This is a genomic window from Microbispora sp. H10885 (genome assembly GCF_014161415.1).
Lineage (GTDB): Bacteria > Actinomycetota > Actinomycetes > Streptosporangiales > Streptosporangiaceae > Microbispora > Microbispora triticiradicis.
This window is the reverse complement of the sequence record NZ_JABBWY010000002.1, coordinates 115,343-172,440: the sequence shown is the minus strand read 5'-3', so window position 1 is coordinate 172,440 and position 57,098 is coordinate 115,343. Positions and strand designations below refer to the sequence as shown.

49 protein-coding genes, 1 pseudogene and 1 riboswitch (2 of these 51 running past the window's edge) are annotated in these 57,098 nt (G+C 73.1%); of the genes and pseudogenes, 35 read left to right on the top strand and 15 right to left on the bottom strand.

Annotated elements, in window-relative coordinates:
* The 3 genes from HHX37_RS05850 to HHX37_RS05840 all read left to right on the top strand — a co-directional run.
* Positions 1 to 846: the 3' portion of a lanthionine synthetase LanC family protein gene (locus HHX37_RS05850; protein ID WP_182880265.1), read on the top strand. Its footprint begins 471 nt before the window's first position; only the last 846 of its 1,317 coding nucleotides appear in the window; the start codon falls outside the window, past its left edge; the stop codon is at positions 844 to 846.
* 37 nt (positions 847 to 883) lie between these two features.
* Positions 884 to 2,101, top strand: a complete 1,218-nt coding sequence (locus HHX37_RS05845; protein ID WP_310740275.1) for a sulfite oxidase — start codon at positions 884 to 886, stop codon at positions 2,099 to 2,101.
* Between the two features lie 90 nt (positions 2,102 to 2,191).
* On the top strand, positions 2,192 to 3,427 hold the full coding sequence (locus HHX37_RS05840; protein WP_182884763.1) for a sensor histidine kinase: 1,236 nt from the start codon (positions 2,192 to 2,194) through the stop codon (positions 3,425 to 3,427).
* Between the two features lie 130 nt (positions 3,428 to 3,557).
* On the opposite strand, the gene HHX37_RS05835 is transcribed toward HHX37_RS05840, so the two are convergent.
* The gene (locus HHX37_RS05835; RefSeq protein ID WP_182884762.1) at positions 3,558 to 4,181 is read right to left on the bottom strand and encodes a DedA family protein; all 624 of its coding nucleotides are present in this window, start codon (positions 4,179 to 4,181) and stop codon (positions 3,558 to 3,560) included.
* Between the two features lie 104 nt (positions 4,182 to 4,285).
* Positions 4,286 to 4,978 (bottom strand): GNAT family N-acetyltransferase, encoded by a 693-nt coding sequence (locus tag HHX37_RS05830; RefSeq protein WP_182876329.1) that lies wholly within the window; start codon positions 4,976 to 4,978, stop codon positions 4,286 to 4,288.
* Positions 4,979 to 5,237: 259 nt separating this feature from the next.
* Between HHX37_RS05830 and HHX37_RS05825 the strand changes: the two genes are divergently transcribed.
* The 3 genes from HHX37_RS05825 (at position 5,238) to HHX37_RS05815 (ending at position 8,015) form a co-directional block, all read left to right on the top strand.
* Complete coding sequence (locus HHX37_RS05825; RefSeq protein ID WP_182880268.1) at positions 5,238 to 6,200, top strand: amino acid ABC transporter permease; 963 nt, start codon at positions 5,238 to 5,240, stop codon at positions 6,198 to 6,200.
* Entirely contained in the window at positions 6,197 to 6,964 is a 768-nt protein-coding gene (locus HHX37_RS05820; protein ID WP_310738014.1) for an amino acid ABC transporter ATP-binding protein, read from the top strand. The genes HHX37_RS05825 and HHX37_RS05820 overlap by 4 nt, the downstream gene beginning before the upstream one ends.
* A 70-nt stretch (positions 6,965 to 7,034) precedes the next feature.
* Positions 7,035 to 8,015: an ABC transporter substrate-binding protein gene (locus HHX37_RS05815; protein ID WP_182884761.1), complete on the top strand. Its 981-nt coding sequence runs from the start codon at positions 7,035 to 7,037 to the stop codon at positions 8,013 to 8,015.
* A 28-nt stretch (positions 8,016 to 8,043) separates the two neighbouring features.
* Here the strand turns inward: HHX37_RS05815 and HHX37_RS05810 are convergent, their stop codons facing one another.
* Entirely contained in the window at positions 8,044 to 9,156 is a 1,113-nt protein-coding gene (locus tag HHX37_RS05810) for an LLM class flavin-dependent oxidoreductase (RefSeq protein WP_182884760.1), read from the bottom strand.
* A 249-nt stretch (positions 9,157 to 9,405) separates the two neighbouring features.
* On the opposite strand from HHX37_RS05810, the gene HHX37_RS05805 reads away from it, so the two are divergent.
* The 12 genes from HHX37_RS05805 to HHX37_RS05750 all read left to right on the top strand — a co-directional run bounded on the left by HHX37_RS05805 (position 9,406) and on the right by HHX37_RS05750 (position 23,556).
* Complete coding sequence (locus HHX37_RS05805) at positions 9,406 to 10,674, top strand: serine hydrolase domain-containing protein (protein ID WP_182884759.1); 1,269 nt, start codon at positions 9,406 to 9,408, stop codon at positions 10,672 to 10,674.
* Positions 10,675 to 10,763: 89 nt separating this feature from the next.
* Complete coding sequence (locus HHX37_RS05800) at positions 10,764 to 11,480, top strand: VanZ family protein (RefSeq protein WP_182884758.1); 717 nt, start codon at positions 10,764 to 10,766, stop codon at positions 11,478 to 11,480.
* 5 nt (positions 11,481 to 11,485) lie between these two features.
* Entirely contained in the window at positions 11,486 to 12,184 is a 699-nt protein-coding gene (locus HHX37_RS05795; protein WP_182884757.1) for a response regulator transcription factor, read from the top strand.
* Entirely contained in the window at positions 12,177 to 13,292 is a 1,116-nt protein-coding gene (locus HHX37_RS05790) for a sensor histidine kinase (protein ID WP_182884756.1), read from the top strand. Before HHX37_RS05795 ends, HHX37_RS05790 begins: the two co-directional genes overlap by 8 nt.
* Before the next feature lie 142 nt (positions 13,293 to 13,434).
* Positions 13,435 to 13,545, top strand: a riboswitch (SAM riboswitch).
* Positions 13,546 to 13,694: 149 nt separating this feature from the next.
* Positions 13,695 to 15,344: an ABC transporter substrate-binding protein gene (locus HHX37_RS05785; RefSeq protein ID WP_182884755.1), complete on the top strand. Its 1,650-nt coding sequence runs from the start codon at positions 13,695 to 13,697 to the stop codon at positions 15,342 to 15,344.
* Positions 15,341 to 16,300, top strand: a complete 960-nt coding sequence (locus HHX37_RS05780; protein WP_182876338.1) for an ABC transporter permease — start codon at positions 15,341 to 15,343, stop codon at positions 16,298 to 16,300. The genes HHX37_RS05785 and HHX37_RS05780 overlap by 4 nt, the downstream gene beginning before the upstream one ends.
* Entirely contained in the window at positions 16,301 to 17,164 is an 864-nt protein-coding gene (locus HHX37_RS05775) for an ABC transporter permease (RefSeq protein ID WP_182880277.1), read from the top strand.
* The gene (locus HHX37_RS05770) at positions 17,161 to 18,867 is read left to right on the top strand and encodes a dipeptide ABC transporter ATP-binding protein (RefSeq protein ID WP_182884754.1); all 1,707 of its coding nucleotides are present in this window, start codon (positions 17,161 to 17,163) and stop codon (positions 18,865 to 18,867) included. The genes HHX37_RS05775 and HHX37_RS05770 overlap by 4 nt, the downstream gene beginning before the upstream one ends.
* A complete protein-coding gene (locus tag HHX37_RS05765) occupies positions 18,864 to 20,021 on the top strand; it encodes an NAD(P)/FAD-dependent oxidoreductase (RefSeq protein WP_182880279.1) in 1,158 nt (385 codons plus the stop codon). Before HHX37_RS05770 ends, HHX37_RS05765 begins: the two co-directional genes overlap by 4 nt.
* Before the next feature lie 25 nt (positions 20,022 to 20,046).
* The gene (locus HHX37_RS05760) at positions 20,047 to 21,027 is read left to right on the top strand and encodes a glutathione S-transferase C-terminal domain-containing protein (RefSeq protein WP_182884753.1); all 981 of its coding nucleotides are present in this window, start codon (positions 20,047 to 20,049) and stop codon (positions 21,025 to 21,027) included.
* Entirely contained in the window at positions 21,024 to 22,100 is a 1,077-nt protein-coding gene (locus tag HHX37_RS05755) for an LLM class F420-dependent oxidoreductase (protein ID WP_220498891.1), read from the top strand. The genes HHX37_RS05760 and HHX37_RS05755 overlap by 4 nt, the downstream gene beginning before the upstream one ends.
* A 25-nt stretch (positions 22,101 to 22,125) precedes the next feature.
* Positions 22,126 to 23,556: a serine hydrolase domain-containing protein gene (locus HHX37_RS05750; protein ID WP_182884752.1), complete on the top strand. Its 1,431-nt coding sequence runs from the start codon at positions 22,126 to 22,128 to the stop codon at positions 23,554 to 23,556.
* Between the two features lie 53 nt (positions 23,557 to 23,609).
* On the opposite strand, the gene HHX37_RS05745 is transcribed toward HHX37_RS05750, so the two are convergent.
* Genes HHX37_RS05745 through HHX37_RS05730 form a run of 4 tightly spaced genes read right to left on the bottom strand, consistent with a single transcriptional unit; the run spans position 23,610 to position 28,504 of the window.
* Positions 23,610 to 24,764, bottom strand: coding sequence for an LLM class flavin-dependent oxidoreductase (locus HHX37_RS05745; RefSeq protein WP_182884751.1), 1,155 nt, complete (start codon positions 24,762 to 24,764; stop codon positions 23,610 to 23,612).
* Positions 24,761 to 25,816: an LLM class flavin-dependent oxidoreductase gene (locus HHX37_RS05740; protein WP_182880283.1), complete on the bottom strand. Its 1,056-nt coding sequence runs from the start codon at positions 25,814 to 25,816 to the stop codon at positions 24,761 to 24,763. Before HHX37_RS05740 ends, HHX37_RS05745 begins: the two co-directional genes overlap by 4 nt.
* A gap of 58 nt (positions 25,817 to 25,874) precedes the next feature.
* On the bottom strand, positions 25,875 to 27,062 hold the full coding sequence (locus HHX37_RS05735) for an LLM class flavin-dependent oxidoreductase (RefSeq protein WP_182884750.1): 1,188 nt from the start codon (positions 27,060 to 27,062) through the stop codon (positions 25,875 to 25,877).
* The gene (locus tag HHX37_RS05730; RefSeq protein WP_111699779.1) at positions 27,059 to 28,504 is read right to left on the bottom strand and encodes an NtaA/DmoA family FMN-dependent monooxygenase; all 1,446 of its coding nucleotides are present in this window, start codon (positions 28,502 to 28,504) and stop codon (positions 27,059 to 27,061) included. The genes HHX37_RS05735 and HHX37_RS05730 overlap by 4 nt, the downstream gene beginning before the upstream one ends.
* 286 nt (positions 28,505 to 28,790) lie before the next feature.
* Here HHX37_RS05730 and HHX37_RS05725 point away from each other — a divergent pair, with 286 nt between their 5' ends.
* From HHX37_RS05725 to HHX37_RS05715, 3 genes are all read left to right on the top strand, one after another.
* The gene (locus HHX37_RS05725; protein ID WP_182884749.1) at positions 28,791 to 32,960 is read left to right on the top strand and encodes a SpoIIE family protein phosphatase; all 4,170 of its coding nucleotides are present in this window, start codon (positions 28,791 to 28,793) and stop codon (positions 32,958 to 32,960) included.
* A complete protein-coding gene (locus HHX37_RS05720; RefSeq protein WP_182884748.1) occupies positions 32,960 to 33,271 on the top strand; it encodes an STAS domain-containing protein in 312 nt (103 codons plus the stop codon). Before HHX37_RS05725 ends, HHX37_RS05720 begins: the two co-directional genes overlap by 1 nt.
* Before the next feature lie 284 nt (positions 33,272 to 33,555).
* On the top strand, positions 33,556 to 34,752 hold the full coding sequence (locus tag HHX37_RS05715) for a hypothetical protein (protein ID WP_220498892.1): 1,197 nt from the start codon (positions 33,556 to 33,558) through the stop codon (positions 34,750 to 34,752).
* 45 nt (positions 34,753 to 34,797) lie between these two features.
* Here the strand turns inward: HHX37_RS05715 and HHX37_RS05710 are convergent, their stop codons facing one another.
* A complete protein-coding gene (locus HHX37_RS05710; protein WP_182884747.1) occupies positions 34,798 to 35,364 on the bottom strand; it encodes a TetR family transcriptional regulator in 567 nt (188 codons plus the stop codon).
* A 121-nt stretch (positions 35,365 to 35,485) separates the two neighbouring features.
* On the opposite strand from HHX37_RS05710, the gene HHX37_RS05705 reads away from it, so the two are divergent.
* From HHX37_RS05705 to HHX37_RS05695, 3 genes are all read left to right on the top strand, one after another.
* Positions 35,486 to 36,421, top strand: a complete 936-nt coding sequence (locus tag HHX37_RS05705; protein WP_182880288.1) for an SDR family oxidoreductase — start codon at positions 35,486 to 35,488, stop codon at positions 36,419 to 36,421.
* Between the two features lie 88 nt (positions 36,422 to 36,509).
* A complete protein-coding gene (locus HHX37_RS05700) occupies positions 36,510 to 37,508 on the top strand; it encodes an NAD-dependent epimerase/dehydratase family protein (RefSeq protein WP_182884746.1) in 999 nt (332 codons plus the stop codon).
* 89 nt (positions 37,509 to 37,597) lie between these two features.
* Positions 37,598 to 38,053: a GNAT family N-acetyltransferase gene (locus tag HHX37_RS05695; protein ID WP_182880290.1), complete on the top strand. Its 456-nt coding sequence runs from the start codon at positions 37,598 to 37,600 to the stop codon at positions 38,051 to 38,053.
* Positions 38,054 to 38,060: 7 nt separating this feature from the next.
* Here HHX37_RS05695 and HHX37_RS05690 read toward each other — a convergent pair whose 3' ends face one another.
* Positions 38,061 to 38,492: a hypothetical protein gene (locus HHX37_RS05690; protein ID WP_182884745.1), complete on the bottom strand. Its 432-nt coding sequence runs from the start codon at positions 38,490 to 38,492 to the stop codon at positions 38,061 to 38,063.
* Between HHX37_RS05690 and HHX37_RS38115 the strand changes: the two are divergent.
* From HHX37_RS38115 to HHX37_RS05675, 3 genes and pseudogenes are all read left to right on the top strand, one after another.
* Positions 38,479 to 38,893: pseudogene (locus HHX37_RS38115) on the top strand (chemotaxis protein CheB); the annotation flags it as partial. The gene HHX37_RS05690 and the pseudogene HHX37_RS38115 sit on opposite strands and share 14 nt — an antisense overlap.
* Before the next feature lie 259 nt (positions 38,894 to 39,152).
* On the top strand, positions 39,153 to 39,428 hold the full coding sequence (locus HHX37_RS05680) for a hypothetical protein (RefSeq protein ID WP_182884743.1): 276 nt from the start codon (positions 39,153 to 39,155) through the stop codon (positions 39,426 to 39,428).
* 10 nt (positions 39,429 to 39,438) lie between these two features.
* A complete protein-coding gene (locus HHX37_RS05675) occupies positions 39,439 to 41,244 on the top strand; it encodes a CheR family methyltransferase (protein ID WP_182884742.1) in 1,806 nt (601 codons plus the stop codon).
* Positions 41,245 to 41,287: 43 nt separating this feature from the next.
* On the opposite strand, the gene HHX37_RS05670 is transcribed toward HHX37_RS05675, so the two are convergent.
* From HHX37_RS05670 to HHX37_RS05655, 4 genes are all read right to left on the bottom strand, one after another.
* On the bottom strand, positions 41,288 to 42,097 hold the full coding sequence (locus HHX37_RS05670; RefSeq protein ID WP_310740274.1) for an SAM-dependent methyltransferase: 810 nt from the start codon (positions 42,095 to 42,097) through the stop codon (positions 41,288 to 41,290).
* 100 nt (positions 42,098 to 42,197) lie between these two features.
* Positions 42,198 to 43,301: a methyltransferase domain-containing protein gene (locus HHX37_RS05665; protein ID WP_182884740.1), complete on the bottom strand. Its 1,104-nt coding sequence runs from the start codon at positions 43,299 to 43,301 to the stop codon at positions 42,198 to 42,200.
* Between the two features lie 256 nt (positions 43,302 to 43,557).
* Complete coding sequence (locus tag HHX37_RS05660; RefSeq protein ID WP_310740273.1) at positions 43,558 to 44,403, bottom strand: 1-aminocyclopropane-1-carboxylate deaminase/D-cysteine desulfhydrase; 846 nt, start codon at positions 44,401 to 44,403, stop codon at positions 43,558 to 43,560.
* A 58-nt stretch (positions 44,404 to 44,461) separates the two neighbouring features.
* Positions 44,462 to 45,976: a glycoside hydrolase family 43 protein gene (locus HHX37_RS05655; RefSeq protein ID WP_310740272.1), complete on the bottom strand. Its 1,515-nt coding sequence runs from the start codon at positions 45,974 to 45,976 to the stop codon at positions 44,462 to 44,464.
* A gap of 107 nt (positions 45,977 to 46,083) precedes the next feature.
* Here HHX37_RS05655 and HHX37_RS05650 point away from each other — a divergent pair, with 107 nt between their 5' ends.
* Together HHX37_RS05650 and HHX37_RS05645 are read left to right on the top strand one after the other, a co-directional pair.
* Positions 46,084 to 47,358: an SGNH/GDSL hydrolase family protein gene (locus tag HHX37_RS05650; protein WP_182884737.1), complete on the top strand. Its 1,275-nt coding sequence runs from the start codon at positions 46,084 to 46,086 to the stop codon at positions 47,356 to 47,358.
* 114 nt (positions 47,359 to 47,472) lie between these two features.
* The gene (locus HHX37_RS05645; RefSeq protein ID WP_182884736.1) at positions 47,473 to 48,759 is read left to right on the top strand and encodes an MFS transporter; all 1,287 of its coding nucleotides are present in this window, start codon (positions 47,473 to 47,475) and stop codon (positions 48,757 to 48,759) included.
* Positions 48,760 to 48,860: 101 nt separating this feature from the next.
* On the opposite strand, the gene HHX37_RS05640 is transcribed toward HHX37_RS05645, so the two are convergent.
* Complete coding sequence (locus tag HHX37_RS05640) at positions 48,861 to 49,508, bottom strand: class I SAM-dependent methyltransferase (RefSeq protein ID WP_259406249.1); 648 nt, start codon at positions 49,506 to 49,508, stop codon at positions 48,861 to 48,863.
* A 140-nt stretch (positions 49,509 to 49,648) separates the two neighbouring features.
* On the opposite strand from HHX37_RS05640, the gene HHX37_RS05635 reads away from it, so the two are divergent.
* From HHX37_RS05635 to HHX37_RS05620, 4 genes are all read left to right on the top strand, one after another.
* The gene (locus HHX37_RS05635; protein ID WP_182884735.1) at positions 49,649 to 50,311 is read left to right on the top strand and encodes a peroxiredoxin; all 663 of its coding nucleotides are present in this window, start codon (positions 49,649 to 49,651) and stop codon (positions 50,309 to 50,311) included.
* A gap of 110 nt (positions 50,312 to 50,421) precedes the next feature.
* The gene (locus HHX37_RS05630) at positions 50,422 to 51,702 is read left to right on the top strand and encodes a D-arabinono-1,4-lactone oxidase (protein WP_182884734.1); all 1,281 of its coding nucleotides are present in this window, start codon (positions 50,422 to 50,424) and stop codon (positions 51,700 to 51,702) included.
* 99 nt (positions 51,703 to 51,801) lie between these two features.
* Positions 51,802 to 53,577, top strand: a complete 1,776-nt coding sequence (locus HHX37_RS05625) for a glycoside hydrolase family 15 protein (protein ID WP_182884733.1) — start codon at positions 51,802 to 51,804, stop codon at positions 53,575 to 53,577.
* 120 nt (positions 53,578 to 53,697) lie between these two features.
* Positions 53,698 to 54,165: an SPW repeat protein gene (locus HHX37_RS05620; RefSeq protein WP_111699795.1), complete on the top strand. Its 468-nt coding sequence runs from the start codon at positions 53,698 to 53,700 to the stop codon at positions 54,163 to 54,165.
* 153 nt (positions 54,166 to 54,318) lie between these two features.
* On the opposite strand, the gene HHX37_RS05615 is transcribed toward HHX37_RS05620, so the two are convergent.
* Positions 54,319 to 54,762, bottom strand: a complete 444-nt coding sequence (locus tag HHX37_RS05615; RefSeq protein WP_182884732.1) for a hypothetical protein — start codon at positions 54,760 to 54,762, stop codon at positions 54,319 to 54,321.
* 525 nt (positions 54,763 to 55,287) lie between these two features.
* Between HHX37_RS05615 and HHX37_RS05610 the strand changes: the two genes are divergently transcribed.
* Both HHX37_RS05610 and HHX37_RS37585 read left to right on the top strand, forming a co-directional pair.
* Complete coding sequence (locus HHX37_RS05610) at positions 55,288 to 56,883, top strand: RICIN domain-containing protein (protein WP_182884731.1); 1,596 nt, start codon at positions 55,288 to 55,290, stop codon at positions 56,881 to 56,883.
* A 94-nt stretch (positions 56,884 to 56,977) separates the two neighbouring features.
* On the top strand, positions 56,978 to 57,098 hold the 5' end (the start) of the coding sequence (locus HHX37_RS37585) for an ArsR/SmtB family transcription factor (RefSeq protein WP_182884730.1). 875 nt of this gene lie beyond the right edge of the window; the window shows 121 of its 996 coding nt (coding positions 1-121); its start codon is at positions 56,978 to 56,980; its stop codon lies off the right edge, out of view.

Here is a 57,098-nt window from a genome sequence, read left to right as displayed (position 1 = left end):
ACCCTGCGGGGTGACGGCGGCGTCGTCCTCGGGCTGCTGCGCGCCGCCACCGCGCTCGGCGTGCCCGCCTACGAGGAGATGGCGGTCGAGGCGGGCCGGCGGATCGCGCGGCTGGCGGGACCCCGCGAGGAGACCGCGACGTGCCCGGTCCTTCCCGGCGAGGCGGCGGCGCCCGGCTTCCTGACCGGTGCGGCCGGAACGGCCTTCCTGCTCGCCCGCCTGTACGCCGCGACGGGCGACCGGTCGTTCCTCGACGCGGCGTACCGCGGCGCGGGCGTCGTCAGGGCCGCGGGCGTGGCGACGGGACAGGGCGCCGTGGTCGGCGACTACCTAGGCTACTGCTCGGGGTCCGCCGGAGTCGCGCGCATGTTCTACGAGCTCTACCGGGTGACCGGAGACAGCGGCGAGCTCGAATGGGTGAGGCGGCTCGCCGCGGGGGTCAGGGAGTCGGGCGCGCCCTTCCGCCAGACGGCGGGCCTGTGGAACGTCGCCTGCCAGTGCTGCGGCACCGCCGGGCTGATCGAGCTGTACGTGGGCCTGTGGGCGGCGACGGGGGAGCAGGAGCACCTGGAGTTCGCCCGCAGGCTCGCCGACCACCTGATCGGCAGGGCTACGGGCTACGACGAGCGGGGATACCGCTGGTACCAGGCGTACCGGCGGCAGCGCCCCGGCGAGGTGTCGGCCGACACCGGCTACCTGACGGGGGCGGCGGGGATAGGGGCGGCGCTGCTGCACCTCGACGCGGCGGGGCAGGCGGACCGGCCGCGCCGGGTCATCCTGCTGCCCGACAACCCGTTCCCGCCCATCCCCCTGCCGGCCGTCGCCCTGCGGAGGCCGGCGAGCTAGTGGAGTGTCCGAGGCGCCGACAGCGCGGAGGTGACGTGTGAATCCACGCTTCCCGACCACGACCACGACCACGACGGGCGACCGGGAGACGGGCCGCCGCGCGCCCGGAGCGGGGGAGCCGCCCGCACCACCAGCGCCGGCGCCACCGCCCACGTCGCTGACACCGTCCGCACCGCCGCCCGGCATCCGGAAGGCGCTGCCGGCCCGCCTGTTCGCCGTGCACGGCACCAACGCCGAGATGCGGTGGGAGGCCCTGCGGGGCGAGGGCGACCTGACGCCCGAACGGCTGTTCTTCGTCCGCAACCACACGTCGACGCCGCTGGTCGACGCCGCCTCGTGGCGGCTCACCCTGTGGGGGAGCGGGCTGCGCCGTGGCCCGGTCTCGTTCACCTACCGCGACCTGCTCGCCATGCCGGCGGAGGAGGTGACGGCGTTCGTCGAGTGCGCGGGCAACGGCCGGAGCCTGTACGGGGAGCAGCAGAGCCAGGACGTGACCGGCACCCCCTGGAGGCTGGGAGCGGTGGGGGTGGCGCGCTGGCGGGGCGTGCCGCTCGCGGCGCTCCTCGGCAGAGCGGGGATGACCGGTGACGCGGTGGCGCTGATGCCGCGCGGGCTCGACCCCGACTACGTCGACGGCGGGGAGAACCTCGGCCGGGTCCGCCGCCCGCTTCCCGTGACCAAGGCGCTGGACGACGTCCTCGTGGCGTACGAGATGAACGGGCGGCCGCTGCCGCCCGACCACGGTTTCCCGGCGCGGCTGGTCGTGCCGGGGTGGGCGGGGATCGCCTGGATCAAGTGGCTGGGAGACGTCGAGGTGTCGGCCGAGCCGCTGGAGTCGCCGTGGAGCAGCCGCCTCTATCGCATGCACGGCCCTGGTCACCCGCCGGGGGGAGGCCCCCCGCTGACCCGGACGGGGGTGAAGAGCGCCTTCGAACTCCCCTGGCCGGCCCGCCTCCGGGCGGGACGCGGCCATCTGCTGCACGGCCGGTCGTGGTCGGGCAACGGCCGCGTGGTCCGGGTGGACGTCAGCGACGATGAGGGCGTGTCGTGGCGGCCCGCGCGCCTGCACGGAGACAGGAGCCCGCACGGGTGGGTCAGGTGGACCTTCCGCTGGGTGCCGCCCGGCGTGGGCGAGGCGGGGCTGCTGGCCCGGGCCGTGGACGAGACGGGCGCCGTGCAGCCGGAGCGGGCGGCGTACAACCACCTGGGGTACGCGTTCGACGCGGTGGTGCGCCACCCGGTCGTCGTGACCTGACCGGCGGCGGGGGAGGCCGCGGCCGGACGGGCCGCGAAGATCTACTGACAGGGGGCGTGGGTGCCCGCGTAAACGGGCAAAGAATCGTATATGTGGCGAAATCTGGCGCAGATTCGCACGTCACATGGCGCGGTGCTGGTCGACCTGTTGCTCGCCGCCGCCGTCATCGCGTTCACGATCCCGCCGACGGTGATGGGTCACTCCTTCTCGCTGTGGGACGGAGTGCCGCAACCGGTGGAGCTCGCCGTCGGATCGGCCACCGCCGCGACGATGCTGCTGCGGCGTTACACCCCCTGGCCGGCGATCGTCGCCGGCGTGCTCTGCGCCTGCCTCGTGGGCGAGACGGTGCCGATGGTCCTCGCCGTCTTCTCGCTGACGGCGGAGCACCGCGCGCGCTCGTGGACATGCGTGGCGCTGGCGCTCATGGCGGTGTATCTCGTGGTCGACTACGAGAACCCCTACACGGACCGGATCTTCTACCTGAGCGTGGTACGCGCGGTGACGCTCGTCTACCTGCCCGCGCTGGTCGGCACCTGGGTGTACGACCACCGGCGGGGGATCCGCGAGCTGAGGGCCGGGGTGCGTGAGCGCGAGGAGTCGGCCGTCCTGGAGGAGCGGCGCAGGATCGCCCGGGAGCTGCACGACACGGTGACGCACGCGGTCACCGGCATGGTCCTCAACGCCGGTCTCATCCGGGATCCGGTGGATCCCGCCGACATCCCCGATCTCGCCGAGGGGATCGAGGACAAGGGCGTCGAGGCGCTCGGCGAGCTGCGGCAGCTGCTCACCATGCTCCGCCGGGAGGACGTGCCGGTGGTGGAGGGGGCCGAGGCGATCGCACGCCTGGCCGAGGACGCGAGGGCCGCCGGGCTGCGGGTCGACGTCCGGCTCGACGTCCCCCCGGGGGCGCTGCCGCCGGAGGTGACGCACGTGTGCTACCGGCTCGTCCAGGAAGGGCTGAACAACGTGCGCAGGCACGCCCCCGGCTCCGAGGTCCGGATCGCCGGCGCGATCGAGCAGGGCCATGTGGACATCTCCGTGGTCAACACCGCGGGATGCCCGATGGGTGGCGCAGGGGCTGGCGCAGCGGGCGGCAAGGGCGGCCCGGCGGGCGGTGCTGGGCCCGGCAGGCGGGCGGCGACCAAGACGCCGCTGCTCGGCGGAGGCTACGGCCTCCCCGGCATCAGGGAGCGCGTCAGCCTGCTGGGCGGCAGCCTCACCGCGGGACCTACCCCCGACGGCGGCTTCGTCCTCGCGGCCCGGCTGCCGCTCGAACCCCCCGAAAAACAGGCCGACCTCCGTCAGAGACGGAGCGTCCGCGGCTGACCGCGCGTGCCGACCGCGGCCGACGGTCGCGCGGGCCGGTCGCGCGGGCCGGTCGCGCGGGCCGAGCCGCGACGCGGGTACGCGCGGCCGGTGACGCGGTGGGCCCGCCCGCGGAGCACGTGCCTTCCCTTCACCGGAGAGGCGATCTCCCCGTGCCCTTCCTGTGCGCCCGGACGCGCCACACGACCAGGGCGATCACGACGGCCCCGGCGACCACGGCCGCGGCCACGCCGCCGACGGCCGACTCCACCCGCCGGTACGCCGCGCCGGCGAAGTAGCCCAGGAGGGTGTAACCGACCCCCCACAGCACCCCGCCCACCACGTTGAACAGCAGGAATCGCCGGTACTCCATCCGCGAGACCCCGGCCAGCGTGGGAATCAGGGCCCGCAGGAACGCGACGAACCGGCCGAGGAGCACCGCCTGGGGCCCCCACCGGCGGACCAGCTCCCGGGCCCGCTCCACCCGCTCCCGGCGGCGGCGCAGCGGACGCGCGCCGAGGACGCCGGGGCCGATGCGACGGCCGATGGCGTACCCCACGCTGTCGCCCGCGACGGCGGCCAGCACCGCCACGAGCGCCAGCCAGTACACCGAGAGCCTGCCCTGGCCGGCCAGCACGCCCCCCAGCACGACGGCCGTCTCACCCGGGATCACGAACCCCACGAACAGCGCGTCCTCGGCGAAGACCAGAGCGGCCACGACCCCGTAGACCGCGATGCCCGACAGGCCCGAAAGCCAGTTGATGATCGCATCCACGTGTCCTCCAGACGGCCCCCGACCGACATGGTCACACGGTCGTGCTCAGGGGGCCGCCCTCCGCCCGCGCGTCGGCGAGGCGCCGCCGCCCGGCGCGGGCCTTCTCAGGCGACCGGCACGTCGGCGGGCACGCGGACGGCGGTGAAGGTCGTCCGGCGGCGGAGGCGGAAGCCGAGCGCCTCGTACAGGCGGATGGCGTCGGTGTTGCTCTCGGCGGCGTGCAGGAACGGGATCTCGCCGCGGGCCCGGATGCCGGCGGCGACGGCCAGCACCAGCCGGGCCGCCAGGCCCTGCCGGCGGAAGGCCGGGTCGGTGCAGACGGCGCTGATCTCCGTCCAGCCGGGCGGGTGCAGCCGTTCCCCGGCCATCGCGACCAGCGCGCCGCGGCGGCGGATGCCCAGGTAGGTGCCGAGTTCGATGGTGCGCGGCCGGAACGGGCCGGGCTGGGTGCGCTCCACGAGGTCCAGCACGTCGGGCACGTCGGCCGCCCCCAGGCGGACGGCTTCGTCGTCCCGGACGGGGACCACGCCGTCGCCGACCAGTTGCACGCCGGCGCCCTGCATCACCACCTCCCACCCCGGAGGAGGGGTCACGCCGGTGACCGGGATCGTCGCGCCGGGCCCGGCGAGCACGGCGAGGTCGTTCCAGTCGCCGGGGCCGGGATCGTCGGGCAGGGTGTGGAAGGGGGAGACGTCGCCGGGGTAGCGCAGCGCGTTGCCGTGCCGTTCGGCGAGGTGGGCGTGGGGTCCGGTGAGCGACGCCCAGACGGGGTTGTCGAGGGGGTGCCGGTCGCTCATCGCGCCTCTCCCCGTGTCATGCCGGTTCCTGCCGTGCCGTGCTGATGGGGGGACAGGTATGCCTTCGCCATCGGACCTCCCGCCGTTCGTGCGTCTGACGATGCGTCCATAAACCTACTAAACAAGTAGGTCTTGACGGTATATCGGGCTTGCCCCCAAGATGAGGACGAGATCAGGCGCGGCCGCCGCGAGGGCCGATCCCGGCCCCGGGCCCCGCGCCGCCGGCAGACATCCATCCACTCGCCACCCCGGAGGCACGATGACCGCTCCTGTCGTGCTGGAGGAGACGACGGCGGAGTCCGCCGCCCTGACCGTGGTCAGGGCGCGTCACCCCGGACGCTGGATCGCCGGCGCCGCGGTGGCGGTGCTGCTCGCGATGGCGGGCAACGCGCTGGTGACCAACCCGGCCTGGGACTGGCCGGTCGTCGGCGAATACCTGTTCCATCCCTCGGTGCTGCACGCGGTGCTGTTCACCGTGGAGCTGACCGCGCTCGGCATCGCGCTCGGCTTCCTGCTGGGGACCGTGCTCGCGCTGATGCGGCTGTCGCGCGTCCCGCTGCTCGCGTCGGTGGCGTGGGGCTACGTGTGGCTGTTCCGCTCGGTGCCGCTGATCCTGCAGCTGCTGTTCTGGTACAACCTCGCCGCCCTGTACAAGCAGATCTCCTTCGGGGTGCCGTTCGGGCCGGCCTTCCTCTCCGTCGGCACGATGGACCTGATCGGGCCGGTGACGGCCGCCGCGCTCGGCCTCGCGCTGCACCAGGCGGCGTACGCCGCCGAGATCGTGCGCGGAGGCTTCCTGTCGGTGGACCCGGGCCAGCTGGAGGCGGCCGCGGCGCTCGGCATCCCGAGGGCCCGGCAGATCCTCCGGATCCAGCTTCCGCAGGCCATGCGGTCGATCGTGCCGGCGGCCGGCAACGAGATCATCGGCCTGGTCAAGGGCACCTCGGTCGTCTACATCATGGCGCTGCCCGAGCTCTTCTACCAGGTGCAGGTCATCTACAACCGGACCGGCCGGGTGATCGCGATGCTGCTGGTAGCCGCGATCTGGTACCTCGTCCTCACCACGGTGCTCTCGGTCGGGCAGTACTACGTGGAACGCAGGTTCGGCAGAGGCCTCGCGCGGCCGGGGCCCTCGGCGCGGATGCGGCGCCTGCGCCAGGCCCTCGCCGTACGGCGGGCCGCCCCCCGGCGAGCCGGCGGCGGCGAAGGGGGACCGCGATGAGCGGCGAGTTCATGGTCGACGTGCGCGGCGTCCACAAGAGCTACGGCTCGCTGGAGGTCCTGCGCGGCGTGGACCTGCGGGTCCGGCCCGGCGAGGTGACGGTGATCATCGGCCCTTCGGGGTCGGGCAAGTCGACGCTGCTGCGCGGCATCAACCACCTGGAGAAGATCGACCGCGGGTACATCGCCATCGACGGCGAGTTCGTCGGCTACCGGCGCTCGGGGAACCGCCTGCACGAGCTGAAGGAGCGCGAGATCCTCCGCCGGCGCACCCACATCGGCTTCGTCTTCCAGAACTTCAACCTGTTCCCCCATCTCACGGTCCGGCAGAACGTGACCGAGGCCCCGCTCTCCGCCCAGCGCCGCCCCCGTGACGAGGTCGAGGCGCTGGCGGCCGAGCTGCTGGAGCAGGTGGGGCTGTCCGGCAAGGCCGACGCCTACCCGCGGCAGCTGTCCGGGGGACAGCAGCAGCGCGTCGCGATCGCCCGGGCGCTCGCCCTGCGGCCCAAGGTGGTGCTGTTCGACGAGCCCACCTCGGCGCTCGACCCGGAGCTGGTGGGCGAGGTGCTGGAAGTCATGAAGACGCTCGCCCGCGGCGGCACCACCATGATCGTCGTCACGCACGAGATCGGCTTCGCCCGCGAGGTCGCCGACACCGTGGCCTTCATGGACGCCGGCCGGATCGTCGAGCAGGGCCCGCCCCCGCGGGTGCTCGACCGGCCGGAGCACGACCGCACCCGTGCCTTCCTCGGCAGGGTGCTCTGACTGGCGAGCCCCGCGAAGAGGCGACGCGTAAAGACCCCAAGAAGCCCCGAGAAGCCCCGAAGGAAAGCGCATGTCATCCGCACCCCGGTCAGCCGTACTCGCCGTGTCCGCACTGCTGCTGCTCGCGGCCTGCGGCACGGCCTCCGACAGACCCGCGACCGGCACCGCCGCCGCGGCCGCCGAGGCGGCGCCGGTCGGCTTGAAGATCGACACAAGCCCGCGGCAGGACCGGATCCGGGCCGCGAAAGTGGACGCGATCGCCGCGGAGGTTCCCTCCGCCGTCCGGGCCAGGGGAGAGTTCCTGGTCGGCACCTCGACGTTCGAGCCGCCGCTGTCCTTCGTCGCCGACGACAACGTCACGCCGATCGGGGTGGAGGAGGACATCGCCTCCCTCGTCGCCGACGTGCTCGGCCTCAAGCCGCGCATCGAGCCCACCTCGTGGGAGAACCTGTTCCTCGCGGTCAGGTCCGGCAAGTACGCGGCCGGGTTCTCCAACGTCACCGTTACCGAGGAGCGCAAGGACGTCTACGACTTCGCCACGTACCGGCTGGACCAGCTCGCCTGGGAGGTGCCGAAGGACAGCCCCGTCACCTCGATCACCAAGCCGGCCGACGTCGCCGGGCTCACCGTGGCCGTGGGATCCGGCACCAACCAGGAGAAGATCCTGCTGAGCTGGGACAGGCAGAACCGCGCCGCCGGGCTGAAGCCCGTCCAGATCCAGTACTACAAGCAGGCGGCCGACACCTACCTGGCCCTCAGGTCCGGCCGGATCCAGGCGTACTTCGCGCCCAACCCCACCTCCGCGTACCACGCCGCGGTGAGCGGCGAAACCAAGATCGTCGGCACCTACTCCGGTGCGGGCCCCACGCTCCAGGGGCTCATCGCCGCCATGACCCAGAAGGGCAACGGCCTGGCCAAGCCGATCAGCGACGCTCTCAACGCCCTGATCAAGGACGGCTCCTACGGCAAGGTCCTCGCCCGCTGGGGCCTGTCCACCGAGGCCGTCGCCGAATCCCAGGTCAACCCGCCCGGCCTGCCCCGCGAGCAGTAGGCAACCCGTCCCGTCCCGCCGGTGTCCGTCAGGAGGGTCCCGCGGCGGGGGCGACCGCCGCGGCGGCCGGTTCGGCGGCCCGGAGGCGGGGGAGGACGTACTCGCCGACCCGGTACGCCTCCTCGAGGTGGGGCCAGCCGGACAGGACGAACTCGCCGACGCCCAGCGCCGCGTACTCGCGGAGCAGCGCGGCGACCTCGTCGTAGGAGCCGACGAGGGCGGTTCCGGCGCCCTCGCGCACCAGGCCGACGCCGGCCCACAGACCCGGGTGGATCTCCAGGTCGCGCGTGTCCCCGCGGTGCAGGTCGACCATGCGGCGCTGTCCCACCGAGTCGTAGCGGGCGAAACGCCGCTGCGCCTCGGCGACGCGCGCCGGGTCCATCCCGGCCAGCAGCCGCTCCGCCTCGGCCCAGGCCTCGGCGCCGGTGTCGCGGGCGATGACGTGCACGCGCAGGCCGTACCGCAACTCGCGGCCCGCCGACGCCGCGAGGTCGCGCAGCCGGGCGATCCTCTCTGCGATCGCCGATGGCGGTTCCCCCCACATGAGGGCCACGTCGGCGTGGCGGGCGGCGACCCGTTCGGCGGCGGGGGAGGCACCGCCGAAATAGACGTCCGGCGCCGGGTCGAGCGGCTCGGCGAGCCCGCCTCCCTCGACGCGGTAGTGCTCGCCGTGGTGGTCGAAGGGGGTGCCCGCCCAGGCGCGGCGCAGCACGTCGAGGAACTCGCCGGTCCTCGCGTAGCGGGCGTCGTGGCCGAGGAAGTCGCCGTACGCGCGCTGCTCGACCGGATCTCCGCCCGTGACGACGTTCAGCAGCAGCCGCCCGCCGGAGACGTCCTGGAACGACTGCGCCTGCTGGGCCAGCAGGGTGGGCAGGGCGTACCCGGTGCGGAAGGCGACCAGCGTCTTGAGGCGCTCGGTGTGCTGGGTCAGCGCGGCGCACACGATCCAGGGGTCTGGGCAGCCCGCGCCGACGGGGGTGAGCGCGGCCTCGAACCCGGCGTGCTCGGCGGCTCTGGCCACCTGCGTCAGGTACGCGACGGTGGCGGGACGCGCGGCGGGGCGGAAGCCGTCGGTGGTCATGATGGCGGAACGGACGTCGTGGCCGTCGCCGGTCGTCGGCAGGAACCAGTGGAAGCGCATCAGGTCACCTCGTCAGCGGATGAGGACCGGCGTACGGTATCGATCAAAACCACGTCAAACAGACCGATTTAGTCGGGAATGCTACCGGATCCGCCTGGTGACGGTGACCGTCCTCCGATCTTCCCCGAACGTGTGTCGCGAACGTATCGGGAAGCGCATACGCCGCCGCAACGGCCCGGCCTCTTCAGTGGGAGCGATACGCGGCGCGTCGCTGAGAGCGCCGGTTCCCCACCGGAAAGGACCGTGTGCATGAACTCGGATTCGGTACGTGATGTCGGCCGGCGGCAGCTGGTCAAGTGGAGCGGTCTGGCGGCCGCCGGTGTGGTCGCGGCCGGCGGAGCGCCGGGAACGGCCACGCCGCCTCGGCACCGGCCGGGTCGTCCCACGGCGGCCCAGGACGGGCGCGACCGGATCCCGCCGGACACCCTGCCCGGCGGAGCCTACGACCGGTACGTGGCCCGGCTCGCCGCCGAGGGCAGGTTCTCCGGCGTGGTGCTGCTGTCACACCGGGGCCGGACGGTGCTGTCTCGCGGCTACGGCATGGCCGACGAGAAGAGGAGGATCCGCAACCGCGAGGACACGGCGTTCGCCCTCAGTTCGGCGGGCAAGCCGTTCCACGCGGTGGCCATCCTGCAGCTGGCCCAGCAGGGCAGGCTGAAGCTGACGGACACGGTGGGAACCCATCTGACGGGCTTCGCCGAGGACATCGCCGATCGGGTGACCATCCACCACCTGCTGTCCGGCACCTCCGGGCTGGACATGCCAGCAGAGGACGTGCAACGCGTCTTCCGGAGCCGGGACGAGGTGCACGAGTATCACGAGCGGCGGGTCCGGCAGGCGAGACTGACAGGCGTCCCGGGCCTTCCCGGCACCGGCCACCAGGAGGCGGAGACCACCATCCCCGCGCTGATCGTGGAGGCCGTGTCCGGCACGACGTACTGGGACTACGTCCAGGAGCACATCTTCAGGCGCTGCGGCATGACCGGCTCGGCGTTCCACACCAGGCCGCAGTGGCTCACCGGCGGGCACATCGCCCACCCGTACATGGAGGTGGCCGGCGGCGGCGTCGTGGACGCCCTCGGCAACCTGGACAAGGGCAGCCCGTACCCGTACATCCTGGGCAAGAACCCGGGCCGCGCCTTCATCGACGCCCCCGGGGACGGCGGCTTCGCCACGGCGCCGGATCTGGTCCGGTTCGCGCGGGCGCTGAGCGACGGCACGGTGCTGGACCGGCCCTGGGCCGACGTGCTCACCGCGGCCAAGACCCCCCTCGGGCCGGCGTCGTTCGCCGCGTACGGGATCGCGATCGACATCGTTGAAGGCCAGTGGGCGTACCAGCGTTCCGGCGGCAACCCCGGTGTCGGGGCCAACTGGAGCATCTACCCCGACACCGGCTGGGTGGGCGTCATCCTCACCAACCACGACGGCGCGCCGCTGGTCGACATCATCGGGCAGGAGCTGCGGGCCGTCACCGGGGCCTCGCCCGGCGGTGGGACGGGCGGCGGGGCGGGCGGCTGAGGCGCCGGACGACGCCGGCGTTCCGTGTATCGCGGACGTATGCGGAATCGCATACGCCACCGCAACGGCTCTCCGTCTCCAATGGAGGCATGAACCACCACGCATCCCCGTCAGCGTCGCCCCGCCGCACGAGCCGGATCGTGCTCGCCGGCCTGGCGATCCTCGGCCTGGCGAGCGCCGTGTTCGCCGTGCGGCGGCCGCTCGTGATGACCGCTCCGGCATGCCTGGCCGGACGGTGGCACGGGTGCCTCGACACCGAGAACGGCGTGCTGTTCATGATGCTGGCCGGGCTGCCGGCGGCCGCTCTGGTGACGTGGGGTCTGGCGCTCCTCCGGCAGGCCGCCGGCGTCACCTCGGCGTGGCGGAGGTCGCTGGCCGAGGTGGGGATGGTCTACGGGACGGTGCCGTTCGTGTGGCTCACCCTGATGCCGGGCCCGGGGGCCGGCATCGTCCCCGGCCGGGTGAGCCTGATCCCGCTGCGGGACCTGGTCACGATGGGGCCGATCGGGATCGGCGGCAACCTGCTGATCTTCGCGGCGCTGGGGTTCTTCGCGCCGCTGCGCTTCGCGGCGCTGGCGTCCGTGCCGCGGATCCTGGCGCTCGGGGCGGGCTGCTCGGCCGTGGTCGAGACCCTGCAGTACGTCCTGCGGCTCGACCGGGTGTCGTCTGTGGACGACGTGCTGGTCAACGCCGCAGGCGCCGTGCTCTTCGGGCTCGTCTCGCGCCGCTGGTGGCGCGCCGCGGCGGAGACGCCGCCGGACCGGCCTCGCCCCGCGCCGGCACCGGCGCCCGCACCGGCAGACTGAGCCGTATGCGCGTGCTGATAGTGGAGGACGAGCCCTACCTGGCCGAAGCCGTCCGGGACGGTCTGCGGCTGGAGGCGATCGCCGCCGACATCGCCGGCGACGGCGACGCGGCCCTGGAACTGCTCAGCGTCAACTCCTACGACATCGCGGTCCTCGACCGCGACATTCCCGGCCCCTCCGGCGACGAGGTCGCCCGGCACATCGTCGCCTCCGGCAGCGGCATCCCGATCCTCATGCTCACCGCCGCCGACCGGATCGACGACAAGGCCTCCGGGTTCGGGCTCGGCGCCGACGACTACCTCACCAAACCGTTCGAGCTCCGGGAGCTCGTCCTGCGGCTGAGGGCGCTCGACCGCAGACGCGCGTACGCCCGGCCCCCGGTTCGCGAGATCGCGGGCCTGCGGCTCGACCCCTTCCGCCGGGAGGTCTTCCGCGGCGGACGCTACGTCGCGCTCACCCGCAAACAGTTCGCGGTGCTGGAAGTCCTCGTCGCCGCCGAGGGCGGGATCGTCAGCGCCGAGGAGCTGCTGGAACGGGCCTGGGACGAGAACGCCGACCCCCTCACCAACGCCGTGCGCATCACCGTCTCCGCACTGCGCAAACGGCTCGGCGAACCATGGGCCATCGCCACGGTGCCCGGTGTCGGCTATCGGATCGACACCGGCATCGCCACGGGAACGGGCCCCGGCAGCACGCATGGATAGGCGCCCAGGGCTCAGCACCAGGCTGAAACTCACCCTCAGCTACGCCGGATTCCTCATGCTCGCCGGCGCCCTCCTGCTGGCGGTGGTGTGGGTGTTCCTGCTGCGCTACGTGCCCGACGGCGCGCTCGGCACCGGGCCGGGGGCCGGCCCGCCCGGGGCGGCGCCCCTGCGGTTCATCCCCAACCGCACCGACCTCCAGCGCGCCTTCGTCCCCCGCGCGGGCCAGGCACTGGCCTTTCTGCTGACGTTCGGCCTGCTGGGCGGATGGCTCCTCGCCGGCCGGATGCTCGCGCCGCTCACCCAGATCACGGACGCGGCCCGGCGGACGACCGCGAACGGGTCGCTGTCCCACCGGATCCGCATGAAGGGCCGCCGGGACGAGTTCCGGGAGCTCTCCGACGCGTTCGACTCGATGCTCGACCGGCTCGAGTCCCACGTCGCCGAGCAGCGGAGGTTCGCCGCGAACGCCTCCCACGAACTGCGCACGCCGCTGGCGATCTCGCGGACGCTCCTCGACGTGGCCCGCCGGGACCCCACGCGGGACCGGGACGAACTCCTCGATCGCCTGCACACCGTCAACCAGCGGGCGATCGACCTCACCGCGGCCCTCCTGCTGCTCAGCCGCGGCGACCGCGGCGACTTCACCCGGGAGAGCGTCGACCTCTCCCTCGCCGCCGAGGAGGCCGCCGAAACGCTGCTCCCGCTCGCCGAACAACGCCGGATCACGCTGAACGTCACCGGCGGGGCGGCCCGGACCGAGGGCTCCGCCGAGCTCCTGGCGCGGATGGTGACGAACCTCGTCCAGAACGCGATCGTCCACAACCTCCCCGCCGGCGGCACCGTGACGGTCCACACCGAGGCGTACGGCGGCACCAGCCTGCTGCGGGTCGAGAACACGGGCCGCCCGCTCCCGCCGGAACTGATACCGACCCTCATCGAACCCTTCCAGCGCGGCACGGAACGCGTGCGCACCGACGAGCACGCCGGCGCCGGTCTCGGCCTGGCCATCGTGCACAGCGTCGTCCGCGCCCACAACGGGAGCCTCGATCTCGCCCCCGGCCCCCACGGCGGGCTCCTCGTCACCGTACGGCTTCCCGGCGCGCCGTAGGCACGGCCGCCCGGTTCGCCCCCGGCCGCCGCCGCGCGGACGTGCCACTCGTCGTCACCGGACCGCCGCTCCTCGCGGAAAGGCCGGAATCCCCGGCGAAAGCGTGTTGACAGGTTACCCTAGTTTTCCTACTTTATTTATAGGTATTGAGCGCCGACGCCAAGCCCCGGCTCGTCGGCCGGCAACCCTCGCACCGCGCGGGGTGCCCCGGGGAAAACCTGGCGGCGTGGCAGTCGCGCCGCAAGCGCGGGCCCCATCGGGGCTCCTGGTCATGGGGGCGTGCGCGGCACGCTCTCCGGGAGGCGGCATGGCCACTCACGGGGAGTTTCGGGCGGGCACAGGCCGGGACACGCCGCCTCCCCACTCCGCCGTCCCGTCTTGAACACCGAAAGGCTCTCCCCGATGTCCACGAACACGCGCTTATCCATCGGCGTCTCGCTTCTGGGGGTCCTCGCCCTCGCCGCCTGCGGCACGACGGGCAAGGACACCGCGGCGGGCAAGGCCCCCGCCGGGCCGGTCAAGGGCGGCACGCTGACGTTCGCCGTCAACACCGAGCCCTCCACCTGCCTCGATCCCCATCAGAGCCCCGCCGACGTGGCCGGCCTGTTCACCCGGCCCGCCCTGGACTCGCTCGTGTCGCTCGACACCGAGGGCAAGATCCACCCCTGGCTCGCCACCAAGTGGACCGTCTCGCCGGACCAGAAGACCTACACCTTCACCCTGCGCGACGGCGTGAAGTTCTCCGACGGCACGCCCTTCGACGCGGCGGCGGTCAAGGCCAACCTCGACCACATCGTGAACCCCGCCACGAAGTCGCAGCTCGCCGCGGGATACATCGAGCCGTACAAGGGCAGCGAGGTCGTCGACCCGCACACGGTGAAGGTCCACTTCAGCAGGCCGTACTCGCCGTTCCTGTCCGCCCTGGCCACGGCGTACTTCGGCATCGAGTCGCCGCGGTCGCTGAAGCAGCCGCAGGACGCGCTGTGCAAGAAGGTCGTCGGGTCCGGGCCGTTCGTGATCGACGAGTACGTGGTGCAGAAGGGCATCACCTACCACCGCAACCCCGGCTACGCCTGGGCGCCGGAGGGCGCCGCGCACACCGGGGAGGCGTACCTGGACAAGCTGGAGATCAAGGTCATCACCGAGGACTCCGTCCGGCTCGGCGCGCTGACCAGCGGGCAGGTCGACGGGATCGCCAGCGTGCCGCCGGTCAACGTCAAGCAGGTGCAGGGCGACCCCCGGCTGACCGTGACCACGCGGCAGGCGCCGGGCGGCAACTACAACTACTACCCGAACACGACCTCCGGGCCGTTCGCCGACAAGCGGGTCCGGCAGGCGTTCCGCGACGGCATCGACTTCGCGACGATCGTCAAGAACCTCTACTTCGGGGCCTTCCAGCCCGCGGCGGGCCCCATCTCCCCGTCGACCGACGGGTACGACAAGACGCTCGAAGGAAAGACGAAGTACGACCCCGCGGCGGCCGCCCGGCTGCTGGACGAGGCCGGCTGGTCGGGGAAGGACGCCGAGGGCTACCGGACCAAGGACGGCAGGCGGCTGACGATCCGCTGGGGGTTCCTCAAGGCGTTCGCGCGTGAGCAGCGCGACACGCTGGCCGAGCAGATCCAGGCCGAGGCCAAGAAGATCGGCTTCGAGATCCAGTTCGTCTCCGGCACGGTCAACGAATGGCTGGAGAAGTATCCCAAGGGCGACTACGACCTCATCGACTTCAGCTGGCAGCGCGCCGACGGCGACACCCTGCGCAACCTGTTCGACACCTCCGCCATCCCCACGGCCGCCAAGTTCGGCCAGAACGCCGCCCGCCTGTCCGACAAGGACGTGGACGGCTGGCTGAGCGACGCGCTGGACACGACCGACCAGGCCAAGCGGGCCGAGCTGTACGCCAAGGTGCAGCAGCGGGTCACCGACGAGGCCGCGGTCTTCCCGGTGTACGTGTTCAACTACCTGCTCGGGACCGGCAAGAAGGCCCACGGCATCGGCTGGGAGCCGCAGGCGTACCCGACCTTCTACGGCGCCTGGGTCGAGCAGGCATGACCGCCGTCGCCGTACCGGCCACCCGGGCCCGCGCCCGGGTGGTCCGCCCGGTGCTGGTGCGGCTGGGCACGTCCGTCCTGGTGCTGTGGGGCGCGGTGACGGTCGCGTTCGCCGGCCTCCACCTCACCCCGGGCAACGTCGTCGACCTGCTCATCGGCAGCAGCACCGTCACACCCGAGGTCCGCGCCCGGATCATCGCCGACTACGGGCTGGACCGGCCGCTGCCCGCCCAGTACGCCGCCTACCTGGGCCGGGTGCTGCACGGCGACCTGGGCCAGTCGTACCAGCTGCACCAGTCGGTCGCCTCGGCGATCGGCGAGCAGGTCGGCTCGTCCGTCCAGCTCATGCTCTCGTCGTTCGTCCTGGCGGTCGTGGTCTCGGTCACGGTCGCGGTGCTGACCGCGGGCCGCCGGTGGGCGCGGGCGGTGTTCTCCGGCATCGAGCTGGTCGGCATCTCCATCCCGTCGTTCTGGGCCGGGATCCTGCTGCTCACCGTCTTCTCGTTCGGGCTGGGGATCTTCCCCGCCACCGGCGGGGACGGCCTGGAGAGCCTGGTCCTGCCGTCCGTCGCGATGGCGATCCCGGTCGTCGCGACGCTGAGCCAGGTGCTGCGCGAGGGACTGGAGCTCACGCTGGAGGAGCCGTTCGTGCTCACCGCCCGCTCGCGCGGCATGTCCGACCTGGGCGTGCGCCTGCGGCACGCGCTGCGGCACGCCCTGCTGCCCACGGTCACCCTGGCCGGGTGGATGGTCAGCTTCCTGTTCGGCGGGGCCGTGATCATCGAGTCGGTCTTCTCCCGGCAGGGCATCGGGCGGCTGACCCTCGCGGCCGTCGGCAACAAGGACCTGCCGGTCGTGATGGGCGTGGTGCTGATCGCCTCGCTGCTCTACGTCGTCATCAACATCCTGCTCGACCTGCTCTACCTGGCCATCGACCCGCGACTGCGAGGTGCCTGAGTGACCACGTCCACCCTTGTCGCACCCGCCGTGGTCGTGGGGCGCGGACGGCGGCGGCGGGTGCCGCGGGCCGGTGTCTGGGCCGCCTCCGCGTTCCTGCTGGCCGTGACCGTGGTCGCGGTGGCGCCCGGCCTGGTCGCGCACGGCTCGCCCGACCTCACCGACGCCGTCGCGGCGCTCCGGCCGCCGGGCGGCGGGCACCCGCTGGGCACCGACGCCAACGGTCGCGACATCTTCACCCGGATCGTGTACGGCACGAGGCCGTCGGTGCTGGCCGGGCTGGCCGCCACCGCGATCGCGGTGACCGGCGGCACCCTCGTCGGGCTGCTGGCCGCGCTCGGCGGCCGGGCGCTCGACGAGGCCGCCATGCGCCTTGTCGACATCCTGCTCTCGCTGCCGGGACTGCTGCTGGCCCTGCTGGTCATCGCCGTCGTCGGCCCGGGGACGCTCAACGCGGTCTTCGCCATCGCCGCCTACACGCTGCCCGGGTACGCGCGCCTGGTCCGCGCCCAGACCATGGTCATCCGCAGGTCCGGGTACGTCGAGGCGGCCGTCTCGCTCGGGCTGACCAGGGCCGGGATCGTCACGCGGCACGTGCTGCCCAACGCGTTCGCCCCGCTGCTGGTGGTGGCCACGATCGAGGTGGGCACCGCGCTCGTCGCGGCGTCGTCGCTCAGTTTCCTCGGCCTCGGCCCGAAGCCGCCCGCCCCGGAGTGGGGGGCGATGCTGTCGGCCGGGCGCGACTACTTCTCCGTCGCCTGGTGGGTCGCGGTCTTCCCGGGGCTGGCCATCACGCTCACCGTCCTTTCCGTCACGGTCGTCGGCCGCCATCTGCAGCGGCGCGTCGAAGGGAGACTGTCGTGACCGAACAGCGGGTCACCCCGATCGTCGAGGTGTCCGATCTGCGGGTCTCGTTCGGCCAGGTCGAGGCCGTCCGCTCGATCTCGTTCACGGTGAGCCCGGGGGAGTGCGTCGCCATCGTGGGGGAGTCGGGCTCGGGCAAGAGCGTCACCGCCCGCACGCTGATCGGGCTGACCGGCCCCGGCGCCGAGGTCACCGCCCGGTCGCTCGTGGTGGCCGGCCGCGACGTCACGGCCTACGGCGAACGGCAGTGGCGGGCGGTGCGGGGCGGCGAGGTCGGCTACGTCCTGCAGGACGCGCTGGTCTCGCTCGACCCGCTGCGCCCGGTCGGCAAGGAGATCGCCGAGACCCTGCGGCTGCACCGGACCGTGCCGCGCGGGGACGTGCGGCGGCGGGTGGTCGAACTGCTGGGCGAGGTGGGGGTGCCGGAGCCGGAACTGCGGGCCGCGCAGTATCCGCACCAGCTCTCCGGCGGGCTGCGGCAGCGGGCCCTGATCGCCTCGGCGGTCGCCTGCGCGCCCCGGCTGCTGATCGCCGACGAGCCGACCACCGCCCTGGACGTCACCGTGCAGGCGCAGATCCTGCGGCTGCTGGCCGAGCGCCGGCGGGCCGGGGCGGGGCTGCTGCTGATCAGCCACGACCTCGCCGTGGTGGCCGAGCTCGCCGACCGGGTGCTGGTGATGAAGGACGGCGTGGTCGTCGAGGAGGGTGTCACCCGTGACGTGCTGGGCGCCCCCCGGCACGCCTACACCCGCCGGCTGCTGGCCGCGGTGCCCTCCGCGCACGGCAGGGGCACCCGGCTCACCGTGCCCGAGGACGGCTCGGCGCCGCGTCCGGCGCCGGCCGTGCTGCCCGGCGGGGTGGTGGTCAGGGCGTCCGGGCTGGCCAAGTCGTTCACCGGGCCGGACGGGCTGCCCCGGGCGGCCGTCGACGGGGTGTCGTTCGAGCTGCGGGCCGGGGAGACGCTCGGGCTCGTCGGCGAGTCGGGCTCGGGCAAGACCACGACGGCCCGCCTGGTGCTGGGGCTGGTGGAACCCGACGCGGGCGAGGTGGAGGTCGACGGGAGGTCCTGGCGGGGGCTGGGGCCCGCCGGGCGCCGGGCCCTGCGGCGGCACATCCAGGTGATCTACCAGGACCCGCTGAGCTCCTTCGACCCCCGCTTCACCGTACGGCGGATCCTCGGCGAGGCGCTCGCCGTGGGCGGCGAGCCGCGCCGGACCCGCCGCGACCGGGCCGTCGAGCTGCTCGCGCGGGTAGGCCTGGACGAGTCGATCCTGGACCGCAGGCCGCTGCGCCTGTCGGGCGGGCAGCGGCAGCGGGTGGCGATCGCCCGGGCGCTGGCCCCCCGGCCCCAGGTGATCGTCTGCGACGAGCCGGTCTCCGCGCTGGACGTGTCGATCCAGGCGCAGGTGCTCGACCTGCTCGCCGACCTGCAGGCCGAGCTCGGCGTGGCCTACCTGTTCATCTCCCACGACCTCGGCGTGATCCACCACGTCAGCGACCGGGTACTGGTGATGAAGGACGGCCGGGTGGTGGAGTCCGGCGACGTCCGAAAGATCTTCACCCAACCGGCCGCGCCGTACACGCGGGAGCTCCTGGCCGCGATTCCCCGGCTGGACCGGACACCCCGGCCGGACGAGGCCCCGCAACCGGACCGGACGGCCCGGCTCGATCATCGGGCGCACGACCGGGAGGCCGTGGCATGACGTACGACATCGCGATCGTCGGGGCGGGCGTGCACGGCGCGGCCGCCGCGTTCCACCTCGCCCGGCGCGGCGTCTCCGTCGCCGTGTTCGACCGGGGCCCGGTCTCGGGCGGCCCAACCGGGCGGTCGGGCGGCATCTGCCGGGCCTACTACACCGACCCGTTCCTGGCGGAGACGGCACGCGACGGCATCGCGTTCCTCGCGGGCTTCGAGGAGCGCACCGGCGGGCACCAGTCGGGGTTCCGCCGGACCGGCGCGTTCTACCTGCACGGTCCCGGCGACGCCGGGGCGGCCGCCGAGACCGCCGCGCGGCTCGGCGAGCTCGGCGTCCGCAGCGAGCTGGTCGGCGCCGGGGCGCTGCCCGCCCGGCTGCCCGGCCTGGACCTCGACGGCGTCGCCGTCGCCGTCTGGGAGGCGGACGCCGGGTACGCCGACCCGTACGCTGCGACGGTCGGGCTGGCCGCCGCGGCGCGGCGGCACGGCGCGGTGTTCCACCCGCACCGCCCGGTCGTCGCGCTCGCCGAGGAGAGCCGCGGGGCGGCGGTGACCACCTCCGACGGCGTGGTCCACCGGGCCGGGCGGCTGCTCGTGGCCGCCGGGCCGTGGACCGCCGCCCTGCTGCGGCCGCTAGGCGTGGACCTGCCGCTGACCGTGGAGCGGCACGTCGTGGCGGTCTCCGAGCACGACCCCGCCGACGCCGGCGGGCTCGTGCCGCACGTCCTGATCGACCTGCCCGGCGGCTACTACACGACCCCGCAGCCCCGCACGCAGTACCTCACCGGCGGGGTCGTCCCGGCCTCCGCGGCCGATCCGGACGACGTCCCGGGCCCGCGCCCCGACGAGCTGGAGGCGCTCGCCGCGGCCTCCGCCGTGCGCTCCGCGGCCCGCCGCCGCGCCCGGGTGACCGGCGGCTGGGCCTCGCTGTACGACGTGAGCCCCGACTGGCAGCCGGTCACGGGCCAGGTCGGCGAGCACGTCTACGTCGACGCCGGCACCAGCGGTCACGGTTTCAAGCTCGCGCCCGCCTGGGGCGACCACGTCGCCCGGCTGCTGCTCGGCGACCCCGATCCCCGCCTCGCCGCCTTCGGCCCCGGCCGCTTCGCCACCGGCGCGAAGCTGGCCGCCGGGTTCGGGACGGCCAGGATCCTCGGCTGACATCCACGACAAGGAGCCAACCCCCATGACCACCCACGCGCCCGCGTACGCGAGCCCCGCCGACGTCGCCGCCCACGGGCCGTACGGACCGGGCCGGACCGACCGGCCGGGACCCCTCTATCCGTTCCAGGGCCGGATCACCGCCGGCGGGTCCGGCGAGTACCCCGCCGAGCCCGGCCGCTACCACCTGTACGTCTCCTACACCTGCCCGTGGGCGCAGCGCGTCGCCATCGTGCGCGACCTCGCCGGGCTGCGGGACGTCGTGTCGCTGTCGTACGTGGACGACGACCGGGACGCGCGCGGCTGGGCGTTCCGCGAGCGGCGCGGCCCCGACCCGGTCAACGGCTTCACGCTCCTGTCCGAGGCCTACGACGCCACGGAGCCCGGATATCCGGGCCACATCTCGGTGCCGGTGGTGTGGGACCGGCGGACGAACCGGATCGTCAGCAACGACTACGCCGTGATCCCCGCCGACCTCGGCACCGCGTTCGCCGAGTGGGCCGGCTCGGGCGTGGACCTCTACCCGGCGGACCTGCGGGACGAGATCGAGGCGCTGGACGAGGAGATCGCCCGTGACCTCGGCCAGGGCGTGAACCTGGTCGCCAGGGCCTCCACGCAGGAGGAGTACGAGTGGCGGCGCGAGCAGGTCACCGCAGCGCTGGACCGGCTCGACGCCCGCCTGGCCGACCGGCGGTACCTGTTCGGCGACCGCCTCACCGAGTCCGACGTGCAGCTGTGGGTGGTGCTGGTCCGGTTCGACCTGCTGCACAACCCGCTGGCCGGGATCGGCGAGCGGCCGCTGACCGGCTACCCCAACCTCTGGGCGTACGCCAGGGACCTGTACGGCATCCCGGCGTTCCGCGAGACCACCGACTTCGCCGCGTTCCGGCTGCCCGGCCGGCCCGCCGGCTCCGGTGGCGGGCCGGTGCGGATCGAGGTCGCGCCGCACGAGGCGGACTGGGCCGAGCCGCACGGCCGCGAGGCGCTCGCCGGGGAGCACGTGTGAGCACCCCGCGCGCGGCGTCCGGAGACGCCGGGGTTTCCGGAGGCGCGGGGGCCGGGCCCCCTGCGGGGGCGGTGCGCTGGGGGGTCACGCTGCCGCTGGCGGGGCTCGGGCTGCACCGGCACCGGGAGATCGTCGAGGCGCTGCCCTCCCTGGGCTACGGCGACGTGTGGACCGGGGAGGGCGGCGGTTACGACGGCCTCACCGCGCTGACCGCGGCCCTGGCCTGGTCGCCGGGCCTGCGGGCGGGTACGGGGGTCCTGCCGGCCCAGACCAGGGGCCCCGGCGTGCTCGCCCAGACGGCCGCCTCCATGGCCGAGCTGGGCCAGGCCGAGGTGCTGCTCGGCATCGGCTCGTCCGTCCCCGCCCACGTCACCGCGCTGAACGGGCGCCCGCACGGACGGCCGTACGCGCACGTGCGGGACCTGCTGCGGTTCCTGCGCCGGGCCTTCGACGGGGAGCACGTCGTGGAGACGTACGAGACCTTCTCGATCGACTTCGAGCTCCGGCGACGTCCCCCGGTGCGGCCGAAGGTCATCGTGGGCGCGCTGCGGCCCGGCATGCTGAAGCTGGCCTTCACCGAGGGGGACGGCGCGATCACCAACGTGCTGGCCGCCCACGAGGTGCCGAGGATCGTCGAGGCCGCCGGGCCGCCCGCCGAGGGGCAGGAACTGGTCGTCAAGATCTTCGTGACGCCGACGGACGACGCGGCGTACGCCAGGGCGGCCGGACGCGCCTTCCTCGGCTGGATCCTCAACCAGCCGCCCTACCGCGCGTTCCACGACTGGCTCGGCCGGGGCGACGCGCTGGCCGCGTCGCGGGCCGCCTGGGACGCGGGGGACCGGCGGGGCGCGGCCGAGGCGCTCCCGGACTCGGTCGTGGACGAGCTGTGGGTGCACGGCTCGCCGGAGGAGTGCCGCGCCCACATCGCGCGGTACCTGCACCCCGGCGTCACCGCGGTCGAGCTCCACGTCACCCCGTCCCCGGAGCTGGACGCGGCCCCCGGCGCGCTGCCGGAGGTGCTGGCCGCCCTGCGGGTCCCGGACGACCACGCCGCGTCCCCGGGACGGAGCTGACCCGCGGATTTGTTAGGGTGCGCGGATGCCCTCCCAGCGCACCCTCCTGCCGCGTTCGACCCCGGCCGCCTCGGGGATGTCGTCCCGCGCGGTCGCCGCGCTGCTGGACCGGCTGGAGGCGCGATCCGCCGAGTGCCACTCCGTCATGGTCGTCCACCACGGTCACGTCGTCGCCGAAGGCTGGTGGGCGCCGTACTCGGCCGGACGCCCGCACCTCCTCTACTCGCTGACCAAGTCGTTCACCTCGGTCGCCGTGGGGCTCGCGATCGCCGACGGGCTGCTCTCGCGGGACGACCGGGTGGTGGACGTGCTGCCCGGCCACGTTCCGGCCGGCATCCCGGAGCAGGCACGCCGCCTCACCGTTCACCACCTGCTGTCCATGACGGCCGGGCACCGCACGGACAGCCTCGCCCAGGCCTGGGAACTGGAACCGGGCGACCTGGTGAAGGGCTTCCTGCGCGTGCCGTTCACCGAAGCCGAGGGAACACGGCACACCTACGACAACACGACCACCTTCGTCCTGGCCCGGATGGTGGAACGGGTCACGGGCCGCGGCCTCCCGGAACTGCTCGACGAGCGCCTCTTCGGGCCGATGGGCGTGGACCACGCCGAATGGGACCGGGTGGCGAGCGGCGCCGCCTTCGGATTCCACGGACTGCACCTCACGACCGAGGCCGTCGCCGCCTTCGGTGAACTGCTGCTGCGCGGAGGCCTCTGGGGCGACCGGCGGCTCGTCCCGCGCGAATGGGTGGAGCTCGCGACCGGACGGCACGTCGACACCCTGCCGTTCGAGGACGGATCGGGGGACGCCGACTACCTCTGCGGTTACGGTTACCAGTTCTGGATGTCGCGTCACGGATACCACGGTGACGGCTCCTTCGGCCAGCAGTGCGTGGTCGTGCCGTCGCACGATCTCGTGGTCGCCGTGACCGGGGCCCATACGCAGGCGCAGGCGGTGCTCGACGCGATATGGGAGTGCCTGCTCCCCGGCACCGGCCACGCGGGAAGCGCCGGGGACGACGAGATCCTCGCCGACCGGCTGCGGCGGCTGTCACTCGCGCCGGTGCCGGGTGCGGCCGCCCCGGAGCGCTCCGCCGAGGCGAGAATCGACGCCTCCGCCGAGGGTTCGGCCCTGCCCGGCGGAACCACGGTGACCGTCGATCCGGTGGACGGTGGATGGCTCCTGCGATTCGGGTCGTTCCTCGCCGTAGAGGCCGGCCACGGCGGATGGCGGGAGAGCTCGCCGCTCGGCCGCCCCGTCGTCGCGACCGGCGCCTGGCAGGGCGACACGTTCGTCGCCGACCTCTACGTCATCACCACCCCGCACCGGGTCCGGCTGGTGGTCGACGCCGGCGCGGAAACGGCGGTGGCGACGTGGAACATCGTGCCCCTGACCAGCCCCGATCTGGTGTCGCATCTGCGGTCGCCGCTGATGACGCGGCCCGACGTGGCGTAGGAGGCGCCGGCCGGGCTCGACGTCAGCGAGGCCGCGGCCGGCGAGCCCGGCGCTCAGACGCCGGCGTCCGCCCACGCCTCGGCGAGCAGGTCCTGGGAGCGGACGCGGTCGGCGTGGTCGTGCGTGATCGTGGTCACCAGGAGCTCGTCCGCGCCCGTCGCCTCCTTCAGCACGCGCAGCCCCTCCACCACCTTCTCGGGGGTGCCCGCGAACCGGGTGTCCACCCGGTCCGCGACGAGTGCCCGGTCCTCCTCGCTCCACTCGTGGGCATACGCCTCCTCGGGAGAGGGATACCGGACGGCGCCCCCGCCGGACCGGATGCTGCGCACCCACAGCCCGTACGGCTCGCCCGCGCGGCGGGCCTCCTCCTCGGTGGGCGCGACCAGGACGTCGGCGGACACCATGACGTGCGGCTCGGGATAGTCCCGGGACGGCTTGAAGGCGTCCCGGTAGGCCTCGACCGCCTCCAGCACGGTGGCCGGGCTCACGTGGTAGTTCGCCGCGAAGGGCAGCCCGCGCTCGGCCGCGACCTGCGCGCTCTGGCCGCCGCTGCTGCCCAGGACCCACAGCTCCACCTCGGCGCCCTCCCCGGGCTGGGCGTGCGCCTCGTGCCCCTCGTCGGAGCGGTAGCGGCCGGCGAGCAGCGCGATGATCTCGTCGACCTGGACGGCGAAGTCGGGCGTCTGTGCGCCGGGCTGCTGCAGCAGCGCGCCGGCCAGGGCGAACAGCGGGTGCTTGGCGAGTGCGGCGAACGAGAACGGCGGCGGGATCAGCAGGCCCCGGACCGTCCGCGCCCCCGGGGCAGGCGGGTCGGCGGGCTGAGGATCGGCGGGCTGGGGCGCGGCCGGCGGGGTGGTGAGCAGTTCCCGGGCGCGCTGGCCTGAGCGGCCGAGGCCCAGGTCGATGCGGCCGGGATGCAGCGCGTCCAGGGTGCCGAACTGCTCCACCACGGTGAGCGGGGTCTGGTGGCCGAGCTGGACCGCGCCGGAGCCGACCCGGATGCGGCGGGTGGCCGCGGCCACCGCGCCGATGAGGACCGCGGGCGCGGAGCTCGCCACGCCGGGGGTGAGGTGGTGCTCGGCCAGCCAGTAGCGGTGGTATCCGGCGTCCTCCGCCCGGCGGGCGAGGTCGACGGTGTTGCGCAGGGCGTCCCGCGCGGTGGCTCCGGAGGAGATCGGAGCGAGGTCGAGAACAGACAGGCGGGTCATGCGGGTCCTCCGGTGGGGAACGGCCTGCTGGGGATCTCCGCGCGCAGGACGGGAGCGATGTCGCTCTGGAACAGTTCGAGCGACGCCCGGTGCTGCGCGCCGGTCAGCCCGTCGGCCTCCGCCTGCACGTGCAACACCTCGTGGCCGAGCCGCTCGTGGTAGCGGTGCACCTTGTCGATGATCTGCTGGGGGCTGCCGACGAGGATGGAGCTGCGTTCGACGGCGTCCTCCAGCGTGTGGAACACCGGGTCGAGCCCCCGCTTCTCCAGGAACGCCACCCGGGCGTCGAAGATGGGCCGGTAGGTCTCGACGGCGTCCTGCGATCTCGGTGTGGCGTAGTAGCCCGCGCTGCCCGCTCCCACCAGCGCGCCGGCCGGGTCGTGTCCGTAGTGCTCCCACCGCTCCCGGTAGTACCGCACCAGTTCGGCGTACGGCTCGACGGGATTGGTGACGTTGGCGGAGAAGAGGGGGTCGCCGTATCGGGCGGCGAGGTCCACCGACTCCCTGCTGGTGGCGCTGCCGTGCCAGACCCGCACCGGCCGCTGGAGCGGCCGGGGGAGCACCTCGGCCTCGGCCAGGGGCGGCCGGAAGCGGCCCGACCAGGTCACCCGGTCCTCCCGCCAGAGCCGCCGGAAGAGCTCGTAGCCCTCGCGGTTGCGGTCCCACTGGTCCTCGCCGGTGACGTGGAACAGCTCCGCCTGGGCGGTGCCGTTGCCCTTGCCGATCATCAGCTCCAGGCGCCCGCCGGACAGATGGTCGAGGGTCGAGTAGTCCTCGAACGCCCGCACGGGGTCGAGCAGGCTGAGCGTGGTCACCGCGGTGAACAACCTGATCCGGCGGGTCAGCGCCGCGACGTGGCTCAGCACCACGGGCGGGGACGAGGACAGGAACGGCCGCTCGTGCCGTTCCCCGAAGGCGAAGCCGTCGAAGCCGAGTTCCTCGGCGAGCACCGCGCTCGCCACGATCTCGCGGAAGCGCTCCGTCGGAGACCTGAGCTCGCCGGTCAGCGGATGCGGCAGGTGGAACCCGAGCGTCATGGCCAGGAACTTCACGCCCGGACCACCTCCCCGCCCGCGAGCCGCGCAGGGCCGCCCGGAGCGGTGACGCCGCTCACGACGCCGTCGCGTAGCGGTTGGCGGGGCGCGTCAGGCCGAGCCGCCCGCGCAGGTCCCCGGTGTCGTACGCGGTGCGGAACGCGCCCGCCGCCCGCAGTTCGGGCACCAGGCCCCTGGTGATCGCCACCAGGTCGCGGGGCAGCTCGCCCGGCCGGAGGCGGAATCCGTCCAGCCCCGCCTCCCGCCAGCTCAGCAGCAGGCGGGCGAGCGCCTCCGGGGTGCCGGTGAAGATGTGGGCGTCCGAGACGAACTCGCCCCCGTCGAGGTCGTCGAGCCGCGCCTTCCGGTCGGCCGCGCCGCCGGTCTCCAGGAAGACCACCAGGTCCGCGAAGATCTTCAACGGCGGCCCGGCCCGGCCGGTCGCGGCCTCGGCGGCGCGCACCTGCTCGACGATCGCGGAGGCGTCCTCCCGGTCCCGCGGCGTGACGTACACGACGTCGGAGGCCCGGGCGGCGAACTCGTACGGCTGCCTGTCGTGGGCGAGGGAGGTGACCAGCGGCTGCCCCTGCGGCGGGCGCGGCGTGATCGAGGGACCCTTCACGCTGAACCAGGCGCCGCGGAAGTCGATGTAGTGCAGCTTGTCGCGGTCGACGAACCGGCCGGTCGCGACGTCCCTGATCTCGGCGTCGTCCTCCCAGCTGTCCCACAGGCGGCGGACCACCTCCACCGCGTCGGCGGCCTCGCCGAGCAGGTCCGCCACGTGCCGGGTGAAGGCGGGATCGGCGCGGTCGGAGAAGTCCAGCGGAGGCAGGACCCGGCGGCCGAAGTGCGCGGCGTGGTCGGGGCGGCCCGAGACCTGGGGCCGCCAGCCGGCCCGGCCGCCGCTGATGTGATCGAGGGAGGCGATGCCGATCGCGACGTGGAACGGCTCGGTGTGGGTCGTGCCGGTGGTGGGCACGAGGCCGATCCGCGAGGTCAGCGGTGCGACGGCGGAGGCGATCAGCACGGCGTCGAGCCGTCCGCGCACCTGGTCGAGCCGCTCGTCGGGTTCGTTCAGGCGGGTCGACTGCAGGCCGAGCGCGTCTTCGAAGGTGACGAAGTCGAGCAGACCGCGCTCGGCCTCCGCGGCGAGGTCCGCCCAGTAGGCGAGGGTGAACAGCCGGTCCGGTCGCGCGCCCTCGGCCCGCCAGGCGGCCGGGTGCCAGCCGGCCCCGTCCAGTGCGACGGCGAGGTGCAGGGTCATCGGTTCTCCTTCGTACGGGGGGCCGGCACGGGGGCGGCCGGGTCGCGGAGGGGCAGGTCGCGGAGGGCGGAGTCACGGGTGCCCAGGTCACGGGGGGCGGAGTCACCGGAGGCCGGGTCGCGCGGGGCGAGGCCGAGGTGGTCGCGGAGGGTGGGCCCGGTGTACTCGGTCCGGAAGACGCCCTTCTCCTGCAGCAGCGGGACGACCTTGTCGACCAGGTCGTCCAGCCCGCCCGGGGTCAGGTGGGGCACGAAGATGAAGCCGTCGGCGGCGTCGGTCTGCACGAAGTGGTCGATCTCGTCGGCGACCGCGCGCGGCGTGCCGATGAAGGTCTGCGGCGAGGAGACCTCGATGGCGAGCTCCCGGATCGACAGGTTCTTCTCCTCGGCGAGGGCGCGCCACTTGGCCACCACCTCGCCGCGGTCGCGGCGGAAGGCCGCGTGCCCCCTGGTCACGCCCTCCTCCAGGTCGGGCTCGATGTCGGGCAGCGGGCCGTCCGGGTCGTACGCCGACAGGTCGCGCCCCCAGACGGCCTCCAGGAAGTAGATCGCGGTCTGCGGGCCGACCTGCGCGCGGCGGATCTCGGCGGCCCGTTCCGCCGCCTCCGCGTCGGTGTCGCCGAGCACGTACGTCACCGCGGGGAGGATCTTCAGGTCCTCCGGCCGCCGGCCGTACGCGGCGAGCCGGCGCTTGACGTCCCGGTAGAAGGCGCGGCCCTCCTCCAGCCTGCTGTGCCTGCTGAAGATCACGTCGGCCGAGGACGCGGCGAACTCGCGGCCCTCGTCGGAGTCGCCGGCCTGGATGATCACCGGGTGGCCCTGCGGGCCCCTGGGCACGTTGAACAGCCCCGAGATGTCGAAGTGCCGGCCCTGGTGCCGGAAGGCGGTGACGCCGCCGGGCCGCAGGAACCGCCCCGCCTCCGGGTCCGCGGCCACCGCGTCGGGGGCCCAGGAGTCCCACAGCTCCCTGGCGGTCTCCAGGAACTCCTTCGCCCGGCTGTACCGGTCGGACTCGTCCAGGAAGCCGCCGCGGCGGAAGTTCTCGCCGGTGAAGGCGTCGAAGCTGGTCACCACGTTCCACGCGGCCCGGCCGCCGCTCAGATGGTCGAGCGACGCCAGTCTTCTGGCCACCTCGTACGGTTCGTTGAAGGTGGAGTTCACCGTCGCGGCCAGTCCCAGGTGGGTGGTGACGGCGGCCAGCGCGGCGAGGACGGTCAGGGACTCCGGACGGCCCACGACGTCGAGGTCGTGGATGCGGCCCTTCGCCTCGCGCAGCCGCAGTCCCTCCGCCAGGAAGAAGAAGTCGAACTTGCCCCGTTCGGCGGTCCGGGCCAGGTGGCGGAACGACTCGAAGTCGATCTGGCTGCCCGACGCGGGATCGGACCAGACGGTCGTGTTGTTCACGCCCGGGAAGTGCGCGGCGAGATGGATCTGCTTGGTCATCGGGCGCTCCAGGTGACGGAAACCTAGTAACACAGTAGGGATTAAGGGTTTTTGCGTCAATCGTCACCGCCGAACTGATGGGGGAGCGGGCCCTCGGCGGCCGCGAACGCGTCCCGGCGGTCCGGAAAGAGACCCCGGTTGGCCTCTTGACGGGCGGTTGACCTATCCTCTCCGTCACGTCATCGAACTGCTCCAGGGTTGGGCGGGCCGTGAGACGCGGTGACGGACGCGGCGACCGCGACCGGGCGAGCAGTGGCCGGGCCGGCGCTTACGAAGGGGTGGCGTAGTGGCGCTCAGTGACGACGCCGAGCCGGTGACGGCGACCGGCGCCGACGTGTTCACCGCCGACGAGGAGATCGGCCGGGACCTCGCGAAGGTGGACTGGCGGGCGACTCCCCTCGGACCGCCGGACGAGTGGCCGCAGAGCCTGCGGACCGCGGTGAGCATCCTGCTGTCGTCCCGGTTCTCCATGTGGATGGCGTGGGGCCCGGAGCTCACCTTCTTCTGCAACGCCGCCTACCGCCGCGACACCCTGGGGCGCAAGTACCCGTGGGCGCTGGGCCGGCCGGCCAGCGAGGTGTGGGCGGAGATCTGGGACGACATCGGTCCCCGGATCGGCACCGTGCTCGCCACGGGACAGGCCACCTGGGACGAGGCGCTGCTGCTGTTCCTCGAGCGGTCCGGCTACCCGGAGGAGAGCTATCACACGTTCTCCTACAGCCCGCTGCGCGACGACTCCGGCGCCGTGGTCGGCATGTTGTGCGTCGTCATGGAGGACACCGAGCGGGTGGTCGGCGAGCGCCGCATGGCCACCCTGCGCGATCTCGGCTCCGACCCCAGCGTGGTCCGCACCGAGCAGGAGATGCTGGCCTTCACCTGCCGTCAGCTCGGCAACAACCGGCGCGACCTCCCGTTCACGCTGACCTATCTCTTCCAGGACGACGGCGGCGCGCGGCTGGCGGGCGTGACCGGCATCTCCGCCGGGCACCCGGCCGCCCCCCTGACCCTGCCCGCCCGCGACTCCGGCGAGGCGGTGTGGCCCATGGCGGCGCCGGCCCGGGGGGAGTCGGTGCTCGTGGAGCTCGACGCCGCCGGGTTCGCCGGGCTGCCGTCCGGTGACTGGCCGGAGCCGCCCGTTCAGGCGCTGCTGGTGCCGCTGCTCCAGCAGGGCAGCGCGCCGTACGGGTTCCTGGTGGCCGCGCTCAACCGGTACCGGCTCCTCGACGAGGGCTACCGCGGGTTCCTGGAACTGGCCGCCGGGCACGTCGCCGCGGGCATCGCGAGCGCCCGCAGCTACCAGGCGCAGCAGCGGCGGGCCGAGGAGCTGGCCGAGCTCGACCGGGCGAAGACCGTCTTCTTCTCCAACATCAGCCACGAGTTCCGCACCCCGCTGACTTTGATCATGGGCCCGGTGGAGGAGCTGCGTAACCGCCTGCAGGGAGCCGACCCGCAGGTGCGCGAGGAGCTCGAGGCCATCCGCCGCAACGGGTTGCGGCTGGGCAAGCTCGTCAACACCCTGCTCGACTTCTCCCGCATCGAGGCCGGCCGGATGCAGGCCGGCTACGAGCCCGTCGACCTGGCCGCGGTCACCGCCGAGCTGGCCAGCCTCTTCCGCTCCGCCATCGACAAGGCGGGCCTGGACTTCGAGGTCGACTGCCGTCCCCTGGACGAGCCGGTCTACATCGACCGCGGCATGTGGGAGAAGGTGGTCCTCAACCTGCTCAGCAACGCGCTGAAGTTCACCTTCGAGGGCTCGGTCGGCGTGTCGGTGCGCGGGGAGGACGGCCGCGCGGTGGTGACCGTCACCGACACGGGCATCGGGGTCCCGGCCGACGAGGTGCCGCGGCTGTTCGAGCGGTTCCACCGCATCGAGAACGCCCGTTCGCGCTCGAACGAGGGCAGCGGCATCGGCCTGGCTCTCGTGCAGGAGCTCGTCGGCCTGCACGGCGGCACCATCACGGCCGAGAGCGCCGAGGGCGAGGGCACCCGCTTCACCATCCGCCTGCCGTTCGGCGTCGCGCACCTGCCCGCCGAGGCGATCACGACGACCGCCGGCGGCAGCATGGCGTCCGCCACCGCGGACCCCTACGTCCAGGAGGCCCTGCGCTGGCTGCCCGCGGACGACGCCGCCGCGGCGTCCGGCGGGGACACCATGGAGCTGACCGCCCAGGACCCCTCCGCCGCCCGCCCCGCGGGCGCCCCGGCGCGGGTGCTGGTGGCCGACGACAACGCCGACATGCGCGGATATCTCGTCCGGCTCCTCACGGGTGCGGGTTACCACGTCGACACCGTCGGCGACGGGCAGGACGCGCTGGACGCCATCCGCGCCGACGCCCCCGACCTCGTGGTGAGCGACGTGATGATGCCCCGCCTGGACGGCCTGGCGCTGGTCGCGGCGTTGCGGGCCGATCCGCGCACCGCGGCCGTCCCCGTGCTGCTGCTGTCGGCGCGGGCCGGCCAGGAGGCGTCGATCGAGGGTCTGCAGGCCGGCGCCGACGACTACCTCGTCAAGCCGTTCGCCGCCGCGGAGCTGCTCGCGCGGGTGCGGGCCAACATGGAGATGGCGCGGCTGCGCCACCACCAGGCCCGCTGGCGCACCGCGCTGGTCGACTCGCTGCAGGAGGCGTTCTTCGTCTGCGACGAGGACGGCGCGGTCGTCGAGGTCAACAACGCCTTCGCCGAGATGCTCGGGTACGGCCCCGAGGGGCTGCCGTACCGGCCGATCCATCCCTGGTGGCCGGACCGCGAGCTCGACCCCGCCGCCCACCGGCAGGTCGCCGACGCCTTCGCGGGCCTCGTCGGCCCCGGCCAGGGCAGCTACGCCATCCCCGTCACCCACCGGGACGGGCACCGGCTGTGGATCAGCGTCACCTTCAACAAGGCGCAGGACCCCGACACCGGCCGCCAGGTCGTCGTCGGCACCTTCCGCGACGTCACCGCCGAGCACTACGCCATCCAGCGGGAGAGCGCCCTCGCCTCCCTCAGCACGTCCCTGTCCCAGGCCGGGAGCCTGTCCGAGGCGCTGTCCGGGGCCCTGGGGGAGCTGCGGACCCTCTGGCGCGCCCGGCACGTGCTGGCCGCCGTCTTCGAGCACGAGGGCGACCCCACCCTGACCGCCACCGACACCTCGCTGCACTGGCGCGCGCTGCCCGCCGGACGCCGCGAGGCCCTCACCGGCCTGCGCCGCCGGCCCCTGCTGACGCCGGTCGCCGACGGCGGCGGAGTCGGCGTGCTGCTGGAGCACCCGGACGGCCCGATGGCGTTGTGGGTCGAGCTGGGCGGCCAGCGGCCCTTCTCCCGTGAGGACGAGCTGCTCCTGTCGCTGCTCGCCGGGCACCTCGCCCAGGGGCTCGTCCGCGCGCACCAGATCGACCAGCAACGCGAGACCGCGATCGCGCTGCAGCGCGCCATCCTCGGCCCCGCCGACCTGCCCGAAGGGTTCGCCGTCCGCTACGAGCCCGCCACCCGTCCCCTGGAGGTCGGCGGCGACTGGTACGACACCATCGCCCTGCCCGGCGGGAACATCGGCATCGTCGTGGGCGACTGCGTCGGGCGCGGCGTGGAGGCCGCCGCCGTCATGGGACAACTGCGCAGCGCGTGCCGCGCGCTCCTCCTGCAGGACGCCAGCCCGGCGCGCACGCTCATGGCCCTGGACCACTTCGCCGCCGGCGTCCCCGGCGCGAAGTGCACCACCGTGTTCTGCGGCGTGCTCGACCCGGAGACCGGGGTGCTGACCTACTCCAGCGCCGGGCACCCGCCGGGCATCCTCGCCCACCCCGACGGCACCACCCGCCTGCTCGAAGACGGTCGGTCGATCCCCCTGGCCGTACGTCCCGGCGCGGCACGCCCGGAGGGACAGGCGGTCATCCCCGCGCGTGCCACGCTCATGCTCTACACCGACGGCCTGGTCGAGCGCCGCCGCAGCCCGCTGAACGCGGGCATCGACCAGGCCAGCCGGGCCGTGCAGGACGGCCGGGACGCCGCCGTCGACGACCTCGCCACGCAGGTGATGGTGCGGCTGGCGCCCGCCGACGGCTACGACGACGACGTCGCCCTGCTGCTCTACCGCCACCCCGCGCCGCTGGAGATGGCCTTCCCCGCCGAGTCGTCCCAGCTGGCGCCCGTCCGCAGGGCGTTGCGGAGCTGGCTCGCCCAGTGCGACCTGCCGGCCCAGACCGTCCAGAACGTCCTGGTCGCCGCCGGTGAGGCGTGCGCCAACGCCATCGAGCACGGTCACCGCGACGCCCCCGGCGACGTCGTCCGCCTGCGGGCCGAGGCCTTCGTGGACAACCTGCGCCTCGTCGTCGCCGACACCGGCCGCTGGAAGTCCCCCAAGGCCGAGGAGAACACCCACCGCGGGCGCGGTGTCGCCCTCATGCGCGCCATGATGCAGCAGGTCACCATCACGCCCGGCCCGTCGGGCACCATCGTCGACATGCACACGAGGATCGCCTGATGACCACGCCCCTCACCCTCACCTCCGGCCGCCGCGCCGACGGCGCCGCGCTGCTGACGGCCACCGGCGAGATCGACATGAGCAACACCGACGCCCTCGCCGAGGCCCTCGGCAAGATCCCGGGCCCTCTCGTGCTGGACCTGACCGCCGTCGAATACCTCGACAGCGCCGGCCTGAGCGTCCTGTTCGCCCACGCCGACCACATCACCCTCATCGCCAACCCGCTGCTTACCCCCGTCCTGGACATCTCCGGGCTCTCCGGTCTCGCTCCCGTGCACACCGCCGAGCACGAGGTCCCCATCTCGTCGTAGGGGCGGCCGCGCGCAGGTGAACGGCGCGTCGCGAGCCGGGAAGGCGCCGGTCAAGACCGGGCAAAGCCCCTCCGGGCCACTCCGCGCGGGCGTTAGCGTCGCGCCGACCAGCCACGCAGCCGCCTCGCCGCCGTCTCTTCAGTCGCCGTGCGGCCGCCGCGTGCGGCCGGTCGCCGTGACCGTACGGGGGGCCGGGCGCCGCCCCGCCATCTCGGGGGGCATGCGTGACTGGTGCAGGGGTGACCGGTGCGGGGGTGACGCGTGCGGGCGTCCCGGGAGCAGGGGTGACAGGACCGCGCAGGACCGTCGCGGTGACCGGGGTGTACGCGATCCTCTGGGGGCTCGTCCTCGCCGGTTGCGCGGCCGTGCCGCCCGCGCCCCGAGCCGTGCCGTCCTCTCCGTCGCTGTCCCCGCCGCCGTCCCCGTCGCGGTCGCAGGGGGCGGCGCCGCCGGAGCGGGAGAGACAGGAGCCCGAGGGAGCGGGGCGGGCCGACGTCTACGCGGCCGACCGGCCCGGGATGCTGAGCCCGGTCGTCAGGGGCTTCCGCTCCCTGGTGTACGTGCCCAACAGCGAGAGCGGCACGGTCGACGTCATCGACCCGGAGACGTACCGGATCGTGCGGCACTTCACCGTCGGGGCGCTTCCGCAGCACGTGGTGCCGTCCTGGGACCTGAAGACCCTGTGGGTGAACAACAACCGGGGCAACACTCTCACCCCCATCGACCCCCGCACCGGCAGACCGGGCCGCCCGGTGCCGGTGGAGGACCCGTACAACCTGTACTTCTCGCCGGACGGCGCGTACGCGCTGGTCATGGCGGAGCGGAACAACCAGCTCGACCTGCGCGACCCGCACAGCATGAAACGGCTGCGCTCGCTGCCGCTGCCCTGCCGTGGCGTCAACCACGGCGACTTCACCGCCGACGGCTCGGTGTTCCTGGCCAGCTGCGAGTTCAGCGGCGACCTCGTCGTCGTCGACTGGCGCACGCCCAGGTTGATCCGCCGGGTCCACCTCGGCCACATGAGCATGCCGCAGGACGTGAAGCTGTCGCCCGACGGCCGCGTCTTCTACGTCGCCGACATGGAACGGCACGGCGTGTGGCTGGTGGACGCGTCGACGTACGAGGTCGTCCGGTTCATGCCGACCGGGCGGGGCGCGCACGGCCTCTACGCCAGCCGCGACTCGCGCCACCTGTACGTGTCGAACCGCGGCGAGGGATCGGTGTCCGTCGTGTCGTTCGCGAAGCGGAAGGTGGTCGACGTCTGGCGGATCCCCGGCGGCGGCTCGCCGGACATGGGCGGCGTCTCGGCCGACGGCACCAAGCTGTGGCTGAGCGGCCGCTACCACGGGGTCGTCTACGTCTTCGACACCCGGACCGGCAGGGTCGTCCGCACCATCCCCGTCGGCGCCGGGCCGCACGGGCTGTGCGTGTATCCGCAGCCCGGCCGCTACTCGCTCGGCCACACCGGCGTCTTCCGGTGAGCCGTCCTTCCGGTGTCCTGCGCCGTCTCCCGCTTCCGCCGGCGCTCACGCGCCCGCGGTGACGGCCCTCAGCTCGTCGAGCGACTCCCGCATGAGCCGCGGCAGGTCCGGGCCGCCGGCGTCGCCGGCCCACCGCTCGAACGCGATCTTGAAGACGGCGATGCCCGCCTCCGCCGCCAGGCTCGCGGCCGGCTCGGCCACGCCACGCCCGCGCAACGCCCCGGCGAGGGACGTGGCGAGCGACGCGAGTTTGATCAGTTCGCGTTCCCGCAGCTCCGCGTGCGCTGCGACGACGGCCTGACGCCGCCGCGCGTACTCCCGGCGCTCCTCGAACATGCCGCCCGCGACGTCGAGGGCCGCGGCGATCGCGTCCATCGGCGCCGTCGCCTCGGGCGCGCCGGCGACGGCGTTCACGAGGAGCTCCTCCAGCGCGCGCGAGCCGTGGAACAGCACCTCGCGCTTGTCGGCGAAGTGCCGGAAGAACGTCCGCTCCGTGAGCCCCGCCCGCCTGGCGATCTCCGCGACCGTGGTCTGGTCGAACCCGCGCTCCGCGTAGAGCTCCAGCGCCGACCGCGCCAGCCGGCCACGCGCGTCCGGCTCCCATCGACCCATGCCCTGATCGTAGCGCGATGACAGTCACTGACATCGTGACGTATGCTGACGACAGTGACTGACATCGATTCTCGTGCGCGTCCGTGCGCCGAGGACGGTCACTCCGTCGGGAGGTTCTCTCATGCGCGTTTTCGTCACCGGGGCGTCGGGCTGGATCGGCTCCGCCGTCGTGCCCGAGCTCGTCGGCGCGGGTCACCAGGTCACCGGGCTGGCCCGGTCGGACGCCTCGGCCGGCGCCCTCGCCCGGGCCGGGGCGCAGGTGCGCCGCGGCACGCTCGACGATCTCGACATCCTGCGGGCCGGGGCCGCCGAGTCGGACGGTGTGATCCACCTCGCGTTCAAGCACGACATCGCCTTCTCGGGCGGCTTCGAGGAGGCCGCCGACGCGGACCGGCGCGCCGTGGAGGCGCTCGGAGACGCGCTCAAGGGCTCCGGACGGCCACTGGTGATCGCGTCGGGGACGCTCGGCGTCGCGCCGGGAGGCGTCGCGACCGAACGGGACGGAGCCGGAGGGCGGGGGAACGAGCCGGGCGCCGCCGCGCTTCCGGGCGGCGGCCTCCGGGGGCGGATGGGGACGGCGCTGCTGACGCTCTCCCTGGCCTCCCACGGCGTACGGTCGTCGGTCGTGCGCCTTCCTCCGACGGTGCACGGTGAGGGGGACCCCGGCTTCATGGCGGTCCTGGTCGGCATCGCCCGTCAGAAGGGCGTCTCCGGCCACGTCGGCGACGGGTCCAACCGCTGGCCCGCCACGCACCGGCTCGACGCCGCGCACCTGTTCCGCCTGGCGCTGGAGAAGGCCCCGGCGGGGTCGGTGCTGCACGCCGTCGCCGAGGAGGGCGTGCCGATCCGGGCCGTCGCCGAGGTGATCGGCCACCACCTGGACCTGCCGGTGGTCTCGGTCGCCCCGGAGGAGGCGAGCGCGCACTTCGGCTGGCTGGGCGGTGTCGTCGGGGCCGACAGCCCGGCGTCGAGCGCGGTGACCCGCGACCTGCTCGGCTGGCGGCCGGTGCAGCCCGGGCTCCTCGACGACCTCGGCAAGGGCCACTACTTCTCCTGACGGCAGGACCGGGCGGGAGATCTTACGGGTCGCGAACGGTCGTGCCCGGAGCGGGGCCCGCGCGGCCCCGACGGTCTACCCTCGGCCCGTGAAGGTGCTGCTGACCGGCTCGGCCGGGTTCATCGGAAGTCACGTCGCCGAGGCGCTGACGGCGGCCGGGCACGAGGTGGCCGGCCTCGACCTGCGGGCGGGTGGCGTCGAGCGCGGAGACGTGCGCGACGGGACGACCGCCGACCGCCTGCTGCCGGGCGTGGACGCGGTGGTCCACCAGGCGGCCAAGGTCGGCCTCGGCGTCGACGTGGCGGACCTGCCGGACTACGCCTCGGTGAACGTGCACGGCACGGCCGTGCTGCTGGCGGCGATGGCACGGCACGGCGTCGGCCGCCTGGTGCTGGCGTCGTCCATGGTGGTCTACGGGGAGGGCGCCTACGAGTGCGGCGAGCACGGGCCGGTCCGGCCCCGCCCCCGGGCCGCCGAGGACCTCGACCGGGGGATCTTCGAGCCGCGCTGCCCCGGCTGCGCCTCGCCGCTCACGCCGGCGGTCATCGGCGAGGACGCGCCCGCCGATCCCCGCAACGCCTACGCCACCACGAAGCTGGCGCAGGAGCATCTCGCCGCCAACTGGGCCAGGGAGACCGGCGGCGTCGCCGTCGCCCTGCGGTACCACAACGTGTACGGCCCCCGGATGCCCAGGGACACGCCGTACTCGGGGGTCGCGGCGATCTTCCGGTCGGCGCTGGAGGCGGGGCGGGCCCCGCGCGTCTTCGAGGACGGCGGGCAACGGCGCGACTTCGTCCACGTCCGGGACGTCGCGCGGGCCAACCTGGCGGCGCTCGCCGCGGGGCGGGAGGGCGCCCTGTCCGCGTACAACGTGGCGAGCGGACAGCCGCACACGGTGGGGGAGATGGCCGCGGAACTGGCCGCGCGGCGGGGCGGGCCGCGCCCGGTCGTGACGGGGGAGTACCGCCTCGGCGACGTGCGGCACATCGTCGCCTCGCCCGGCCGGGCGAGGGCGGAGCTGGGTTTCCGCGCCCGCGTCGGATTCGCCGAGGGCATGCGGGAGTTCGCCGTCGCGCCGCTGGGCTGAGCCGGGCGGGCGGGATGGCATCCTGGTGTCCCGTCGGGCATGATCCGTCAGACACGACCCGTCAGACACGATCTAGGTGAGCGAGTGCGATGAGAATCGTCGAGGACGACCTGTCCGGGCCGGAGATCGCCGAGTTCCTCGAGGAGCACCTGCGGGAGATGCGGTCCATCACGCCCCCGGAGAGCAAGCACGCCCTGGACCTCGACGGCCTGCGCCGTCCGGAGGTCACGTTCTGGTCGGTGATGGACGGCGGCGCCGTGGTGGGCTGCGGGGCGATCAAGAGGCTGGACGACTCCCACGCCGAGCTGAAGTCGATGCGGACGGCGGCGGCGCGCAAGCGCGCGGGGATCGCGTCCCTGCTGCTGCGGCACATCCTCGCCGAGGCCGGGCGGATGGGCTTCACCCGGCTGAGCCTGGAGACCGGCGCGGAGGAGCACTTCCTGCCCGCCAGGAAGCTGTACGAGAAGTTCGGGTTCACCTACTGCGAGCCTTTCGGCGACTACCGCCCCGATCCGCTCAGCGTGTTCATGACCAGACAGCTCTGAGGAGCGGTCACCTCCGGGAGAAGACCTCGGCCTGCCGGCGGACGCCCGCCGCCTTCATCCGGTGGGAGACTCCGTCGCAGGTCAGGGCGCCGCGGTGCCGATCACGCAGCGCCTGGTGGATGGCGGCCAGCCGTTCGTGCGCGGCCGCGAGGTTCGCGCACATCGACCGCGCCCGCTCGCACAGGGTCTCCCTCCGGGCCGCGGTCTCCGCGCGCAACCGCCGCGACTGATCCAGCAGCGCCGCCCGGCGCTCCCGGTCAGCGGAGGCCGGCGTCCTCGTGGCGGTCGTCTCCGCGCCCGGAGCGGGCGGGAGGAGGTCCATCGAGGAGCCGCGCAGCAGCACCAGTCGCGGCCCCTGCGCCGGTACGGCCGGGGCGGCGCGCACCACGGTGGGGCGTCCGGGCAGTCCCTCCGGCCAGAGCAGGATGCAGAGCTCCATGTCAGGCCTCTTTTCCCCGCGGGACGTCGTCGTGGTGGCCGCCTCGGCCGGCGGAGTCGAGGCCCTGAGGTCGCTGCTCGGCGGCCTGCCCGGCGATCTGAGGGCGGCCGTCCTGGTCGTCCTGCACATCTCGCCGCGGGCGGGCAGCGCTCTCCCGGGCATCCTCGACCGGTCGGGACCGCTGAAGGCCGCCGCCGCACAGGACGGCGAGCCGCTGCGGCACGGGCACGTGTACGTGGCCCCGCCCGATCTCCACCTGCTGAGCCGGGCCGCGTACCCTCGCCGTCGTCCTCAGCGGCACGCTCGACGACGGCGCCCGGGGGTGCGCGCAGGTGGAGAGCCGGGGCGGCCTGGTCGCGGTGCAGGACCCCGAGGAGAGCCCGTTCGACGGAATGCCGCGCGCGGCCATCGCCGCGACGGCGCGGCCGATGGTGGCCGGCCTGGCGGACATCGCGGAGTGGATCGTCCGGCAGAGCGACGGTGCCCGCGAGGTGAAGGGGGAGGCGGTGGACCGAGAGCTCGAACGGGAGCTGTCGCCGTTCTACTCGGCCGGGGCGCTGCCCCGGCCGCCCGGCGACCTGAGCGCCCTGACCTGCCCCGACTGCAACGGCCCGCTGTACGAGGTGCCCACCTCCCCCCAACGGGCACTACCAGTGCGTCGTGGGGCACGCCTGGTCCCTGGAGAGCATGATCGACGGCCAGGGCGAGGCCGTCGAGCGGGCCTTCTGGGTGACCATCCTGCGGCTGGAGGAACGGCAGCACCTGATGACGCGGATGCTGTCCACGGCACAGCGGCACGGGGAGACGGTGACGGCGCGGTGGCTGCGGAGGCAGGTCGAGCAGGACCGGGACACCGTGAAGGCGCTGCGCCGCCTGCAGAGCCAGAGCGGCTGGGAGGCTCCGGTCGCGGTCACCGAGGGCGACCGGCGGCGGTAGCGGGGACGCCATGCACACCGGCGAGGAGCGGGAGTTCGACGACCTCCTGCTGATGCTCAAGGAGACCCGGGGGTTCGACTTCACCGGGTACAAGCGCACCACGCTCAGGCGCCGCGTCGGCCGGCGGCTGCAGGCGCTCAAGCTGGAGAGCGTGGAGGAGTACCGCGACTACCTGGAGCTGGAGCCGGCGGAGTTCACCACCCTGTTCGACAGCCTGCTCATCAACGTCACCGGGTTCTTCCGCGACCCGGCCGCCTGGCAGGTGCTGCGGGAGCGGGCGATCCCCCCGATCCTCGCGGCCAAGGGCGGCCGGGCGATCCGGGCCTGGAGCGCCGGGTGCGCCAGCGGCGAGGAGGCGTACAGCCTGGCCATACTGCTGGCGGAGGAGCTCGGCTTCGACGAGTTCCGGGACCGGGTGAAGATCTACGGCACGGACGTCGACGAGAAGGCCCTCCACGCGGCACGCGTGGCGGTGTACGGCGAGCGTCAGATGGCCGGCGTGCCGCCGGAGTTCAGGGAAAAGTACTTCGAGCCGGTCCAGGACGGGTCGGCCTTCCGGCGGGACCTGCGCCGCCAGCTCATCTTCGGGCGCAACGACCTCACCAGGGACGCCCCGATCTCGCGGGTGGACATCCTGCTCGCCCGCAACACCCTGATGTACTTCAACGGAGAGACCCAGATCGACGTCGTCCGCAGGTTCCACTTCGCGCTCTGCGACCCCGGCTACCTCTTCCTGGGCAAGGCCGAGATGCTGCTGAACCACAGCGACAGGTTCGATCCCGTCGATCTCCGCATGCGCCTGTTCAGGAAGCGGCCGCAGCCTCCGGCCGCGACCCGGCTGGGCTGGGACCATTCCGCGCAGCCGGAGTCGCAGACGCGCCTGGCTCGGCTCCACAGCGCGGCCAACGCCTCCGGGCCGGTCGCCCAGCTCACGCTGGACGCGTCGGGCGCGCTCGCCCTGATCAACACCCGCGCCGAGGTGCTCTTCGGCCTCCAGGCCCGCGATCTGGGGCGCCCGTTCCAGGACCTGGAGGTGTCCTACCGCCCGGTCGAGCTGAGGTCGGTCATCGAACAGGCCGAGCTCGACCTGCGTACGGTCGAACTGCAGGACGTCGCCTGGAACCGCCCTGGCGCGCAGGAGCCGGGCGTCTTCGACATCGTCGTCGTCCCGCTCATCGACACGACCGGCGAGCTCATCGGGGCCACGGTCAACTTCCACGACGTCACCCGCAACCGGAGGCTCCGTGACGAGCTGGAGCAGACCAACAAGGAGCTGGAGCACGCGTACGAGGACGAGGAGCTCCAGCCCACCAACGAGGAACTGGAGACGACCAACGAGGAGCTCCAGTCCACGAACGAAGAGCTGGAGACGATGAACGAGGAGCTCCAGTCGAGCAACGACGAGCTCCAGCAGATCAACGACATGCTCAACGCCCGGACGGTGCAGTTCGACCGGGCCAACCGCTTCGTCGGCTCGGTGGTGCGCTCACTGGGGGACGCCGTGATCGTGCTCGACCGGGACCTGCGGGTGCTGCTGTGGAGCTCCGGGGCGCAGGAGCTGTGGGGGCTGCGCCCTGAGGAGGCGGCCGGCCACGCCCTGCACACACTCGACATAGGGCTGCCGGTCGAGACGTTGCTGCCCGGCCTGCGGCGGATGCTGGACGGCGGCCCGCCCGGCGGGCCGCAGCCCCCCACGATGAGCATCGACGCGGTCAACCGCCGGGGCCGCACCGCGAGGCTGTCGATCACGGTGACGCCGCTCCACGAGAACGACGCCTCCGTCCACGGCCTGATCCTCGTCCTCACCGCGGAGTGACCACGAAGCGACCGTACGGCCGGGGCGGACCGCGGGTCCCCGGTCAGGGGATCACGGCGACGCCGCCCACGATGCCGGCTCCGTGCCTGCGCTCCAGAATCGTCTCCGGCGGCTCGGGGCGCCACTCCTCCAGCGGCACGACGCCGGGCTCCAGCAGGCGCAGGCCGTCGAACAGGTCCCGCACCTCGGCCGTGGTGCGCGGCACGGCGCCTCCGCTGGTGGTGGCGGAGTAGACGTCCCGGCTTCGCCTGACCGCGTCCTCGTCGAGGTCGCCGGGCGTGCCGTGGGAGATCACCAGGTGGCTCCCCGGGGCGAGCGCGCGGAACGTGCCGACGATGCGCGCCGCCTCCGCGTCGTCGACGACGAAGTGGAGGACGGCGAGCATGATCAACGCGACCGGCCGGCTGAAGTCGAGGTGGCGGAGGACCGCCGGATGGGTGAGCACCGCCTTGGGCTCGCGCATGTCCCCGGCGACCACGATGGACCGGGGGTTGTCGGCGAGCAGGGCACGGGCGTGGACGAGCACGATCGGATCGTTGTCGACGTAGACGACCCGGGAGTCCGGTGCGACGGCCTGCGCCACCTGGTGGACGTTCTCCTGCGTCGGGAGACCGGTGCCGACGTCGAGGAACTGCCGGATGCCCGCCCCCGCGAGGTGCCGTACGGCCCGTACGAGGAAGGCGCGGTTGGCCCGGGCCACGTCGCGGGCGTTCGGCAGGATCTCGATGATCTTCTCGGCCGCCTCGCGGTCGGAGGCGAAGTTGTCCTTGCCACCGAGGTAGTAGTCGTACATCCGGGCCACGCTCGGCGTGGAGGGGTCGATCACCCAGTCCGGTGCCTGCTCGTCGTGCACGCTCTGCCCCCAAGCGTCTCGATCTTCGACCATCATAGGGACGCTCACGGGGACTTTGACCAGTCCGTCAGATAATCCGGAATACCGGCACCGCCACCGGTCAGCGGATCACGTTGTCCGGCCGGTCCAGCCAGATGTGCTGGCCATCCGGGGTGACGGTCAGCCCGAACCGGTCCCGGCCGGGGCTTCCCCACTCAACCCAGCGGAAGAACGCCTCTTCGACCTCGTCCCACAGATTGCGCTCACCGAACTGCCGGACCTCCGATCCCGTGATCCAGGCCCCGGACCGACCGGCCCACAACCAGATCTCGAACGCCTCGCCCGTGCCGAGACTCACCGAGACATCGGGCAGAAGTCCCGCAATCGCGACATCGGCCCCCAACCCCGCCCGCAGCACTCGGCGGGGATCCACCGTCGCCGCGCGCCTGCCATACCCGCCCTCATGCTCCGGCGGAGCGGGAACGCGCTGAGCCCGCATCATCATGTAGTGCGCGCCCCCGGCGAACCGGCCGGTCGCCGTGCCGTCCCGTCCGGCTGTCAGCCACAGCTTGTGGCCCGGCTCGAACCCCGGCATCCAGGGCAGCACGATCGCTCCGCCAGGGCGGGTCTGCTCCACCCACGCATACGGCACCTCCCGCACGCCGCAGGTGACATGAACCCGGTCGTACGGAGCCTGCTCCGCCCAGCCGTCCGCGCCGTCTCCCAGTACCAGTCGCGGGCCGAAACCGGCCTGCTTGAGGCTCGCCGCCGCCGCCTCGTGCACCGCCGGATCGATCTCGACGCTGACCACGTTCACTTCACCCAGGCGATGGGACAGCAGCCCGGCCGTCCACCCGGTTCCCGTGCCGATCTCCAGGACGCGGTCACCGGCATAGGGGCTCAGCAGTTCGAGGAAGTCCACGACAACCCCGGGAGCCGACAGTGAGGACGAGTACACACCCTCCCCGCCGCCCACATCGGTCGCTCCGTCGTCGAGCTGGGTGATGATCGGGTGGTCGGCGTACACCGCATCCCACCAGGCATCCGGATCGGTGTCCCGATCGATACGGTAGCCCGGCCCCGCGTACGGCTCCGCCCAGGCCACCGCCGGGACGAACAGATGACGCGGCACGGCGTGCAGCGCCGCGCGCCATCCCTCATCGGTGAGCTCTCCATTGGCCGCCAGCGCGTCAGCGAGCGCGTCGATACGTCCGCGGAGATTCACTTGCCCCGAGTCCCTCCGCCTTTCCTCTGACCGTCCCCGCTTTCCTTCGTTGGCTTCTCCGGAATGAACGGCTTGTCCTGCTTCTGTGGCCCCGCATGCTTCGGCGGCTTCTTGTCCTCGTCATTGCCCACGCTTCTTCCCCCTTTTGATCAATTCTGCCTGGGACACCTTCACTGTGCGCCACGTTTTGCCTCCGTGCCACCCGGTCGGCGAAACGCACACGGCGACGAGAGTGGCAAGTGAGGGAGTTCGAGTATCAGATGGGGCCGGTGATGACCGCGACGATCGTGGTTCCGGGAGGGAACGTGCGCTTCCCGGCCAGATCGAAGATGCCGTACATCATCTTGCCGGTGTAGAGCCGGTCCAGGCGCAACCCGTGCCGCTTGTCGAAGTCCTCGACGAAGGACAGCAGTTCCGGCTTCGTCTTCGCGTATCCGCCGAAGTGATAGTCCAGGTTCACGTGCCATCTGCCGCGTGGGGCGCCGTGAGCGTCTTCCTGAAGGCGCCGGATCTCGTCGTTCAGCCAGCCGGCTCCCTTGAGCACAGAGAAGCCGATCGCCTCCTGGTCGCCGTGCAGGCCGGCGGCGATGCCCGCGAGTGTGCCGCCCGTCCCGCAGGGGCAGCAGATGAGATCGAAGTGGTGCGTGATCTCGTCCGGGATCTCGGCGCATCCCCGCACCGCGAGTCCGTTGCTTCCGCCCTCGGGAACGAGGTAGAAGTCGCCGAATCGGCGGTGGAGAGCCTCTATCACATCGCTTTCCATTTTTCTGCGATATGTCCGGCGGTCCATGTAGGCCAGGCTCATTCCCTGTTCCACCGCGTAGGAGAGCGTGGGATTGAGGGGGAGGTGTTCTTCGCCGCGGATGACGCCCACGGTCCGCAGACCGAAAAGGGCGCCGGCCGCGGCCGTCGCCCTGATGTGGTTGGAATAGGCGCCCCCGAACGTCAGGATCCTCCCGTGCCCGGACCGCCGGGCGGCCTGGATGTTGTACTTCAGCTTCCGCCATTTGTTGCCGGGGATCTCGGGATCGATGAGATCGTCGCGCTTCAGCAGCAGGCGAACGCCTCGCGCTCCGAGGCGGGGATCGATCAGTTCCTCCACCGGCGAAGGCAGGCGAGGCGGAGAGCCGGCGTTCTCCGCGGCGCGTTCGACCGGTTCGTCAGGCAACCGGGACGACCGGTTCGTCGTCGGTGCCCTCGTAGTCGAACCAGTCGAAGGCCGCGCTGCCCTCGGTCACGTACATGCCGATGACCCGTCCGGTGAAGCCGGTCGCCACCTCCGTGGACAGGTAGCGGCCGTCCAGTTCGGCGAGCAGGACGCCGTCCGCCGAAAAGGCGATCGTGTCCGGCCCGCGGGCGCCCACGCCGACCGGCCCGGCGCCGGCCTCGGCGGCACTGGTCACGGACGGCGGCAGCGGATCGGCCGTACGGCAGTGGACCGTGAGGGTGAGCGGTCCAGGAGCCACCGGGCGACGCGCCACGACCTGGCGCAGCGGGCCGATCCTGGCGATCACGGACGCCTCTCCGCCGGACACCTCGAGGTCGTAGTGGTGGGCCTCGTCGAGCCGTACGGACAGCCCGGCCCGGCCGGGATCGGGGTCGAGACGGGCGCTGACGCGGCAGTCGTGGTGCTGCTGGCGCCGCCCGAAGAACGTGTGGCCGGGACGGTCCAGGGTGGGACCGGTGGCGTGCAGCGTCAGCCGGCCGGGGCGCTCGGTCAGCGACCAGGAGTCGTCGGGGCGGGAGCGCACCGAGATCCAGCAGGGCGCCGGAACGGGGGCGTCGAAGTCGTCGCGGACCGGGGGCGGGGGGAGCGGATGCCAGGCGGCGGGGGCGGGGTGACGCTCCTCGACCGGTCCCACGACCGGCCAGCCGTCCACCCACTCCACCGGGACGAGGAAGGTCTCCCGGCCGAGCACCTGGAACTCGGGGGAGTAGCCGCGGGGGCGGGCCCCGAGCAGGATCATCCACCAGGTGCCGTCCGGGGCGCACACCAGGTCCGCGTGGCCGGTGCTCTGGATCGGGCGGGACGTGCCGCGGTGGGTCAGGATCGGGTTGACCGGGCCGGGCTCGAACGGCCCGCGAGGGGAGCGGGCGCGGGCGATGGAGACGGCGTGGCCGCGTTCGGTGCCGCCCTCCGACAGCAGCAGGTACCACCACCCGCCGGTCTGGAACAGGTGGGGCGCCTCGGGGTACTTGCCGCCGGTGCCCGCCCAGATGTCGACCGGGCCCTCCAGGACCTCGCCGGACGCCGGGTCGATCCGCGCCAGCCGGGGGCCGGAGGTCGTGAGCCAGCAGTGGCCCTCCTCGTCCCAGGCCAGGCTGGGATCGACCCGGGGCAGGTCGATCCAGACCGGGTCCGACCACGGGCCCTCGGGGCGCTCCGCGGTCACCAGGAAGTGGCCGCGGTCGTCGCTCACGTTCGTTGTGATCATGTAGAACAGGCCGTCGTGGTGCCGGATGGTCGGGGCGAAGATCCCGCCGGAGGCGAGGGTCCCGGGCGGCAGGTGAAGCTGGGACGGCCGGTCGAGCACGTTGCCGATCTGCCGCCAGTGGACCAGGTCACGGCTGTGGAAGATCGGCACACCCGGGAAGTACTCGAAGCTGGAGCAGACCAGGTAGTAGTCCTCACCCACCCGGCAGACGCTCGGGTCGGGATGGAACCCGCCGATCACAGGATTCCGGTACGTCCGCATATGTAGGGTTCGCCCTTCCGTGCTCCGTTGTGCCGGGAGTGCGCCCGGGGTGGATCGAAGGCCTGGCTGGACGGGACCATAGGCAGATGATCCGCAACGCGTCAAGATCCACCCGGCGGCGCGCAGCTCTGGCGGCGCGCGGGCCGGACGGTCACTGGGTCGTCACCTGGGCCTCGATGCCGCAGCTCACGGAGCCGGAGAACATGCCGCCCGCGCCGTTCGCCGGGGAAGGCCTCGTCTTCGCGGGCAGCACGCTGCGCCAGACCCTGCGGGTCTCCGTGGGCGGGCGGCGGATGCGGCTGCGGTTCTCCAACGCCTTCGGCGGCGCCGCGCTGCCTCTCACCAGGGTCGCGGTCGCACTTCCCGGTGGCGGGCGGGCGGGGGCGGCGGAGATCCGGCCGGAGACCTCGCGGCAGGTGACCTTCCACGGCCGTCCGTCCGTCGTGGTCCCGGCCGGGGCGCAGGCGGTCTCCGACCCGCTGAGCTTCGACCTGGCGCCCCGGTCCGTCCTCTCGGTGACCGTCCATCTGGCCGACGGGCAGCGCTCCGCCGCCGTCACCTCGCACCCGGGCTCCAGGACCACGTCGTACCTGCTGGCCGGGGACCACACCGAGGCCGCCGATCTGCCCGGTGCGGCGGCCGTCGATCACTGGTACCTCCTCAGTGGCGTGGAGGTGTGGGCCAGGCCCTCGGTCGCCGCGGCCGTCGTGGTGGGCGACTCGCTGACCGACGGCAGGGGCTCGACCACCAACATGAACGACCGCTGGCCGGACCGGCTGGCCGACCGCCTGCACGCCCGGCGCGCGACCTCGGGGGTGGCGATCGTCAACCAGGGGGCCGGCGGCAACCGGGTGCTCGACGACGGCCTGGGCCCGAACGTCCTGGCCCGGCTCGACCGCGACGTGCTCGCGCAGAGCGGGGTGCGCTGGCTGGTGCTCTTCGAGGGGGTCAACGACGTCGGCACGGCCGAGGCGACGGAGGCGGCCCAGAAGCAGGTGGCCGAGGACCTCGTCGCCGCTTACGACCAGGTCGTCCGCCGCGCGCACGCCCGGGGCGTCCGGGTGTACGGCGCGACGCTGACGCCGTTCGGCGGCAACGACGCCTACGACGACCCGGGCGGATTGCGGGAGCGGTCCCGGCAGGCGGTCAACGAGTGGATCCGGGCGAGCGGCCGTTTCGACGCCGTGATCGACTTCGACCGCGCCGCCCGCGACCCGGCCGCTCCCCGGCGGCTGCTCCCTGCGTACGACGTGGGCGACGGCCTGCACCTGAACCCGGCCGGTTACCAGGCGCTCGCGGACGCCGTCCCCGCCCGGTTGTTCCGCGACGAGCCGCTGCCCCGTGCTTTCGGCTACGACTGAGGTTTCGGGTACGACCGACCTCGCCACCGCCGGGCCCACCCCGGAGGGGCGCGGTAACACGATCAGGGTAAAGTACGCGAATTGGCTGATTTGCCCAGATCGGTGAGGTAAAGGGTGTCGGGGGTTCAGGCAGTTCTGAAGCGCGTCGCACTCGACACCCGGCCCCTGGCCATCCCGGCGTACCGGCGGCTGCTGGTGGGCCAGGGCGTGTCGTTCGTCGGCTTCCAGCTCACCGCCGTGGCCGTGAGCGGCCAGGTCTACAGCATCACCCGGTCGTCGCTCTGGGTGGGGATGCTCGGCCCGGTGAGCCTCGTCCCGCTGGTCGTCTTCGGCCTGTGGGGCGGCGCGGTTGCCGACGCGATGGACCGCCGGCGGCTGCTGCTCGCCGGGTCGGTCGTGGCCTGGACGTCGACCCTCGCCCTGCTGCTGCACGCCTGGTCGGGGCTGGGCAGCGTGCACCTCATCCTCGCGGTGATCGCCCTGCAGTCGATCGGCTTCGCCGTCACCTCGGCGACGCGCGGCGCGATCATCCCCCGGATCGTCCCCACCGAGCGGGTCGCCGCGGCCAACACCCTCAACTTCCTGGTCAGCAGCATCGGCACGGTGGTGGGGCCGCTGCTGGCCGGGGTGGTGCTCGCCCGGGGCGGCTACGCGCTGGCGTACCTCATCGACGCCGTCCTGTTCGGCGCGGGCTTCTACGCCGCCGTACGGCTGCCGTCGCTCGCGCCCCTCGGCGAGATCTCCCGGCCGGGCCTGCGGTCGGTCGCCGACGGGCTCGCCTACGTCGTGAGCCGGCCGGTCGTGCTGATGTCGTTCGTGGTGGACATCATCGCGATGGCCTTCGCGATGCCGCGGGCGCTGTTCCCCGAGATGACGGCGGAGCGCTTCGGCGGGTCGGCTGTGGCGTTCGGCTGGCTGTCGGCGAGCATCGCCATCGGGGCGGTCGTCGCCGGGCTGCTGTCGGGCTGGATCGGCCGCGTACGCCGGCAGGGGGTGGCGCTCACGCTCGTGATCGCCCTGTGGGGGGTCACGGTCTCCGCGGCGGCGCTGGCGCAGCCGCTGTGGCTGGTCGTCGCGCTGCTGGCCGTGGGCGGCGCGATCGACCTCGCCTCCGCCGTGTGGCGGCAGACGATCCTGCAGACGTACGCGCCGGACGAGATGCGCGGGCGGCTGCAGGGCGTGTTCATGGTCGTGGTGGCGGGCGGCCCGCGCCTCGGCGACCTGCGGGCGGGCGCCACCGCGGACGCCTTCGGGCTGGTGCCCTCCTGGGCGGGCGGCGGTCTCGTGTGCGCCCTCCTCGTGCTGGTCGCGGGGTTCGCCGTCCCGGCCTTCCGCCGGTACGAGGCCGGGACCGCCCTGCCCGAGACGGCGGCCCGGCAACCACAGCCGAGCGCGGACTGACCACACCTCCGCCGGACCGCGCCGGTCCGCCGGGACGGGCGCCGTTCAGCGGGCGCGGTTCAGCGGGCACGGTTCAACGAGCACGGTTCAACGGGCGCTGCTCAGCGGCGGGCCACACCGCGTACGCAGAAGGAGATCGGGTTGCGCACGCCGCAGGCGAAGACGAACCGGTCCAGGGACTCGACGGTGAAACCCGCCGCCTCGATCGCCGCCACGCTGTCCCGGCCCGTGTGGCAGCCGCCGGTCAGGCGCGGCCACACCGTCGCGTCCATCAGGTCCTGGGCGCGGGCCCAGCCGGGACTCCCGGCACGGACGTGTTCGAGGAAGCGCAGCCGTCCGCCCGGCGCGAGCACCCGGCGTATCTCCCGCAGCCCGGCGCCGGGGTCGGGCAGCGAGCACAGCACGAACGTGACCACCGCCGCGTCGAACTCCCCGTCGGCGGCCGGGAGCCGTTCGGCCAGGCCGCCCGCGACCTCGATCCGCGCGGGGGCCGCCCGGGCGGCGCGGCGGGCGGCCGCCCGCAGCACCGGCTCCGGCTCGACGGCCAGCACACCGGTCACGGACGGCGGATAGTGGCCGAAGTTCAGCCCGTTGCCGGCGCCGACCTCGATCACCCGGCCCGACAGCCCGGCCAGCAGCGCCTCCCGCTGCCCGGCGAGGCCCCGCCGGTCGAGCACCTGGCTGAACCAGATGTAGAAGCGCGCGAACAGCGGATGGCTGATCCCGGTCCCCGGCATGGTCGTCCGCATGGCGCCCCCTTCGCGAGGTTCATTCCCCGGGCGCGGCGGCTGTCGCGACGCCGCCGCGGGCGATTACCGAACCGGGGCGAACGGCCCGTCGTCGTGACCGGTCATCGCGGGTACGGGCGCAGTGAGGAGAGGAGCACGTCATGACCGCTGCCGCGGAGCCGGCCACCCGGCTGCCGCTCATCGGCGACAGGGCCCCCGGCTTCGAGGCCGACAGCACGCACGGGCCGGTCCGGCTCGCCGACTACGCGGGGCGGTGGCTGGTGCTGTTCAGCCATCCCGCCGACTTCACCCCGGTGTGCACCACCGAGTTCGTCGCCTTCAGCGAACTCGCCGAGGAGTTCGCGGCCCGCGGCGTCGCCCTGCTCGGCATCTCGGTCGACTCCGTGCACAGCCACCTCGCCTGGACCCGGGCGATCGAGGAGAGGCTCGGCGTGCGGGTGCCGTTCCCGGTCATCGCCGACGCCGGCACCCACGTCTCCCGCGCGTACGGCATGCTCCATCCGAACGCGTCGGCCACGGCGGCGGTCCGGGCGGTCTTCGTCATCGACCCCGAGTCGGTCGTCCGCGCGATCCTCTACTACCCGATGAACGCGGGGCGCATGGTCCCCGAGATCCTCCGGCTCGTCGAGGCGCTGCAGACGGCCGACCGCGACGGCGTCTCCTGCCCGGCCAACTGGCGGCCCGGCGACGACGTGCTGCTGGGCGCGCCGCGGACCCAGGCCGAGGTGGAGGCCAGGCAGGCCGACGAGAGGATCAAGCTCGTCGACTGGTACCTCGCCGGCCTCCCCGGCCGTCCCGTCTGAACCGTCCGTCTGAACCGTCCGTCTGAGCCGTCCGTCTGAGCCGTCCGTCTGAGCCGTACGGAGCCACGCCGGGCCCGGCGCGCGGGTGATGTTCCGGTAAAACTCGTTGAGTGACTCAAGACGTGACGAACTGGGCGGGCAACATCACCTTCACGGCCGGGCGGACCGACCGGCCCTCCTCGCTGGAGGAACTGCGCGGGCTGGTCGCCCGGAGCGGGAAGGTCCGCGTCCTCGGCAGCGGCCACTCCTTCAACCACATCGCCGACTCACCGGGCGCGCTCGTCTCGCTGGACGGCCTGCCCCCCGAGATCGACATCGACTCCGCGTCGGCGGCCGTCCGGGTCGCCGCGAGCGTGCGGTACGGCGAACTCGGGCGGCGCCTGCACGAGAAGGGCTACGCCCTGCCCAACCTCGCGTCCCTGCCGCACATCTCGGTCGCGGGCTCCTGCGCGACCGGCACCCACGGCTCGGGCGACGGCAACGGCGGGCTCGCGACGTCGGTGCGCGCGGTCGAGATGGTGACGGCCGAGGGCGACCTCGTCACGCTGAGCCGGGACGCGGACGGCGACCGGTTCGGGGGCGCCGTCGTGTCGCTCGGCGCGCTCGGCGCCGTCGTCGCCCTGACGCTCGATCTCCTGCCGGCGTTCGAGGTCCGGCAGCGCGTGTACGAAGGGCTTCCGGCGGAGGTGCTCGACGACCGGTTCGACGCCGTCATGTCCGCCGCCTACAGCGTGAGCCTGTTCACCGACTGGCGGACCTCGCGCGTCAACCAGGTCTGGGTCAAGGAACGCCTCGCCCCCGCCTCCGGCGGCCTCGGCGACGCGGAGCCGGACGGCTTCTTCGGGGCGGCCCCGGCCGACGGCCCGCGCCACCCCGTGCCCGGCGTGTCCCCGGTGCACTGCACGACCCAGATGGGGACGCCCGGCCCCTGGTTCGAGCGCCTGCCGCACTTCCGGCCCGACTTCACCCCGAGCAGCGGCGAGGAGCTCCAGGCGGAGTACATGGTGCCCCGGCAGCACGCGGCCGAGGCGTTCCGGGCGCTCGGCGCGATCGGCGACCGCATCGCCCCGGTCCTGCAGATCTCCGAGATCCGCAGCATCGCCGCGGACGACCTCTGGCTGAGCCCGAGCCAGGGGCGCGACACCGTGGCCTTCCACTTCACCTGGGTCAAGGACCCGGCTGCCGTGACGCCGGTGCTGACCGCGATCGAGGAGCGCCTGGCGCCGTTCGGGGCGCGACCCCACTGGGGGAAGCTCTTCACCCTCCCGCCGGACGTCCTGCGCTCCCGCTACGAGCGCATGGACGACTTCGCCGCCCTGGCACGGCATTACGACCCCCAGGGCGTCTTCGCCAACGAGTACGTCGAGCGGTACGTCTTCGGGCGGCGATAAGCCCGATTCGCGGAGATAGGCCGGGGTACGTGTGTGCCGCGGCCGCCGCCGCCTCCCCTCACCCGTACGGCCCCGGCCGTACGGGTGAGGGGAGGCGCCATGCGGATCGAGGACTACGCGCTCGTCGGCGACATGCACACGGCCGCCCTGGTGGGCCGGAACGGCTCGGTCGACTGGCTGTGCCTGCCCCGCTTCGACTCCGGCGCCTGCTTCGCGGCCCTGCTGGGCGGGCACCGGGCCGGGCACTGGCTGCTGGCGCCCGCCGCGGGAGGCACCTGCGCCGGGCGCCGCTACCGCGACGGCACGCTGGTGCTGGAGACGACCTGGGACGCGCCCGGCGGGTGCGCCCGGGTCCTCGACTTCATGCCGCCGCGCCAGGAGGCACCCGACGTCGTCCGGATCGTGGAGGGCGTGCGCGGCCGGGTGGAGATGCGTACGGAACTGCTGCTGCGCTTTGACTACGGCGAGGTGGTGCCCTGGACGCGCGAGCGCGGCGGCGAACTGGCCGTGATCGCCGGCCCGAACGCCGCGTGGCTGCAGTCTCCCGTGCCGCTGACGCAGGAGTCGCGCCCGCGCGCCGCGACCGCCTCGTTCACCGTCGCGGCGGGGGAGCGGGTGCCGTTCGTGCTCACCTGGCAGGAGTCGTGGCGGAGCCGCCCGCACCGGCTGGAGGCCGCCGAGGAGCTGGCGAACACCGAGCGCATGTGGCGGGAGTGGCTCGGCCGGTGCCGTCACCGGGGTGAGTACGCCGAGGCGGTGTCCGGCAGCCTCGTCACGCTCAAGGCCCTCACCTACGCCCCGACCGGCGGCATCGTCGCGGCGCCCACCACGTCCCTGCCGGAGCTGATCGGAGGCTCCCGCAACTGGGACTACCGCTACAGCTGGCTGCGGGACGCCGCGTTCACCCTCCAGGCGCTCATCGGGGCGGGGTACTCCGAGGAGGCGACCGCCTGGCGTGACTGGCTGCTGCGGGCCGTCGCCGGAGACCCGGCCGACCTGCAGATCATGTACACGATCGACGGCGGCCGCCGGATGCCCGAGCGGACCCTCGACCGGCTGCCGGGATACGAGGGGTCCCGGCCGGTGCGGGTCGGCAACGCCGCCGCCCGGCAGTTCCAGCTCGACGTGTACGGCGAGGTGATCGACTGCCTCTACCAGGCCAGACAGGCGGGGCTGGGGCCGGAGGAGGACGCCTGGGACCTGCAGCGCGCGTTCATGGACTATCTGGAGGGCGCGTGGCGCGAGCCGGGCAACGGGCTCTGGGAGGTGCGCGGGCCGCGCCGCCCGTTCGTGCACGCGAAGGTCCTCGCGTGGGTGGCCGCGGACCGGATGGTCGCCTCGGTGGAGCGGCAGGGGCTCGACGGCCCGGTGGGCCGCTGGCGCGCCCTGCGGGAGGAGATCCACCGGGACGTGTGCGCCCACGGGTACGACCCCGGCCGCAACACCTTCACCCAGTTCTACGGCTCCAGGGGGCTGGACGCCGCGCTGCTGCTGATCCCCCGGCTCGGCTTCCTGCCGCTGGACGACCCCCGCCTGGCGGGGACCGTGGACGCCGTGTGCCGCGAGCTCACGGAGGACGGATTCGTGCTGCGCTACCGGCCGGAGGCCGACGGGGTGGACCGGCTGCCGGGCGGGGAGGGGGTCTTCGTCCCCTGCTCCTTCTGGCTCGCGCACGCGCTCGCCCTGCTGGGCCGGCGCAGGCGGGCGCGGGCGCTGTTCGAGCGGCTGCTGTCCCTGCGCAACGACGTCGGCCTGCTGGCGGAGGAGTACGACCCCACCCGCCGCCGCCAGGTGGGCAACTTCCCTCAGGCCTACAGCCACGTCTCGATCGTCAACACGGCGGAGGCCCTGACGGCGGCGGCGCCATCTGCCTGACAGATGTACTTCATCTGCAATCCGCGCGTCTCGCGGTCTCCCCTCCGTGCCGTCCCCGGTTGCATGATGCAAGAGAGGGGTCTCGGGCCCCCGGCCACCTGGGAGAAGAGGTGACACATCATGGTGCAACCAGGTCTGGCTCGACGCCCGGACGTCACGGAGCTGCGCCAGACGTACGACCGGGCGGGATCGACCGCCCCGGCGCAGGTCATGGACGCGGTGACGCTCCTCGCCGGCCTCTACCTCGCCATCTCGCCGTGGATCGTGGGATTCACCGGGTTCGGCGGCCTGACGGTCAACAACCTGATCGTCGGGCTGGTCGTCACGGCGCTCGCGCTGAGCTGCGCCTCCGCGTTCGGCCGGACGTACGGCGTGAGCTGGGTGACACCGGTGCTCGGCGTCTGGGCGATCATCGCGCCGTGGGTGATCAGAGGACAGCCGGCGACCACCGCGACCATCTGGAACAACGTGGTCACCGGAGCGATCATCTTCCTGTTCGGCCTCGGCGCGCTCGCGTTCGCGGCCAACTACCGGCAGCACGAGCACGGCCGGCGGAGAGGAGTCGGCGCACCGGGCGGTGAGTGGTAGCCGGCGCGCCGCCCGCCGCGTCAGGTCCGAGGCGGCGTGGGCGGCGCGGGCCGGCCGCGGACGACACGACCAGCAAGATCGCTGTCTGAACGGCATCGCAGGGCGTGAGGGGGCCGAAGCCCGCTCACGCCCTGCCATCGCGAGCGCTCGGTGTTATCGGGTGACGCAGACGTTCGGTGTTATCTGGACGTAGGACCCGCTGCGCAGTTCCCAGAACCGGGCGCACCACCGTTCGCCCCAGCCGCCGGTCATGAACTGGTTCCAGCCGAAGCCCTGGCCCGTGGAGAAGTAACCGTTGCCGCTGTCGGCGATGTGGCCGTGCGGGCCGAAGAACTCCCAGTGCCCGTACGGAGACTGGCCGTGGACGGTGGTGGTCATCCGGAACACGTCTGGGTCGAGGTACTCCTCGAACGACACACACACCGTGAACCACACACCCGGACTGTTCTCCTGGCACTTGACGTACTCGACCAGGGCGGTCCTGTCCGAGGTCGGCGCCGACGCGACGGCCCCCGTCGTGACGGCCGCCTCAGCGGTGGAGGCGAGCGCCGTGCGGGCCGTCGCCGCCAGGCCGGCGAGCAGGAGCAGGAACGCCATCGCACTGAGCGTCAGCCGGCGACACATCGTCGAGTTACTCATTTTCGTTTTTCTCCCCGTCGTCACGCATGGGCAGTGGCCCGAAATGCCGATGCCGGCGGCTTTCTGTCCTTTCTTCAGGGGAACTCGGGCTCGCTCACTGTCGCAGGAGGAAAACACCCGTCGCGAGGCTTGTAAGTCCTGCCTGAATTGCGCCGCTCAGCGCCCTGCCCGGTCGTTCTGGATCGCCCGCCTCGCCCGTGGTCTTCGCGCGAGAAGGCGCGAAGGTCGTCGGGTGCGACATCCAGGTCGATGCCGACAACGAGACAGTGGAACTCGTCCGGCGCCCGGTCACGCCGCGAAACCGTACGGTACGCGGGAAGAACGCACGCGCGCGATCACGGAGCGGAGTCCGGCCAGGCAGCCGGAATTCGACGAAGCGGCTGCGATTCAGCAAGAAAGATTTCCCGTTTTCTGGGGAATGTCATCGGCCGCAGACATGGTTCGGGGACGGTGGCATATATCCCCATAGAAGGGCGATAAGGCATGCGAATTCGTCACATGCTGGTGGCCGTCGCGCTCGCGGTCGCGGGGTTGGCGGGCCTGCCCGCGCCTCCAGCGGCGGCGGTGCCGGGCGGCACCGCGGGCGCGCCACCCGTCCAGTGCACAGGCGACGGGCTGAGCGGTAACCGGGTGCACCTTCTGTACACCTACGAACCGGGGACGAACCGGTTCTCCGAGCGCGAGCCGGCCATCCGCGCGGCCGCCTGGACCGCGCAGCAGAACATCAACGACAGCGCCCGGCGGGACGGGGCGCAGCGCTGGCTGAGGTTCCTCGGCGGCGACACCGGCTGCCACGTGATCGTCAACTCGGCTGAGGTGCCGGCCGGCACCACCAGCGGCGGCGGCCTCCTCAATCTGCTCAAGAGCTGGGGGTACAACGCGCCGCAGCGGATCTACGTCATCGTGGCCGAGAACCACCGGGCCGGCTGCGGGGGCACGGAGAACGACGGCGTGAACGGCGACACCACGCCCAGCACGTCGAACCTGCACAACACGAAGACGTTCTGGATCACCTTCCAGCCGGCGTGCTTCAACGGGCACACGCTGACGCACGAGCTGGCGCACGCCCTTGGAGGCGTGCAGTCCGGCGCGCCGCACTACGGTCCCGGATACCACTGCACCGACGGCAACGAGACGCTGTGCCAGGACACCGCGACCATCGCGTGCCCGGACCCGCTGGCGGTGCGCATGCTCGACTGCGGCCGCGACGACTATTTCGCGGTGAACCCGCAGGGCTCCTACCTGACCACCCACTTCAACGCCGCGCTGCACAGCCTCTACCTGCAGGCCGGCGCCACGGTGCCCGCCATGACGACGATCCCGGCACTCCCACCGCAGGTGCTTCGGGCCACCGACGTGGAGGGGGCCTCGATCGCGTTCAGCTTCCTGCCGAGCATGCTCCCGAGGGGATCGGGATACACCTCCGACTACCAGATCCTGCGCAACGGGTCGGTCGTCGCGACGGTGCCCGGCTGGCAGACCACGGCGCGGGTGACCGGCCTGCCGGCGAACACCGCCGCGACCTACACCGTCCGCCAGCGCGTCACATACGGGAGCGTCACGCGCACCTCCGCGGACTCGCAGCCGGTGACGGTCACGACCAACGGCAGCACGTCTCCGGCCGGCGAGATCGAGGCCGGCTCCGTCATGATGTTCACCAACGACCTCGTCGACGTCACCGGTCCCAATCTGGCGATGGACCTGTACTCGTTCAACGAGAGCGACAACGCCGAGATCAAGCAGTGGCCCGCGAACGGCGTGGAGAACCAGCAGTGGAAGCTGACCTCGGCGGGCTCGGGATTCACGGTGGCCAGCAACTTCAGCCTCAAGTGTCTGACCCCGCTGGGCGGCGCGACCGCGGCCGGCACGCCGGTCGTGCAGACGCCGTGCACCGGCACCACCGCCCAGCAGTGGACGTTCCCCTCGATCTCCGGCCTGACGTACCAGATCCGGTCTGTGGCGGCCGGCCGGTGCGTCCAGTCCGAAGGCGCGGGCACCGGCGGAGGTGTCAGGCTCGTCCTCGCCGCGTGCGACACCGGCCAGCCGACACAGCGCTGGACGGCTAACAGGGTCGCCTAGAAGTCTGACGGGCTCCCCGGCGGCGGCGCGGCTCGTCGCCGGCGAGTTCGATCCCTGGGGACGGACCGTCCGGACCCACGTCCTAGGGGGGCGAGTGCACACAATTCACCTGACCACCGCCGACCTGGCGCGGGTGCGGGTCGGCCCGACGCTGGGGCCGATGGCCGAGACCCTGTTCAGCCTGACCACTCTGCGCGGGCGGGGGGAGGAGGCGC

Bases quoted from the DNA above. Each gene is read 5' to 3' on its own strand.
- HHX37_RS05840 (WP_182884763.1), top strand. From the start codon at position 2,192: ATGTGGCGAAATCTGGCGCAGATTCGCACGTCACATGGCGCGGTGCTG.
- HHX37_RS05830 (WP_182876329.1), bottom strand. From the start codon at position 4,978: ATGAGCGACCGGCACCCCCTCGACAACCCCGTCTGGGCGTCGCTCACC.
- HHX37_RS05825 (WP_182880268.1), top strand. From the start codon at position 5,238: ATGACCGCTCCTGTCGTGCTGGAGGAGACGACGGCGGAGTCCGCCGCC.
- HHX37_RS05820 (WP_310738014.1), top strand. From the start codon at position 6,197: ATGAGCGGCGAGTTCATGGTCGACGTGCGCGGCGTCCACAAGAGCTAC.
- HHX37_RS05815 (WP_182884761.1), top strand. From the start codon at position 7,035: ATGTCATCCGCACCCCGGTCAGCCGTACTCGCCGTGTCCGCACTGCTG.
- HHX37_RS05810 (WP_182884760.1), bottom strand. From the start codon at position 9,156: ATGCGCTTCCACTGGTTCCTGCCGACGACCGGCGACGGCCACGACGTC.
- HHX37_RS05805 (WP_182884759.1), top strand. From the start codon at position 9,406: ATGAACTCGGATTCGGTACGTGATGTCGGCCGGCGGCAGCTGGTCAAG.
- HHX37_RS05800 (WP_182884758.1), top strand. From the start codon at position 10,764: ATGAACCACCACGCATCCCCGTCAGCGTCGCCCCGCCGCACGAGCCGG.
- HHX37_RS05795 (WP_182884757.1), top strand. From the start codon at position 11,486: ATGCGCGTGCTGATAGTGGAGGACGAGCCCTACCTGGCCGAAGCCGTC.
- HHX37_RS05790 (WP_182884756.1), top strand. From the start codon at position 12,177: ATGGATAGGCGCCCAGGGCTCAGCACCAGGCTGAAACTCACCCTCAGC.
- HHX37_RS05785 (WP_182884755.1), top strand. From the start codon at position 13,695: ATGTCCACGAACACGCGCTTATCCATCGGCGTCTCGCTTCTGGGGGTC.
- HHX37_RS05780 (WP_182876338.1), top strand. From the start codon at position 15,341: ATGACCGCCGTCGCCGTACCGGCCACCCGGGCCCGCGCCCGGGTGGTC.
- HHX37_RS05765 (WP_182880279.1), top strand. From the start codon at position 18,864: ATGACGTACGACATCGCGATCGTCGGGGCGGGCGTGCACGGCGCGGCC.
- HHX37_RS05760 (WP_182884753.1), top strand. From the start codon at position 20,047: ATGACCACCCACGCGCCCGCGTACGCGAGCCCCGCCGACGTCGCCGCC.
- HHX37_RS05750 (WP_182884752.1), top strand. From the start codon at position 22,126: ATGCCCTCCCAGCGCACCCTCCTGCCGCGTTCGACCCCGGCCGCCTCG.
- HHX37_RS05745 (WP_182884751.1), bottom strand. From the start codon at position 24,764: ATGACCCGCCTGTCTGTTCTCGACCTCGCTCCGATCTCCTCCGGAGCC.
- HHX37_RS05735 (WP_182884750.1), bottom strand. From the start codon at position 27,062: ATGACCCTGCACCTCGCCGTCGCACTGGACGGGGCCGGCTGGCACCCG.
- HHX37_RS05730 (WP_111699779.1), bottom strand. From the start codon at position 28,504: ATGACCAAGCAGATCCATCTCGCCGCGCACTTCCCGGGCGTGAACAAC.
- HHX37_RS05720 (WP_182884748.1), top strand. From the start codon at position 32,960: ATGACCACGCCCCTCACCCTCACCTCCGGCCGCCGCGCCGACGGCGCC.
- HHX37_RS05710 (WP_182884747.1), bottom strand. From the start codon at position 35,364: ATGGGTCGATGGGAGCCGGACGCGCGTGGCCGGCTGGCGCGGTCGGCG.
- HHX37_RS05705 (WP_182880288.1), top strand. From the start codon at position 35,486: ATGCGCGTTTTCGTCACCGGGGCGTCGGGCTGGATCGGCTCCGCCGTC.
- HHX37_RS05695 (WP_182880290.1), top strand. From the start codon at position 37,598: ATGAGAATCGTCGAGGACGACCTGTCCGGGCCGGAGATCGCCGAGTTC.
- HHX37_RS05690 (WP_182884745.1), bottom strand. From the start codon at position 38,492: ATGGAGCTCTGCATCCTGCTCTGGCCGGAGGGACTGCCCGGACGCCCC.
- HHX37_RS05675 (WP_182884742.1), top strand. From the start codon at position 39,439: ATGCACACCGGCGAGGAGCGGGAGTTCGACGACCTCCTGCTGATGCTC.
- HHX37_RS05650 (WP_182884737.1), top strand. From the start codon at position 46,084: ATGATCCGCAACGCGTCAAGATCCACCCGGCGGCGCGCAGCTCTGGCG.
- HHX37_RS05640 (WP_259406249.1), bottom strand. From the start codon at position 49,508: ATGCGGACGACCATGCCGGGGACCGGGATCAGCCATCCGCTGTTCGCG.
- HHX37_RS05635 (WP_182884735.1), top strand. From the start codon at position 49,649: ATGACCGCTGCCGCGGAGCCGGCCACCCGGCTGCCGCTCATCGGCGAC.
- HHX37_RS05625 (WP_182884733.1), top strand. From the start codon at position 51,802: ATGCGGATCGAGGACTACGCGCTCGTCGGCGACATGCACACGGCCGCC.
- HHX37_RS05620 (WP_111699795.1), top strand. From the start codon at position 53,698: ATGGTGCAACCAGGTCTGGCTCGACGCCCGGACGTCACGGAGCTGCGC.
- HHX37_RS05615 (WP_182884732.1), bottom strand. From the start codon at position 54,762: ATGGCGTTCCTGCTCCTGCTCGCCGGCCTGGCGGCGACGGCCCGCACG.
- HHX37_RS05610 (WP_182884731.1), top strand. From the start codon at position 55,288: ATGCGAATTCGTCACATGCTGGTGGCCGTCGCGCTCGCGGTCGCGGGG.